This window comes from Glutamicibacter sp. M10 (assembly GCF_025452055.1).
In the GTDB taxonomy this organism is placed as follows: domain Bacteria; phylum Actinomycetota; class Actinomycetes; order Actinomycetales; family Micrococcaceae; genus Glutamicibacter.
The window spans coordinates 3450567-3508237 of the sequence record NZ_CP104918.1; the positions used below are offsets into that span (position 1 = coordinate 3450567).

50 protein-coding genes, 1 tRNA gene, 5 pseudogenes and 3 riboswitches (1 of these 59 only partly in view) are annotated in these 57671 nt (G+C 55.0%); of the genes and pseudogenes, 23 read left to right on the top strand and 33 right to left on the bottom strand.

Annotated features, from left to right (window positions below; genetic code table 11):
- Positions 1–606, bottom strand: the beginning of a protein-coding gene (locus tag N6V40_RS16680) for a polysaccharide deacetylase (protein WP_242632586.1). Its footprint begins 744 nt before the window's first position; only the first 606 of its 1350 coding nucleotides appear in the window; it begins with the start codon at positions 604–606; the stop codon falls past the left edge of the window.
- Between the two features lie 167 nt (positions 607–773).
- Between N6V40_RS16680 and N6V40_RS16685 the strand changes: the two genes are divergently transcribed.
- Genes N6V40_RS16685 through N6V40_RS16695 form a run of 3 tightly spaced genes read left to right on the top strand, consistent with a single transcriptional unit; the run spans position 774 to position 6247 of the window.
- Positions 774–2234, top strand: coding sequence for a DUF3375 domain-containing protein (locus tag N6V40_RS16685; protein ID WP_131090289.1), 1461 nt, complete (start codon positions 774–776; stop codon positions 2232–2234).
- Positions 2231–2917, top strand: coding sequence for a DUF4194 domain-containing protein (locus N6V40_RS16690; RefSeq protein WP_131090290.1), 687 nt, complete (start codon positions 2231–2233; stop codon positions 2915–2917). Before N6V40_RS16685 ends, N6V40_RS16690 begins: the two co-directional genes overlap by 4 nt.
- Positions 2918–2920: 3 nt before the next feature.
- Positions 2921–6247 (top strand): ATP-binding protein, encoded by a 3327-nt coding sequence (locus N6V40_RS16695; RefSeq protein WP_262198349.1) that lies wholly within the window; start codon positions 2921–2923, stop codon positions 6245–6247.
- A gap of 69 nt (positions 6248–6316) precedes the next feature.
- Here N6V40_RS16695 and N6V40_RS16700 read toward each other — a convergent pair whose 3' ends face one another.
- The 5 genes from N6V40_RS16700 to N6V40_RS16720 all read right to left on the bottom strand — a co-directional run bounded on the left by N6V40_RS16700 (position 6317) and on the right by N6V40_RS16720 (position 11473).
- A complete protein-coding gene (locus tag N6V40_RS16700; protein WP_262198351.1) occupies positions 6317–6661 on the bottom strand; it encodes a DUF6176 family protein in 345 nt (114 codons plus the stop codon).
- Between the two features lie 103 nt (positions 6662–6764).
- Positions 6765–9278, bottom strand: a complete 2514-nt coding sequence (locus N6V40_RS16705; protein ID WP_262198352.1) for an ABC transporter permease — start codon at positions 9276–9278, stop codon at positions 6765–6767.
- A gap of 3 nt (positions 9279–9281) precedes the next feature.
- Positions 9282–10031, bottom strand: a complete 750-nt coding sequence (locus tag N6V40_RS16710; protein ID WP_262198353.1) for an ABC transporter ATP-binding protein — start codon at positions 10029–10031, stop codon at positions 9282–9284.
- A gap of 129 nt (positions 10032–10160) precedes the next feature.
- Complete coding sequence (locus N6V40_RS16715; protein ID WP_131090295.1) at positions 10161–11102, bottom strand: cation diffusion facilitator family transporter; 942 nt, start codon at positions 11100–11102, stop codon at positions 10161–10163.
- Positions 11102–11473, bottom strand: a complete 372-nt coding sequence (locus N6V40_RS16720; protein ID WP_131090296.1) for an ArsR/SmtB family transcription factor — start codon at positions 11471–11473, stop codon at positions 11102–11104. The genes N6V40_RS16715 and N6V40_RS16720 overlap by 1 nt, the downstream gene beginning before the upstream one ends.
- Before the next feature lie 321 nt (positions 11474–11794).
- On the opposite strand from N6V40_RS16720, the gene N6V40_RS16725 reads away from it, so the two are divergent.
- Positions 11795–12391, top strand: coding sequence for a DNA-3-methyladenine glycosylase I (locus N6V40_RS16725; protein ID WP_262198355.1), 597 nt, complete (start codon positions 11795–11797; stop codon positions 12389–12391).
- A 2-nt stretch (positions 12392–12393) separates the two neighbouring features.
- Positions 12394–13242, top strand: coding sequence for a DNA-3-methyladenine glycosylase family protein (locus tag N6V40_RS16730; protein ID WP_262198357.1), 849 nt, complete (start codon positions 12394–12396; stop codon positions 13240–13242).
- A gap of 352 nt (positions 13243–13594) precedes the next feature.
- Here N6V40_RS16730 and N6V40_RS16735 read toward each other — a convergent pair whose 3' ends face one another.
- The 9 genes from N6V40_RS16735 to N6V40_RS16775 all read right to left on the bottom strand — a co-directional run bounded on the left by N6V40_RS16735 (position 13595) and on the right by N6V40_RS16775 (position 21741).
- Positions 13595–14449 carry a siderophore-interacting protein gene (locus N6V40_RS16735; RefSeq protein WP_131090299.1) on the bottom strand — a complete coding sequence of 285 codons (855 nt, stop codon included), beginning with the start codon at positions 14447–14449 and terminating at the stop codon, positions 13595–13597.
- A gap of 63 nt (positions 14450–14512) precedes the next feature.
- Positions 14513–14980 (bottom strand): acyl-CoA thioesterase, encoded by a 468-nt coding sequence (locus tag N6V40_RS16740; protein ID WP_131090300.1) that lies wholly within the window; start codon positions 14978–14980, stop codon positions 14513–14515.
- Between the two features lie 17 nt (positions 14981–14997).
- Positions 14998–16071, bottom strand: a complete 1074-nt coding sequence (locus tag N6V40_RS16745) for an App1 family protein phosphatidate phosphatase (protein WP_262198360.1) — start codon at positions 16069–16071, stop codon at positions 14998–15000.
- A gap of 116 nt (positions 16072–16187) precedes the next feature.
- Entirely contained in the window at positions 16188–17045 is an 858-nt protein-coding gene (locus tag N6V40_RS16750; protein ID WP_262198362.1) for a 3-hydroxyacyl-CoA dehydrogenase family protein, read from the bottom strand.
- A gap of 35 nt (positions 17046–17080) precedes the next feature.
- Complete coding sequence (locus N6V40_RS16755; RefSeq protein ID WP_262198364.1) at positions 17081–17356, bottom strand: aldehyde dehydrogenase family protein; 276 nt, start codon at positions 17354–17356, stop codon at positions 17081–17083.
- The gene (locus N6V40_RS16760) at positions 17293–18537 is read right to left on the bottom strand and encodes an aldehyde dehydrogenase family protein (protein WP_262198366.1); all 1245 of its coding nucleotides are present in this window, start codon (positions 18535–18537) and stop codon (positions 17293–17295) included. The genes N6V40_RS16755 and N6V40_RS16760 overlap by 64 nt, the downstream gene beginning before the upstream one ends.
- Before the next feature lie 36 nt (positions 18538–18573).
- Positions 18574–19752: an acyl-CoA dehydrogenase family protein gene (locus N6V40_RS16765; protein ID WP_262198368.1), complete on the bottom strand. Its 1179-nt coding sequence runs from the start codon at positions 19750–19752 to the stop codon at positions 18574–18576.
- A 15-nt stretch (positions 19753–19767) separates the two neighbouring features.
- On the bottom strand, positions 19768–20913 hold the full coding sequence (locus N6V40_RS16770) for a CaiB/BaiF CoA transferase family protein (RefSeq protein ID WP_242632587.1): 1146 nt from the start codon (positions 20911–20913) through the stop codon (positions 19768–19770).
- Between the two features lie 108 nt (positions 20914–21021).
- On the bottom strand, positions 21022–21741 hold the full coding sequence (locus N6V40_RS16775) for a GntR family transcriptional regulator (RefSeq protein ID WP_165477376.1): 720 nt from the start codon (positions 21739–21741) through the stop codon (positions 21022–21024).
- Between the two features lie 112 nt (positions 21742–21853).
- On the opposite strand from N6V40_RS16775, the gene N6V40_RS16780 reads away from it, so the two are divergent.
- Positions 21854–22687: an inositol monophosphatase family protein gene (locus N6V40_RS16780; RefSeq protein WP_262198372.1), complete on the top strand. Its 834-nt coding sequence runs from the start codon at positions 21854–21856 to the stop codon at positions 22685–22687.
- Between the two features lie 119 nt (positions 22688–22806).
- Here the strand turns inward: N6V40_RS16780 and N6V40_RS16785 are convergent.
- From N6V40_RS16785 to N6V40_RS16800, 4 genes and pseudogenes are all read right to left on the bottom strand, one after another.
- Positions 22807–24449 (bottom strand): annotated as a pseudogene (locus tag N6V40_RS16785) (thiamine pyrophosphate-binding protein).
- Positions 24449–25435, bottom strand: coding sequence for an agmatinase (gene speB / locus N6V40_RS16790; RefSeq protein WP_131090309.1), 987 nt, complete (start codon positions 25433–25435; stop codon positions 24449–24451). Before speB ends, N6V40_RS16785 begins: the two are co-directional and overlap by 1 nt.
- Positions 25436–25662: 227 nt before the next feature.
- Positions 25663–26079 carry a hypothetical protein gene (locus N6V40_RS16795; protein ID WP_262198374.1) on the bottom strand — a complete coding sequence of 139 codons (417 nt, stop codon included), beginning with the start codon at positions 26077–26079 and terminating at the stop codon, positions 25663–25665.
- A 94-nt stretch (positions 26080–26173) separates the two neighbouring features.
- Complete coding sequence (locus N6V40_RS16800) at positions 26174–26737, bottom strand: helix-turn-helix domain-containing protein (RefSeq protein WP_131090311.1); 564 nt, start codon at positions 26735–26737, stop codon at positions 26174–26176.
- A 173-nt stretch (positions 26738–26910) separates the two neighbouring features.
- On the opposite strand from N6V40_RS16800, the gene N6V40_RS16805 reads away from it, so the two are divergent.
- The 3 genes and pseudogenes from N6V40_RS16805 to N6V40_RS16815 all read left to right on the top strand — a co-directional run bounded on the left by N6V40_RS16805 (position 26911) and on the right by N6V40_RS16815 (position 29096).
- Positions 26911–27483: a DinB family protein gene (locus N6V40_RS16805; protein ID WP_262198376.1), complete on the top strand. Its 573-nt coding sequence runs from the start codon at positions 26911–26913 to the stop codon at positions 27481–27483.
- A gap of 85 nt (positions 27484–27568) precedes the next feature.
- Positions 27569–27682, top strand: a riboswitch (SAM riboswitch).
- 13 nt (positions 27683–27695) lie between these two features.
- Positions 27696–27962 carry a hypothetical protein gene (locus N6V40_RS16810; RefSeq protein WP_262198378.1) on the top strand — a complete coding sequence of 89 codons (267 nt, stop codon included), beginning with the start codon at positions 27696–27698 and terminating at the stop codon, positions 27960–27962.
- Between the two features lie 31 nt (positions 27963–27993).
- Positions 27994–29096 (top strand): annotated as a pseudogene (locus N6V40_RS16815) (VIT1/CCC1 transporter family protein).
- 19 nt (positions 29097–29115) lie between these two features.
- Here N6V40_RS16815 and N6V40_RS16820 read toward each other — a convergent pair.
- On the bottom strand, positions 29116–30294 hold the full coding sequence (locus N6V40_RS16820) for an LOG family protein (protein ID WP_262198380.1): 1179 nt from the start codon (positions 30292–30294) through the stop codon (positions 29116–29118).
- Between the two features lie 190 nt (positions 30295–30484).
- Here N6V40_RS16820 and N6V40_RS16825 point away from each other — a divergent pair, with 190 nt between their 5' ends.
- The 5 genes from N6V40_RS16825 to N6V40_RS16845 all read left to right on the top strand — a co-directional run bounded on the left by N6V40_RS16825 (position 30485) and on the right by N6V40_RS16845 (position 36269).
- Positions 30485–30814 (top strand): SWIM zinc finger family protein, encoded by a 330-nt coding sequence (locus N6V40_RS16825; protein ID WP_262198382.1) that lies wholly within the window; start codon positions 30485–30487, stop codon positions 30812–30814.
- A 5-nt stretch (positions 30815–30819) separates the two neighbouring features.
- Positions 30820–31914, top strand: coding sequence for a hypothetical protein (locus N6V40_RS16830; RefSeq protein ID WP_262198384.1), 1095 nt, complete (start codon positions 30820–30822; stop codon positions 31912–31914).
- A gap of 101 nt (positions 31915–32015) precedes the next feature.
- Complete coding sequence (locus N6V40_RS16835) at positions 32016–33725, top strand: DEAD/DEAH box helicase (protein WP_262198386.1); 1710 nt, start codon at positions 32016–32018, stop codon at positions 33723–33725.
- A 162-nt stretch (positions 33726–33887) separates the two neighbouring features.
- Positions 33888–34178, top strand: coding sequence for a hypothetical protein (locus tag N6V40_RS16840; RefSeq protein WP_131090317.1), 291 nt, complete (start codon positions 33888–33890; stop codon positions 34176–34178).
- 540 nt (positions 34179–34718) lie between these two features.
- Positions 34719–36269, top strand: a complete 1551-nt coding sequence (locus N6V40_RS16845; RefSeq protein WP_262198389.1) for an MFS transporter — start codon at positions 34719–34721, stop codon at positions 36267–36269.
- Between the two features lie 191 nt (positions 36270–36460).
- Here the strand turns inward: N6V40_RS16845 and sucD are convergent, their stop codons facing one another.
- The 3 genes and pseudogenes from sucD to pcrA all read right to left on the bottom strand — a co-directional run bounded on the left by sucD (position 36461) and on the right by pcrA (position 41168).
- Complete coding sequence (sucD, locus tag N6V40_RS16850; protein ID WP_131090319.1) at positions 36461–37363, bottom strand: succinate--CoA ligase subunit alpha; 903 nt, start codon at positions 37361–37363, stop codon at positions 36461–36463.
- A gap of 16 nt (positions 37364–37379) precedes the next feature.
- Positions 37380–38552 carry an ADP-forming succinate--CoA ligase subunit beta gene (sucC, locus tag N6V40_RS16855; protein ID WP_131090320.1) on the bottom strand — a complete coding sequence of 391 codons (1173 nt, stop codon included), beginning with the start codon at positions 38550–38552 and terminating at the stop codon, positions 37380–37382.
- Between the two features lie 241 nt (positions 38553–38793).
- Positions 38794–41168 (bottom strand): annotated as a pseudogene (gene pcrA, locus N6V40_RS16860) (DNA helicase PcrA).
- Positions 41169–41348: 180 nt separating this feature from the next.
- Here pcrA and N6V40_RS16865 point away from each other — a divergent pair.
- Both N6V40_RS16865 and N6V40_RS16870 read left to right on the top strand, forming a co-directional pair.
- Entirely contained in the window at positions 41349–41915 is a 567-nt protein-coding gene (locus tag N6V40_RS16865) for a hypothetical protein (RefSeq protein ID WP_262198392.1), read from the top strand.
- 65 nt (positions 41916–41980) lie between these two features.
- Positions 41981–42054 (top strand) — tRNA-Arg (locus N6V40_RS16870).
- 118 nt (positions 42055–42172) lie between these two features.
- Here N6V40_RS16870 and N6V40_RS16875 read toward each other — a convergent pair.
- Entirely contained in the window at positions 42173–43402 is a 1230-nt protein-coding gene (locus tag N6V40_RS16875; protein WP_262198393.1) for an ROK family transcriptional regulator, read from the bottom strand.
- Between the two features lie 186 nt (positions 43403–43588).
- On the opposite strand from N6V40_RS16875, the gene N6V40_RS16880 reads away from it, so the two are divergent.
- Positions 43589–43999: an NUDIX hydrolase gene (locus N6V40_RS16880; protein ID WP_262198395.1), complete on the top strand. Its 411-nt coding sequence runs from the start codon at positions 43589–43591 to the stop codon at positions 43997–43999.
- A 43-nt stretch (positions 44000–44042) separates the two neighbouring features.
- Here the strand turns inward: N6V40_RS16880 and N6V40_RS16885 are convergent, their stop codons facing one another.
- From N6V40_RS16885 to N6V40_RS16900, 4 genes are all read right to left on the bottom strand, one after another.
- Positions 44043–44579 carry an HNH endonuclease gene (locus N6V40_RS16885; protein ID WP_396268083.1) on the bottom strand — a complete coding sequence of 179 codons (537 nt, stop codon included), beginning with the start codon at positions 44577–44579 and terminating at the stop codon, positions 44043–44045.
- A 186-nt stretch (positions 44580–44765) separates the two neighbouring features.
- Complete coding sequence (locus N6V40_RS16890; RefSeq protein WP_262198397.1) at positions 44766–45686, bottom strand: C40 family peptidase; 921 nt, start codon at positions 45684–45686, stop codon at positions 44766–44768.
- Positions 45687–45689: 3 nt separating this feature from the next.
- Positions 45690–45859: riboswitch (cyclic di-AMP (ydaO/yuaA leader) on the bottom strand.
- 124 nt (positions 45860–45983) lie between these two features.
- Entirely contained in the window at positions 45984–47030 is a 1047-nt protein-coding gene (locus N6V40_RS16895; protein ID WP_262198399.1) for a M23 family metallopeptidase, read from the bottom strand.
- A gap of 4 nt (positions 47031–47034) precedes the next feature.
- A riboswitch (cyclic di-AMP (ydaO/yuaA leader) is annotated at positions 47035–47188 on the bottom strand.
- 107 nt (positions 47189–47295) lie between these two features.
- The gene (locus N6V40_RS16900; RefSeq protein WP_131090327.1) at positions 47296–47991 is read right to left on the bottom strand and encodes an iron-dependent transcriptional repressor DtxR; all 696 of its coding nucleotides are present in this window, start codon (positions 47989–47991) and stop codon (positions 47296–47298) included.
- A gap of 260 nt (positions 47992–48251) precedes the next feature.
- Here N6V40_RS16900 and serC point away from each other — a divergent pair.
- Positions 48252–49372 (top strand): annotated as a pseudogene (gene serC / locus N6V40_RS16905) (phosphoserine transaminase).
- A 78-nt stretch (positions 49373–49450) separates the two neighbouring features.
- Here the strand turns inward: serC and N6V40_RS16910 are convergent.
- Positions 49451–50056 carry a DUF3027 domain-containing protein gene (locus N6V40_RS16910; protein ID WP_262198402.1) on the bottom strand — a complete coding sequence of 202 codons (606 nt, stop codon included), beginning with the start codon at positions 50054–50056 and terminating at the stop codon, positions 49451–49453.
- Between the two features lie 3 nt (positions 50057–50059).
- Positions 50060–50442 (bottom strand): annotated as a pseudogene (locus N6V40_RS16915) (cold-shock protein).
- 251 nt (positions 50443–50693) lie between these two features.
- Between N6V40_RS16915 and N6V40_RS16920 the strand changes: the two are divergent.
- From N6V40_RS16920 to N6V40_RS16940, 5 genes are all read left to right on the top strand, one after another.
- Entirely contained in the window at positions 50694–50912 is a 219-nt protein-coding gene (locus N6V40_RS16920) for a hypothetical protein (protein WP_262198404.1), read from the top strand.
- Between the two features lie 58 nt (positions 50913–50970).
- Positions 50971–51678: a response regulator transcription factor gene (locus N6V40_RS16925; RefSeq protein ID WP_262198406.1), complete on the top strand. Its 708-nt coding sequence runs from the start codon at positions 50971–50973 to the stop codon at positions 51676–51678.
- A gap of 76 nt (positions 51679–51754) precedes the next feature.
- Positions 51755–53257 (top strand): sensor histidine kinase, encoded by a 1503-nt coding sequence (locus N6V40_RS16930; protein WP_242632590.1) that lies wholly within the window; start codon positions 51755–51757, stop codon positions 53255–53257.
- Between the two features lie 116 nt (positions 53258–53373).
- A complete protein-coding gene (locus tag N6V40_RS16935) occupies positions 53374–53664 on the top strand; it encodes a WXG100 family type VII secretion target (RefSeq protein WP_131090334.1) in 291 nt (96 codons plus the stop codon).
- A gap of 43 nt (positions 53665–53707) precedes the next feature.
- Positions 53708–54598 (top strand): DUF4031 domain-containing protein, encoded by an 891-nt coding sequence (locus N6V40_RS16940; protein WP_131090335.1) that lies wholly within the window; start codon positions 53708–53710, stop codon positions 54596–54598.
- A 98-nt stretch (positions 54599–54696) separates the two neighbouring features.
- On the opposite strand, the gene groL is transcribed toward N6V40_RS16940, so the two are convergent.
- From groL to N6V40_RS16955, 3 genes are all read right to left on the bottom strand, one after another.
- Complete coding sequence (gene groL, locus N6V40_RS16945; RefSeq protein WP_131090336.1) at positions 54697–56334, bottom strand: chaperonin GroEL; 1638 nt, start codon at positions 56332–56334, stop codon at positions 54697–54699.
- Between the two features lie 295 nt (positions 56335–56629).
- Positions 56630–57229, bottom strand: coding sequence for a LytR C-terminal domain-containing protein (locus N6V40_RS16950; RefSeq protein WP_131090337.1), 600 nt, complete (start codon positions 57227–57229; stop codon positions 56630–56632).
- 42 nt (positions 57230–57271) lie between these two features.
- Positions 57272–57562: a DUF3263 domain-containing protein gene (locus N6V40_RS16955; protein WP_131090338.1), complete on the bottom strand. Its 291-nt coding sequence runs from the start codon at positions 57560–57562 to the stop codon at positions 57272–57274.
- Between the last annotated feature and the right edge of the window lie 109 nt (positions 57563–57671).

The window sequence follows — 57671 nt, forward strand, 5'->3', positions numbered from 1 at the left end:
ATCGACCGATAGCACCAGAGGCTTTTTGCCCTTGGGCAGCATGATCTGTCGATATTCCATCTTCTTCTGGTCATTAAGCGACGCGAAGTCCTGCGGATTAACTAGGACAAAGTCATTCTTGTAGACCTCGTTGAGGATCTGTGCGAACTCTTTCTGGGTCACCATATAGTCTTCGTACCCGGCCGAGCTGCTTTCCTTGTCAAAGGCACGGTCGGTATCAACTATTAGTGAGTGGAAGAAAAGGTGTGGGATTTGATCCGGATGTTCCCACGCGGTGGTTTGAGCTTTTTCTTCTTCTAGTCCCCGGGCCATTGATTTGAGCTCATCGCTGTCAGAATCCTTGGCGAGTTTTATCGCCGCGTCATAGTCGTAGCCGTCGGCAAGCCTATTGATCTCCGCTTTGACGCTATTAACGCGTTGATCTTCTGACTGCACTTGTCCACTGGCGGCCGCATCTTGTGAGGCTGATTGTGGGTCGCTTTGGTCACTGCACGCGGCCAGAGCCATGACCAAGCTGATGGATATTGCTACTCGCAAGAACTTCAGTGAACGCCACCTCCGCGCACTCCGCTCAGCCTCAAAGACTTGCAGAAAACCGGTTGTCATCTAGTTAATGCGACCCTACACAGATTGGGTATGCGACAACAGCCCTTCACCGGCGATTCTTCCTAATCTGTTACGAATTGACGCCTCGGTGGGATGGATTCACATTTTCTGTTGAGGCCAATGATTTAGAATTGATTAGTTAGGCGTCCTAAAGATCAAGGAAGTACATGCAGCCCTCGCACCGCGCGAATAGTTTGTGGCTTCAGGCTCAGCAGTTCAAAGGTTCGGCAGCATATCGTCTTTTGACGGCCCAACCATGGGCAGTTGCGTTTATCAGAGCCGAGTTCACCGCAGATCGATCCCGTATTGCACTGGAGCTTTTTCACGCTTCGCTGGATTCTTTCCTGAAGCAAGCACGCAAAAGTGACGAGCAGATCCCGCAGTCTTACTCTGCCCAAGATTTTGCTGAAAGCTGGGTCAAGCAAGGGATCTTGGCCCGCCCGCTCATTGACGGACGCTTCGTTTATGAACCCAGCGCCCAAACCTTACGCTCACTGCGTTTCCTGGCAGATTTTTCCACCGACGACTCGCATCTAAACTCGTCGCGGCTGAACACCTTGCTGTCCTCGCTGGAGTCCTTGGTCCATGAAACCGACCCGGACCCTGAAGCGCGTATTCGTGCTCTTGAATCGCAGATAGCGATACGCCAAGCACAAATTGAGCAATTGCGCACCGGTGATGAACCAGCGGTTCTTTCGCGTACCACGGCGTTGTCGGCAACACGTTCGCTCTTGGACCTCGCCTCAAGCTTGCCCGCAGACTTCCGCCGCATGCGCGACGGTGTCCAGGATATGTTGCATTCCCTGCGTGAGGGCATTCTTGATGCTTCGACAGCAAAGGGCGTGGCCGTCGGTCAGGTACTTGAAGCCGACCGACAGTTGCGCTCCACCGCGGAGGGCGAAACCTTTAGTGGATTCACCGAATTCCTCAATTCACCTGACGCGCAGCAACGTTTCCGCGCTGCTCTTGCCGAAGTGCTTGAACGCGATTTCGTCGATGATCTTGATTCCACAGAACGTCAGATTCTGACCAATCTGTTGCGTGAGCTACGGCGACAGGCCGCCGAAGTTCATACTTCCTACGGCAAACTTTCCGAGTCTCTGCACGCCTTTGTGCAGTCCGAAGATTACAAGCAGGCTGAACTTCTGCGTCAAGCAGTGCGTGAAGCGGAACTTGCCATCAGCAAGTCCACTGCGCTGAAACCACGTAGTGGGCTGACGCCTATGGATCTTTACACTCCGCAGCTCATGACACTTTCTGGTCTCGGGATCTATGACCCTTCCGAGCATGTGGCGCCTCCCCCGTTGGCTCAAGCACCTGCGTACAGCGAATCCGATATCGTTCGCAACCCGAGCACTCCGCAAGCAAATATGGGGTTGCTACGCGCCTCCATTACTTCCCAGCTGGAAGCATCAACTGACAAGGCAGTGAGCCTAGATGCCGTCTTTGACACTCTAGATGATGAACACCGTCATTTGAATTCCATCCGTGCATTGGTCGAAATCGGACGCACCAATGGTGAGTCGCTCAACGAGAGCGAATTGATCAACATTGAATTCCAACAACTTGATGGCTCGATGAGAACCGCAATCCTGCCCGCCCTACGCTTCACGAAGGAGCCGCTATGACCACGAACGATGCCTACGCCGCACCGATCGCCGAACCGCTGTTCGACGGTGATACCGGAAATTTCTCTCTTCCGCTGCGCCAGCTGTTGGTCCGCCTACTGCGTGGTCCTTACCTTGATGGATCGGTTGATGCGGCAGCTTGGCAATTGCTCCTTGATCAGCAGCAAACAGTCACCGATTACTTTTCGGAAATTTTCTTGACACTGACTTTGGACATGGATCGCAAGATCGCCATGCTGGCCCCAGCACAGATTGAGCAGGTACATACCGCTCCAATTGCACCTCGCCGCCCGCTCAAGCGTGATGAAACGCTCCTGGCTTTGCGTCTGAGACTGATGTTGGAACAGCAGGCTGGAAGTGGAAACGACGCAGTCGCGTCCCGCTCCACGATGCACGAAATCCTCGCCGAGCACCGTCAGTCAACTGACCGCGATGACAAGCGTTTTGCTGAATCATGTGATGCAGCTATTGCCCGTCTGCAGTCCTTGCGACTATTGACCAGCACCGAATTGGAGAACGAATTCCGTATCTCCCCTGCGCTGGCGATGGCTCTGCCGTTGAACAATATCCAAGACATCCCTCGTTATATCGCAGCTATCGATGCCAATGAACCGGCGTTTAACCTTTTGGCTGATGAGAACGATGACCTTGTTGAACAGACCCCCGAGTTGGTGCAGGAGTAACCGATGAGCATTGCAATGACTCTTCCGTTAGGCGGCGCGATCAATCCAGGCCAGCATCGACTGAGCCGGGTGCAGATTGTTAATTGGGGTACCTTCCACGGACTTCATGACTTGTTGGTGGACCGCGCCGGAACACTGGTGACCGGTCACCCAGGTGTGGGTAAATCGACCCTTTTTGACGCCATGGGCCACGTCTTCTTCGCTACCCCTCGACTTAACGAATCAGCCAATGATGCAGCAACTAGGGAGGACCGTCGCACCACGTTCTCCTATATGCGTGGCCGGCAGTTTAAGACCAGCGAAGGCACCGTTTATCAGCGTCCAGGGGCGACCTGGAGCGCAATCATCCTCAGCTACGACGACGGCATGGGCAATACGCTCACCGCCGGCGCCGTCTTTGATTTGCCCGACGCTGGTCTGGAAGGCCAGGTTTCTAAGCACTATCTCTTGTGTGAAGGCAAAGTGGATATCGCAGAGCTGGAGAATCACGGCCCACGCCGTTTCACGGTCTCTTCGCTGTCCAAAGCCTTGGCTCCTACCGAGGCTTTTGACACGCATAAGGCGTTTATCGAGCGGTTACGCCGTCGACTAGGTGTGGAAAGCGATAAGGCGTTTGCCCTGCTGCGCACCTTGCAAAACGGTAAGGGACTAGCCAAAGGTGTGAACCAGTTCTTCCGCCATGAAGTGCTTGAAGAACCAGCAACGCTGAAAGCCGCTGCAGCCGCGGTGGAGGACTTCGCCCACCTGCGTGGCATTTACCGTCAGTTGGATACTGCTCGGGCACAACGTGATGCTCTGGCCGAAGTCCCTGCCCAGGATCAGGCCTACCGTTCATTAGCGCAGCAGATCACCGAGACCCGTCAGCTTCTAGATACTGACGTGCAGGCTCTTGAATCTCAAGTGCGTCAGCTGGTGCTGCGCAATGATTTGGCCTCTCATCAAAGTGAATTGGCCACGTTGCAGGCCAAAGAGCAAGAACTGCGCCAGCGCAAAGAGCAGCTTGATGATCAGCTGCAGTCTCTAGAAGCGGCCCACGATTCGGCCGGTTCGGCATCGCTGATGCTACTTGAGCGTGAAGCGGATGTGGCCCGCAAAGCACTGAGTGAAAAAGAGAACATTGTCCGGGCTCTGCAGCAGCAGGCAACGGATGCCGGTCTGAGCTTCGAGTTCTCCGCCACCGGACTTGATGAGCTACGCGCCAACGCTGCTCGCACGCTTCAGCAGTTGACCTCGATTACTCACGACGCCCAAACCGTCGAATATGAAGCCATGGCTACCTTGGTCAATCTTCGTAAGCGGGCCGAGTCGCTGGATGAGCAAATTCGTTCGTACCAGCGTCGTGCCAGCAATATCGATGAGCGTTCAATTGCCGCCCGTCGAGCCATCACGTCAGCCTGTTCACTACGCGAAGATCAATTGCCTTTTGCCGGTGAGCTCATGGATGTTTCTGCCGACTCTGCAAACTGGCGACTGGCCGCTGAAAAGGCTTTGCATTCATTGGCCCGTACCCTTTTAGTACCTGGTGAACTACTTGCGCAGGTCACTCATGCTATCGACCAGCTTGATGGGCTGGGTCGTGTGCGCTGGACCGATATTTCGCAACAGCCTAAGCCTGCTGAGGCTGGACCTGCAGATCTGGTCACCAAGTTGGACTTCGCTCCAGGTGACGCAGGCAGCTGGTTGAAAGCCAAGATCACCGCTGACTATCCTTTGGCCTGTGTTGATAACGACGCAGCAATGCATGTGCATCCCAAGGCCATCACGCCGGCAGGAACCATAAAGACCGGTGCCGGAACCTTTGAGCGTGATACCCGAGGGTTGCCTGCCTCCGAGTACCTTTTGGGCTTCACCAACGAGTCCAAGATTTCTGAACTGCAGGCCAAGGCTGCCCGTCAAGAACAGGAAATCGTCAAGGCGCAAGCAGCCGCGGATCAGCGTAGCGATGCGAAGAATCAAGTTGTTGCCAAGTCGCAGCTGCTCAAGGCGATCATCGCTGATGAACGTAGTTTCAGCCAGCTTGATTCTTCTGCTGCACTTGAAGCATTACGTCGCGGTGAGCAAAAGCTAGGCGATGCGCTGTCCTTGTCTGGTGATTCGTCTCGGGTCCGCCAACAGCTTGAGACTGCCAAGGCTGAGGCAGAAAAGCTGGTGGGTGATCTGGCTTTGGTTCGTTCACACATCCAAGATTTGCAGTTGCAGGTCCAGCGTGCGGAGCAGGTGCTTTCTACCGCGCAGGAACCAGCGACAAACTGGGAGCAAGAGATTCCACTGTCGCTTCGTCGGCACCAGTTGCTCGGTCCTGTTCTAGAACAGGTCATCTCTGGTAGCTGCCCACCGAACGAACAGATCAGTGAAGCTTTCGCTGAGGTCAAGCTCCAGCTGGGTAGCCAGGTTAACTCGTTGAGTAGTCAGCGCCAAGAAATTGGTAGCGCGTTGAGCGAAACGTTCCGTCGTTTTGCCCGTGAATTTGGTACCTCCCACGCACAGACTCACGGAACGTCGGCCGAGGCCGCCGAACACTACTCACAGTTGCATGAGCAGATTGTGGCGGACGGTCTGCCTCACCATGAGGCTCAGTTCCGCGAATACTTTGCCAACCGTTCATACGAGCGATTCAGTGATCTTTTGCAGTTGCTTGATGAAGAACGTCGGATGATCTCTGAACGTATTAAGCCGCTGAATCAGATTCTTGCGGAGGTAACTTTTGAGCATGGATCGATCTTGCGTTTGGAAGTTGAGAATGCCGTTCCGGTGGAGGCCGGAAACTTCCGTAAAGAGTTGAAGGATGCGTTACAGGAGGCCTACACAACTAAGGATGAATCGTCCTTGGCTACCTCTTACCAAGCATTGGAAGCGTTGGTTTCCGCATTGAGCGACCCGGCGATGAATGCTTGGCGTTCAACGGTTCTTGATGTCCGTCAGCATGTCATGATTAGCTGCAACGAGCACAAGTCCAATGGTGAAATTGAAACTGGTTTGGAGCCGGGAACTCTTTCTGGTGGTGAAGGTCAGCGCTTTACTTCCTTCATCATGGGTGCCGCACTGGCTTACCAGCTCGGCTTTGCATCGGCAGGATTCACTTCCTACGGCACGGTCATGATCGATGAGGCCTTTATTCAGGCCAACTCCGAATATGCCGCTGCAGGCATACGTGCTCTTCAAGAGTTCGGCTTCCATTTGGTACTTGCTGCCCCTGAGGACAAGATCGATTTGAGTCGGCATTTGGGTTCCATTACCGACATCATCAAGCACCCAGGATCTAATATCTCGGGCTTCGTGACTACGGGTCGTTCCCCAGCAATGGCCACGACGATCACTCTGCGTAACTAGCTTTTGCTAGAGACTTGAATGGCCGGTTCCAAATATGGAACCGGCCATTAAACATTGCACTACGTGTTTTCACTTCATACTCGAACGTATCTGATCTGGAATCATGCTCACCCGGGTTTGAAGATCCTGCGGTGGAAAATCTGGGTCGATGCATTCTTTCCAGAACTTCAAATGCGCTTTGTCGATCTCATGATTTGAATCCTGAACCTCTGTTCCACCTTCGCCTTGAATGCTGTACCAGTACAGATAATCGATGCCGTCCAAGGTCTCGCTAAAAATGGTTTCGACGTACATCTTTTCGTCGTCCAAAGTCTTGAGCACAGCGGGCAAATTATCGTTTAGAAGGTCCATCCATTCATCAACAGCTGCGGATTTTCCCGGTAGGACCCTGAACCGTGTGAGTTCTATGTTCATGGGAAACACTCTATTTCTATCGGTTCCGATGCCATAACGAGGTAACGGGACCAACGCCACCTCTTGTGAACTGCTGTTGGTCCCGCACTTTATTGCTCTGTTGTTACTCGGTGGCCAGGCCTTCAACCGGCGACAACTTCGCTGCCCGTCGGCCAGGCATGATCGATGCTAGTAACGCAGCGATGATGCTGATCGCGAGGACCGCAATGAGCTGCAGCCAAGGGATGGAGTAGGTCATCTTGCCCATTTCGGACAGCGCCGACTGTGCGCCCAACAAACCGTAGGCGACACCTAGGATCATGCCGAGCAATGCGGCAACACCACCGATGAGCACGGCCTCTGTAGCCAGCATGCTTTGTAGCTGCTTCTTCTTTAGCCCCAAGGCACGAAGCAACGAGTTCTCACGAGTACGTTCAAGGACCGAAAGGCTGAGCGTATTAGCTACACCGATCAGTGCAATCAATACTGCTACCGCCAAGAGTGCCGAAACAATCGTCAACAGCACGTCAATGATCTGCGAGAACATCGATTTCATGACGACGCCGCCGTCAATCATCGAAGAATCTACTCCGGTGATGTCTGAAATCTCGGTGACCAGTTCATTGATCTTTGAACCAGCGACGTCCTCATCCACCTTGACGATAATTCCCGGGTAAGTCTGCGCGTTCTTGAGGCCTAAAGTCTTCAAGGTCTCTTCCGCGATGGGGCTACCCGAAAGCAAAGCGCTAGTTTCCCTGACCTTGAGGGTCTTGTCGCCAATCTTGATGGTTGGCTTCCCGAAGTCCCAGCCGGTGAGCACTATCTCTCCTGGTTTTGGAACAATCTGCTGGTCTAGGACTGTTTTGGAGAATTCTTCTGGATTCACCGAGAGCAATTGAAGCTGCACCGATCCGTCCAACCCCATGTCCGCGCCAGTGTCTGCGTCCAGTTCAGCGGTGGTGCTGGCGAAGGTGGTTGTTGCGCTGACCCCTTCGACGTCATTGATCTTTTCAGCCAGTTCCTTGGCCTTAGCTTCATCAGCGGTGCCGTCGAAGAACGAAACAGCCATGTCCATTGGGTACTCGGCCGCAACTGAGTTGTTCAGACTAGCTTTGGCCGTCTGTCCACCAACCATGATCATGGACACCAGCGTCACACCAATGAGCAGTGCGGTTGCGGTGGCAGTGGTTCGACCTGGATTGCGTACCGCGTTCAGGGCTGCCAGACGACGTGAAGTCGACTTGCCGGCAAACGCCTTACCAATCCCGGCAACGCTACTTGGAACAAATAGCGAAGCGAGCATCAGAATTCCGGGGAATGAAAGTAGCCCGCCAAGGAAGGCAACAATCAAGTCTCCCTTGACCGCACCAAAGATCAGTAGGGCGACGCCGAGCGCGGCAAGAATGGCACCAAAGATAATTCGCACGATTCCTGCACGATTCTTGACGCTTGCCGAATCAAATGGACGAAGGGCTGCGAGCGGGGCCAACTTCATGGCTCGTCGCGCGGGCAGGCTGGCTGCGATCACTGTCATGAGAATACCCACGATGATGGGCACAATCAGTCCCACCGGAGTCACTGCCATCGCAGCGTAGGACATGCTTGGTACCAGCGCATGAAGCAGTGCGATCAAGCCGGCAAGCAAGGCGACCGCAAGCAAAACACCAATGACGGAAGCGACGACACCGATGACCAACGCTTCAAGTAGCACCGAGCTTCGGATTTGTTTGCGCTTGGCACCGAGAATTCGTAGCAGTGCCAGTTCACGGGTGCGCTGGGCGATGACTACGGAGAAGGTATTGACCACGACTAGGCCGGTGACGACCAATGCAATCAAAGCGAAGATGAGTAGGACGACGGTTAGTTGATCGGTACCACCGGTCATCTGCGCAACGTCGTCAATGACCTTTTGATCCGCGGTGACGACCGCGATGTCTTTCATCTTCTTATCCGCGAAGTAATCCTGGACCTCTTGGGTGACTGCGTTCAGCGCACCATCGCCCTTGATGACGATGTCATTGAAGTTTGCCTGCTCTCCCGCGAAATTGCTCCAGGCTTTTTCGCTCATGCCAGCCAAGGCATAGGCCGAGGTCTGTGGGTTGGTTGAGGAACGCTGAAGACCAACAATTTTTATGTTTTGGGCTTTGCCTTGTTCATCGTCTAACGCAACAACGTCACCTACGGAGATACCCATGTCTTCGGCGTGGGATTGATCGATGATCATCTCGTTGTTGGATAACGGCGCACGACCTTCAACAAGTTCCATTCCGCCTAGACCCTGTTTTGGATCTACCGGCTGAACCTGGACGTTGTAGCCGTTGTCCGAGGTGTGCATTTGACCGTAGGCATAGCCCAGACCGTAGGCTTCAGTGACTCCGGAGAGCTTCCGGATATCGTCGGTTTCTTTGAGGGTGAAGCTGGTTTGTTCGGTTGTTTCGGGGTCAAGGTTCGGATCTGAGTAGGCCACCAAGTCGGCATTTTTGTACGACTCCCCCAAGGAGTTTTTCAAGGTCGCCTGGGTTGATGAATTTACAGCCAGGGTTGCTGCAAGGAAAGCAGTACCAATGGCCACTGCAAGCACGACGGCAATATAGCGCCGGGCGTAGGTCTTGATATTAGAAAGTGCTACATGCAGCATTATTTACTCCGCCAATGAGGCAAGTGCCTCGGACACGGTAGCCACGGTTGGCTCCTCGATGGTTCCCACGATGCTGCCGTCCTTCATGAGCAGCACGGTGTCGGCATAGGACGCAGCCACTGGATCGTGGGTCACCATGATGATGGTCTGACCCATCTCTCGAGTCGAAGAGCGCATCAGCGACAAGACTTCTGCACCGGTGCGAGAGTCCAAGTTGCCGGTGGGTTCGTCACCAAAGACAACCTCCGGGCGGGTAAGCAATGCGCGAGCCACGGCAACACGTTGCTGCTGACCGCCGGAAAGCTCGTGCGGCTTGTGGTTTAGGCGATCGCGCAGGCCCAAAGCTTTGATGACCGTATCAAACCATGCCTCGTCGTGCTTCTTTCCGGCCAAAGACAACGGAAGCAAGATGTTCTCTTGTGCGTTGATTGTTGGGACGAGGTTAAAGGACTGGAAGACGAATCCAATTTGTTCACGACGCATCTCGGTCAGCTGATCATCGTTCAGCGACAGCAGGTTCTTGCCGCCGATGATAATTTCTCCACCGTCTGCTGAGTCCAGACCTGCTAGGCAGTGCATCAAGGTGGACTTGCCTGAACCGGAAGGGCCCATGATGGCAGTGAATTTGGACCGCGCAAAAGCGACATCGACGCTGCGAAGCGCCTCAACTCGGGTGGAGTCATGTCCGTAGGTCTTTGTCAGACCACGTGCGGCGACCGCATAATCAATTTTTGGCAGGGTTTCAGAAGTCATACTAAAAGAATATAAAGTCCCTAGCCAGAACGGCATCCACCAACAGGATTGTCTTGATCAGCACTCTCGTCATACTCAGGTATGATCCAGCCTAGACAAAACTAATCCACAGTATTCTGAATCGCGCTTTTAATGCCCTTGATCCTCGCACCCATGCTGGTGCTCGGTGCTCTGATGCGTTGGAGGTTCGATTTGGAAGGTCGAATGTTCGATGCTGACGGTGAAGTGATCCGCTACGCATTTTTGCAAATCTTTGAGTAGCTCTCCGGCCATTCCCGTCGAGAAGGTAGATTCTTCGACGACCACGTGGGCGGTGAGCACCGGCAGATTTGATGCAATCTGACTTGCATGCAGATCATGGACGGCAATAACTCCGGGCTGGCGTTCCAAGTGCTCTCGCACTGCAATGAGGTCAAGTCCGCGCGGGGTTGATTCCAGCAGAATATGCGTAGTTTCGCTCAGGAGCTTCAACGCCCGAGGAACAATCAGTGCGCTGATAACCAACGCGGCAACCGAGTCAGCTTGCATCCATCCAGTGCTGGCGATGACTATCGCTGCGACGATCACCGCAACGGAGCCGAGCGCGTCATTGACCACTTCTAAGAATGCCGCCCGCATATTCAAGTTGTTGTTGCGGCCGGAGGAGATGATCCACATGGATAGGACATTTCCAAGCAAACCAATCACACCAAAGATCAACAAACCTGTCGGGTGAATCTCTTCTGGCGTAAACAGTCGGCGTACCGCATCAATGGCAGCGTAAATACCTACAGCCAAAAGCAATGCCGACTGCACCGTTGCAGAGAGAACCTCCGCACGCCTAAAGCCCCACGTTCGCTTAGTGGTGGGCTTTCGGGCGATGAGGTTCGCAGCGGTCAGAGCTAGCAGCAGTCCCAATGTATCGGTGAGCATATGCGCCGCATCAACCAACAATGCGAGCGAACTAGTGACAATGGCGCCGACGATCTCAGCTAGCAAGATAGTCGCAGTGATACCAAAGGCCCAGGCTAGACGAGTTCGATTTGCGTCAGAGTGGTCATGGGAGTGACCGTGTGAATGATCGTGGCCCATTACTCCCCCTGAGTCTCGTCGCTGGTGTGCGCTTCGTGCCAATGATGCTGGGTCCTCAGTGGGATGAGTTGGCGTGCTATCAGCAGCAGCTGATCCAGAGAGCCGGGTTGTCCCAATGAGTAGATGCTCGCCCTGCCCTGGCTTCTGACCTTCACTAGATCCGTATCGCGCAGACAGGCCAGGTGTGCACTCACGGTACTTTGAGCGAGCCCGAGGTGATCGGTTAATTCTCGGACCTTGTGTTCACCTGTTTTAAGGTGTTCCAGAATCAACAAACGCGTAGGATCAGCCAGCGCGTGGAAGAGGGCAGCTTCTGCCGTCTTTTCATCACGCCTCACTAATACATCGCCTTGAGACTCTATAATCGCCATATAGCGATGATACTTGTTATGAGCCAAAAACTGAACCCTCCACAAAGAGCTTCACAGCACTACTCAAAGAAACAACGCTGCTCAATTCTGCCCAGCACCACATTGCAGCTACCCGGGACCAAGCGCCCAGAAAAGACTGCATCAGATTCATGGATAGGTCACCGCAAAATGTAACAAGCTCAAAAATCGCTGAACATGCGGAAGAAAAACCGCTGCGCTCAGCGCGGCTCGCGTAGACTTCATCAGGTCCCAAGAGTATCTAAATTCTGAAGCATTTCTTCAGTACATCCTCTTGACCTCACGCAATGCGAAGATGGATTCATGACCGAAGACCTTGTTATCGGCGAAGATGGCCTCGCCCGCCCACAATGGGCAGCGTCCAACGACATGCTCCGTGATTACTACGACTCCGAGTGGGGCATGCCCGTAGACACCGAAGCCGGGGTCTTCGAACGCCTAAGCCTGGAATGTTTCCAGTCCGGACTTTCGTGGGCCATCATTCTCGCCAAGCGTGAAGCTTTCCGTGAAGCCTTCGCGAACTTTGATCCTGAAAAAGTCGCTTTGTTTACGGAGAATGACTTCAACAGCCTGATGGATAACGCTGGAATCGTCCGCAACAAACTCAAAATCCGGGCAACGATCGCCAATGCCGAGGCAACGCTGATGATGCGCGAAGAAGGCGGCTTGGCAAACTTCGTCTGGTCCTTCAAGCCCGAACAGACACCCGCGCCACGTTCTTTTGATGAGATCCCAACACAGAGTCCCGAGTCCAAAGAGCTGGCTAAATCGCTGAAAAAGCGTGGCTTCAAATTTGTGGGGCCGACAACCATGTTCGCTCTCATGGAGGCGATCGGAATGGTCGACACCCACCTCATCGGCTCGCACCGCCGCAACAGTTCAGGCATCTGGACCGCGTAACCATGACACTTCGTCTTACCGTTTCAGGAATGCTGGACGTTACCCATACCCTGGCGGTACTAAGACTTCATTCGCTTCCGGGCCAAGAAGAAATAGATGAAGCGGCAGCGCAGGTTCACCGAATCTTGCGATTCGACGACCATCTAGTAGAAGTACACATGGCGTTAAATCCCGACGCTGTCATAGTTCAACACGATGCGCCGGCTAAGCTGCTCCCCAAGCTGCGGTCAACAATTGACCATTGGTTCGGACTCACGCAAGATACCTCGTCGGCCTACGCATCCTTGCAGACCTTGCCCAGCTTTGCGCGCCTGGCACAAGAATCTGACCACCTGAGGTTGATTAGCTATCCGACCATTTTTGAGGCCCTGGCTACCACCGTCATTGGTCAACAAGTTTCTTTAGCCGCCGCACGAACTCTTGCGGGACGATACGTAGAAAATTTAGGTGAATTACACCAGTCGGGACTACGCGCATTCCCCACCGCGCAAGCCACTGCTTCACTGGAGCCCGCGCAAATCCAGTCCATTATTCGTTGTCCCTTGGCGCGGGCAACAACATTGCATACGGTTGCCCACTGGTATCAAGACTTTGGCCAGCACCTCAACCATGACCACGAGCAGTTCCTCACGCAGCTACTCGCATTGCGAGGAGTAGGTCCGTGGACCAGAGACTACATGGCGTTACGAGGACTAAGAGCTCCCGAGATATTCCTTGATACAGACCTAGTCGTGCGGCGGGCCTTGAATAACTTGGGTGTCTCCGAGAATGAACTCAAGGACTTGCCATCCCAAGCTGGATATCTGGCCACGCTTCTGCTCTGGCACCACGACTCACGCCAACACGATTAACAAAAAGGAACCTACCAAGCTGTGCAATCTTGGTAGGTTCCTTTTTCTGCGATCCGGATAGCTGAGCAGGCTACCCGATTCACTTTCCCCTTATTCGAGCCGGCTAAGCCGACAACTAGGCTGAGGCGAGCAACCTCAGGCCGTAGTGAACTGGCCGATAGAACTCGGTCAAGTTGATCGCTTCTCCCGACCACACACGGGAGAAGCTCTGAAATAAGCATAACCCGTCGCACCCTAATAACGTCAAGAGCTAGTCACCTAATATCTTAATATTTTTCTTAGGTAAGCATAACTAAGAATTTGACGTCACCGAAGACAGGTGGGAGGAGGGCAGACAGGGGCAACCGCTGGTTTAGTCTGCGAAGATTTTTCCTACGTCAGTTCGCTTCTCAGCTTGGAAAGTATCTTCGGCACGACCATAGGCCCAATAGGCCGACAGGGACATGTCCCGTCGGTCCACGCCGCGCTCATCATAGAAATAGAGTCGTAGTTTTTTCATAACTTCGCGCTCTCCATGAGCAAACACCTGCACCCGGCCGCCTGGCCAAGGGTAGTCACGCACCGTGTTTTCCAAAACGGTGTTCGTAGGCGCGAATGGGGCGTTGCGATGCACCCAACGAACTTCAACACCTTCGGGGTGGACTAAGTCCAGCTCATCAGCCTCGTCAGCCACCTCGATAATGGTCACGCCCCGCATTTGATCAGACATAGCTTCTAAGGCGACACTGATAGCCGGAATCGACGTTTCATCACCAGCGAAGAAGTGGAAGTCGAATTCTTCGCGGGGCACGAACTGCCCTGCTGGACCGCCAAAGCAGATTGACGATCCGATTTCAGTATCTCGTGCCCATTTGCCGGCCAAGCCCTCGTCCCCGTGAACGACGAAGTCAACTTCGATGGTTCCAGCTTCATGATCGCTGCGGCGCACTGTGTACGTACGGCGAACTGGCATATCCTCGGGAGCCAGCTTAGTGCGCAGCTCATCCAAGTTGTACGGCAACGGCAACTCAAGTTCTGGCTTCGCAAACAAGAATTTAACGTAGCGGTCCGTGACAGGCTTATCCACGAATTGCGCAAACCCCGGGCCACCAAGCGTCAATCGCACCAGATGAGGTCCGATGTGTTCGCGCTTGAGTACTTGCAATACAACTTGAGGTCGTGAAGTACGAGATTCGTTTTGCGTGCGTCCACCAGCTGGCTGAGTCATGTCAACACTCCCTGTCCGAATAAGAAAAGATACTTCAATCCTAATTGACGGGAGCCTCAGAGCTTATTTGGGGAAAGTCGTTGCACCTTCGAAAGCGCTCAGACCCTCACGTTCCTCAAGGCTTAGCCGCTGAACTCGTGAAGTAATCGGGTCAAAGTAGGCCAAAGTAGTCGAGGCTTTAACACAAAGGTAGTCCTCAATCGGATCACGGAATTCGTAGCAGATATCAAAGCTCGCTGGTTTGATGTTGGCGACCCACAGATCCACATTCACCGGGACGTTGCGGTACTCCAATGGCTTGGAGTACCGCACACGGTGCTCCACAACCAGAATTTGGATCCCTGCTGGCACCGCCGAAAAAATATCAGCCTTCGGCTCTACTCCAGGGGCACCAGTGCCGCCCGGCACACCAAAGCCTGCAATGCGCGCTTCTTCCATCAGCCTGATCAGGTTGACGTTATTAACGTGCCCATAAGCATCCATGTCGCCCCACCGCATGGGGACTTGTACGCGAAGTGCAGACTCAGCCACGACTTAAAAACTTCCTTCTACATATTCTTGGCGTCGTCATTGACGAGCCCAAGTTTTACCAGCTGATCAAGAATACGTGCGCCGTCAGGCTCATAGATCCACCGCACACCTGGTGTGGTTCGGCGTAGTTCATTGGAACGTCCGCCTGCGAGCACCGCTTCCGAAGGGGTGAGCTGACGGATCACTATCGCCCTGACAAGTTCAGGATAACGGCGTGCAAATTCGGCATAAATCGCCGGGTCATGCTGGCCATCATCACCCACCAGAATCCACGAAATTTGAGGAAATTCTTGAGCCAGACGGCGTAGCTGATCAACCTTGTGTTGCATACCGCTACGGAACCATGAACGTTCGGTCGGTCCCCAGTCCGTAAGTAGCAGTGGGCCTTCTGGATACAGGTTGCGAGACATGAAGCGTTGCAACGTTTGCGCGACATTCCATGCGCCAGTGGACAGATAGATCGTTGGCCCACCTGGGTGATCCTGCTGAACTTTTTGAAGCATCACAGCCATGCCCGGAGTGGCCACGCGGGCATGCTCGGAGAGGACAAACGAGTTCCAAGCCGCCAGCAAAGGACGCGGAAGCGCAGTGACAACCACGGTGTCATCAACGTCGCTAATGACACCAAATTTCTGGGCCTGATCAATCACCATGATTCGAGCGGTCGCCTGGTCGCCACCATGCGCGTGGAGGTGAACTTCATGCCAGCCTGCAGGTAGGTCTACTGCTAGCTTGACGTCAATGACTCCGCCTCGGTCTGCCTGGACCTCAAAACGTTGGTCCCCGACATCAATGCTTACCTTCCCAAAAGGAAGAATGGGTGAAATGAAATTGCGGAATCCGCGGATCCCGTCAGCAATCACCTGAGCCTGCTGCTGCCCAAATTCAAAGGCGCCCGGTCCTGCCAAGACCACGCGGGCCAAAACACGAATCCAGCCGTCCTCAGGACCGGAAGAACCATATCCCGTGTAGGGAAGGATGACGGCACCCTGACCTTTGGCCTGTGCACGCTTTGCACGCCAACCGTGAAATTGGTCTTCCAAGCGTGAGGCTACGTGACGAGTTCGCTGATCAGTCGAAATGTGACTCATGCTCACAGTCTTTCATGTCACCGGCCAAGCAAGTAAAAAGACCAGCCTTGAATCGCCGTAATTCACGGCCTCAAGGCACCCCTTCCGCTTGCTGATCTGTTTTGCGGAGTGCTCCATCAGGAATAAGGGTAGAACCCTTCTCCACTCTTACGTCCCAATAATCCAGCCTGAACTTTCTCCGTGATCAGCGGGTGCGGCTTGTCCGCATCCTCGCCTGTCTCGGCGTAGGTAGCTTGGGCAATAAAATCGATGACGTCCAAACCCACCATGTCCATGAGTTCAAAAGGACCCATCGGGTGCCCAAGAGCTGTCTTCGCGGTGGTATCGATGTCTTCGATACTGGCGATACCCTGCTGGGCCAGGTTCAACGCTTCAGCATTGATAGCACCCATCATGCGGTTGGCAATGAATCCCGGGATTTCCTTGTTTACTAGTACCGGTTGCTTGCCCAGACGGGTAGCAACATCCGTCACCGCTGACACCGTTTCGTCGCTAGTTTGTTCATTGCGAACTACTTCAACACACTTCATGACCAGCGCCGGGTTGAAGAAATGCATATTGCATACCTGCGCAGGTCGTCCGCTGGCCTGAGCTACACGCGACGAAGGCAGAGTTGAGGAATTGGTTGCAAGGATCGCGTGGGCTGGGGTGTGTTCACCCAGCGTGGCGAAAATCTGCTCCTTGATATCTAGTCGCTCTACGGCAGCCTCAATGACTAGATCCGCAGTGCCCGCGCTGTGCACTAAATCCGTACTTTCGCTCAGGCGTTCCAAAGCGGCCTGAGCATCTGCTTGTTCTAGCTTCCCCTTGGAAACTCGCGAATCGGCCCAAGATTCCAGTTCCTTGCGTGCAGCAGACAAGGCGTCAGCAGAGATGTCTTGAAGGATTGTCTGGTAGCCGCTCAAGGCACAACTCATTGCGATTTGCCGGCCCATGGTTCCGGCGCCGATAACCAAAATTCGTTCAATCGTCATTGATGCTACTTTCTTCGGCACTTCAGCGGCGACTGTCAGCCCCGCAGATATGTGGTGGTCGTGTGCGTGTAAAATTCGCGAGCTGCCGTTCCTTGTTCTTTCGGTCCGTATCCTGATGACTTGGCTCCACCAAATGGAACGTGGGGATCTGCGCCTGCTGACTCCGAATTTACATGCAATATACCAACATCCAGTGTCTGTTGAGCAGTCAGGGCCAACGCAAGATTACTTGTGAACAGCGCCAAGCTCAGCCCAAATTCTGAATCCTCGGCCGCTTCGAATGCCTGCTCTGCGCCGCTGACCTTGCGCACCGCGAGAACCGGGGCAAAAATTCCTCGCGCCAACTACAGTTCGTCCGGCCTGCTTCACCGTCCGGTAGCTCCAAGATGGTAGGTGCCAGATAATTACCAGTTTTTGGCGCTTTGCCTTGGAACCGCAGGATCGCGCCTTGGCTCAGAGCGCGGTGGATCCCCTCACGCGCCGAACTCGCAGCTTTGGCATCAACCAGTGGCCCCATATGAACATTAGGGTCCATAGGGTCACCGGTATTCCACTGTTCCAAGCGAGTGGTGAGCTTTGACATGAATGATTCGGCAATAGCTTCATCCAGAATGAGGCGACTGGTCGCAGTGCATTTCTGTCCTGTAGAGCGGAAAGCCCCGAAGAGCACTTCTTCGCAGGCTAGATCAAGATCAGCATCGGCAAGTACCACCGAGGCGTTCTTGCCTCCCATCTCGGCCTGAACCGGGATGCCGCGCGAGGCGCCGGCGGCACAGAGCCGGCGACCTACAGCAGTTGATCCGGTGAAGGACAAACCATTGAGGTGCTCGTTGGCAATAATTCGGTCCCCCAACGCACCGGGACCAATGAGCAGGTTCAGTACTCCTGCTGGCAGCCCTGCATAATCCAAAGCTTGGGCCAGGCGCAACGCCAAAATCGGCACAAGGCTGGCAGGTTTAAACACAACCGTATTGCCAAAGACGAGTGCAGGCGCGATTTTCCAAGCTGGAATACCGATAGGAAAGTTGAATGGGGTAATAATGCCCACCACGCCCAGCGGCTTGTTGGTCACCAAGATCTGTTCCCCTGGGCGCGGCGATTGGAAAACAGTCCCGGCAACGCGTTCGGCCTCACCCGAGTAATAGGTGAAAATTTGGGCTGCGCGCAGTACTTCGCCGATACCTTCGGCCCGAGTTTTGCCTTCTTCGCTGGCCAGTTCCTCGCCGAATTGCTCGGCATGCTCCTTGAGGTAGCGCGCAGCCGTGGTGAGGAAGGCCGCACGCGTAGCCATCGGGGTTCGTGCCCAGCTTTTCTTCGCTTGGTGAGCGGCTGTAAAAGCTTCATCAACTTGTTCTTCGCTGGCTGCACTGCCTTTGGCGAGTACCTGCGAGTTATCAGCAGCAGCGGACGAAACAATTTCTCGTCCCTTGCCCTCAACCCAAGTGCCATTGAGATACTGGTACAAGGACACCGGGGTGGAAGTTAATTCCATAGTCACATTCCTCTAGATTCTTTTTCAGAGCTCGGTTTAGCGGAAAGCCGGAACGCCGGTGAGTTTGTTGCCCAAGATCAGCGTGTGAACCTCATCGGTACCTTCGTAGGTACGTACCGATTCCAAATTGTTGGCATGACGCAACGGCGAGTAGTCCAAGGTGATGCCGTTCCCGCCAAGAATGGTGCGAGCTTCGCGACAGATCTTGATGGCTTCGCGACAGTTGTTCAATTTGCCCACCGAGATCATATGAAGATCCAAGTTTCCTGCGTCTTTGAGTCGTCCAATGTGAAGAGCCAGCAAGAAGCCTTTGTTTATTTCCAAGGCCATATCCACCAGCTTCTGCTGGGTCATTTGGTATCCGGCCAGCGGTTTGTCAAACTGCATTCGCTGTTGTGAGTATGCCAAAGCGTCTTCAAATGCGTCGCGTGCAGCGCCCATGGATCCCCAAAGAATGCCATAGCGTGCCTCGTTCAGGCAGGAGAACGGGCCCTTTAATCCTTTGACGTTTGGCAACACTGCAGAGCTGGGCAAACGCACATCAACAAGGTCGATTTCGCACTGGATCGAAGCACGCATGGAGAGTTTTTGTTCAATAGGTGTCGCAGTGAAGCCTGGGGTGTTGGTAGGAACCACAAAGCCTCGGATCCCTTCCTCGGTCTGTGCCCAGATCACCGCGACGTGGGCTATATTCGCCAGACCAATCCACCGCTTGGGCCCGTTGATCACCCAGTCGTCTCCATCGCGGCGCGCAAAAGTTTGCATGTTTGAAGGGTCTGATCCAGCGGTCGGTTCAGTCAACCCGAAGCAACCTATGGCTTCACCGGCAGCCATCGCTGGCAGCCACTCTTGCTTCTGCTCTTCCGATCCATGCTTGTAGATGGCACTCATCGCTAGCGAACCCTGAACCGAAACAAAGGTGCGCAGTCCCGAGTCACCTGCTTCCAGTTCTGCCCCGGCGATGCCATACTCCACCGCTGACCGGCCGGCGCAGCCATAACCTTGTAGATGCATTCCAAGCAGTCCCAGTTTGGCCATTTCTGGAATGATTTCCACTGGGAAGACCGCGTCGTTGTACCACTGGGCAATATTAGGTTTGATGTGCTCTTTGACGAAGCCGCGCACCGTATCTCGAAGGGCCAGCTCTTCAGTGGAGAGCAAGGAATCAAAGTTGATCAAATCTGCCGGATCAAGGATATGTTCTGTGGTGGTCATTTTCTCTCCTCGGAGCTAAGCATGAGTAGGTTGGTCAAAGAGTTCTTGGTGTTGGCCGTGGGTTGGCGGAAGTCTGCGGTATTGGGCTGCGGAGCGCGAGAGACCGATGGGGCTGGATATCTGAGTAGTCCCTTCTCCGGTGACTTCATCCTTGATGACTGCCACCGGATCTAGGCCCAGCTCTTTAGCGAAGTCAATGGCTTCAGCAACGGAGTTGACCTTTCCTGCTGGTACCCCGGCATTCATCAGGCTGGCGGCCCAGCTTGCTGCGTTTCTTGTACTGGTGACTTCTTCTATGAGGGTTTTGAGCACCCCACGATTGGCCACCCTGGCTGAGTTGGTGAAGAACCGTGGATCCTCGGCGAGCGCCGGATCTCCGAGTTGTTGACACAGTGCAGCAAATTGCCGGTCATTACCCACCGCTATGGCTACTACCCCATCACTGGTGTTGAAGGTTTCATAGGGTGCAATGCTGGGGTGCGCGTTACCCATACGTGCTGGCGCTTGGCCGGTGGCCAGTGTGCTGCTTGACTGGTTGGTCAGTCCGGCGAGCAATGATGAGAGCAAGTTGATGCTTACTCGCTGCCCTTGTCCACTACTCTCACGTTCGCGTAAGGCCAGCAGTATTCCGGTGACAGCGTTCTGTGCTGCCAGCACGTCTACCAGCGCTACTCCTACCTTGCTAGGCGTGGCATCTGGTTCTCCGGTGATACTCATCAGCCCACCGACGGCTTGGACCAGAAGATCAAATCCGGGCAGTGTGGCACCTTGTTTTTCACCGAATCCAGAAATTGAGCAGTAAATCAGTGACGGGTTCAGTGCTTTGAGCCTGTCGTAGTCCAGGCCGAATTTGGCCAGTACTCCGGGGCGGAAGTTCTCCACTAGGACATCGGCTTCCGCGATGAGTGCCAGCAGTCGATCTAGCGCAGCGGTGTTGGCAAAGTCGACAATGACTGCTTGTTTGTTGCGATTCACCGACCAGTAGTAGGTGCTGATGCCTTGGGCATTGACCGGTGGAATCCATCCCCGGGTTTCGTCGCCCGCGATGCTTTCAACCTTGAGGACGTCGGCGCCGAAGTCACCTAATGTCATCGTGCACAATGGCCCGGCAAGAATGCGCGAGAGGTCAATGACCTTGACTCCCTCAAGCGGTTGACTCACCACTTTCACCTCCGGTTCCGCTAAGTTGATGGTTGTTACATGTTGCATGCTACTCTATGTTGCGTAGCTCACTCATGGCAAGACTTAATGGAACTTTGCTAGGTGCAGCTAGGAAATTAGATCTTCAAGACGGTCCAAAAATGGCTGAGCTTCAAGGCCCGGAGTCCGCGAACAAATCGAACGGATCAGCATTTGCGCGGTACGCATGATGTGTCTACGCACTTCTTCGGCAGCGGCCGGGGCATCTTTAGCAAGGATCGCAGCCATAACCTGCTCACGATCCCCCGCTAACTCCTGACTGCTGCGGGCATAGGGCACGGTAGTTTGCCCATGAGCAAGCACTAAGTTGCGCAACTGCCCCACCACACTGTCCAGTTTTTTGTTGCTGGCTAATCCAAGCAGGTACAGGTGGAATTCTTTGTCGGCCTCTAGGGTGGCCCTCCCGTCACCGCTCTGCCCAACCTTGATCATCTGCTCGTGCAGTTCGGTGAGTCGGGCACGGTCAGCGTCAGTAGCGTTGAGCACACCGCGTGCGGCAGCTGCCGGTTCAATGGCCAACCGCAATTGGAAGACCTCAACGATATCTTCCAAGGAGATCTGGTTGACCCGCACCCCGCGGTTTTTCGCCACAGTCACAATGCCTTCTTTTTCCAAGAGCTGCAAAGCTTCACGCACCGGAGTGCGTGAGACCCCGAGCTTCTCGGAAATGCCAATGGCCGAATAGTGCTGATCAGGGGCCATCTCCCCTGCAACGATGGCCGCCCGGATCATTGTGGTGACCTGTTCGGTCAGCGAGGCTTTAGGGGCAATCGGTTGCATGCTACTCATGAGCAGAAGCTTATCTTGATTCGTCTTGATCCTGACCATCTACCATCTGAACGTTTCCACGGGCACGATAAGCTGACACAGTGAGTGAGCAACAATCGATCCCTGAGAATTTTTGGCCGAAGACCTGCGCCTGGCTGCGCTGGATGCAGCACGTAGCGCAGCTCCCCTACTGTCTTCTTCCTTTCGCACCGCAGTAAATGTTGAGCACAAAACCAGCACCCATGATCTGGTCACCGACATTGACCGCCGAAGCCAACAGCTCATCACCGATTCATTGTTAACTGCGGTACCCGATTCGTGGGTGCTTGGCGAAGAGAAACTAACTACCACCTCCGGCCATAAAGCCGCAGGCAAGGTGCAGTGGATCGTGGATCCCATCGATGGGACCAGCAATTTTGTTCACGGCGTAGCGTTCTTCTGCATTTCCATCGCAGCTGCCATTGACGGCCAGCTGGTGGCCGCGGTGATCATCGATCCAGTCACCGGCGACGAGTTCAGCGCGAACTCGGATGCTGCGATGCTCAACGACGTTCCGCTACGTCCGGGCACCCGTCCGGAACAATCTCGCGCCAATCTGATGACCGACTATCCCGGGGCAGAGTCACTGACTAAGGATGGCGATATCGCCTTGCAACTGTTTGGTCAGTGGATTCAAGATTTTGCCACCGTGCGCCGAAAGGTCAGCGCCGCTCTAGCCTTGGCTCACGTTGCCGCCGGCTGGTCTGATGCGACCATCGGCTTTGATACCAAAGTTTGGGACGTCGCCGCCGGAGCACACTTGGTGCGCATGACACACGGAACTTTCCGTGGGTTGGCCTACGGTGAAACCGGGTTAGCCGATCACGAGTGTCCCGGTTTTATCGCCCAAGGACCGGGCGCCAACTACCCTTCGCTAAATTCGGCAGCACAGCAGATCCATCAGTTGCGCACCCGCACGGTGCGCTAAAAATTTTCAGCGGCGCCAAGCGGTGCACAAAACAAAAGTGGTGGCCTAGAACCGATAGCTTTTGCTACGGGTTCCAGGCCACCACTTGATTGCCAGTACTACTCCCTGGCCGATGCTGCTTAGAGGTGAGTCGGGGCGAACATCTTCAGCAGAGTTTTGACCACGATGACGTTTGGTCCCTCTTCGGTAAGCGCCTGCTTGAGCGCGTCACCGATCTGATCAACTTCGACCTCGCGTGCCGGAACACCGAAGGACTGAGCCAGTGCGACAAAGTCGGGCCGGACCAGCTCGGTGGCCGTAGCCTTACCAAAAGCGCCTTCCATGTACTCACGCAAGATGCCGTAGCCACCGTCATCAACAATCAACCAGGTCACTGGGGCCTGGTGTTGTTTGGCGGTTGCTAGCTCAGCGATGGAGTACATCGAGGAACCGTCACCGCTGACAGCCAGTACTCGTTGCCCGGTACCAATCGCGCCACCAATGGCCGAAGGGAAACCGAAGCCCAGACCGCCGGCACCCTGTGCCGAATGGAACTGGCCATCCTTGGCATCCCAGCAGCTCCAGCCCCAGTAGGCTGCAATGGTCATATCCCAGAAGGTCTGCATCGATGCCGGAACTGCGGCACGGATGTCTTCCATGAATTTTTGTTCTTTGCCCAGATCCTGAGCATCCAGGCGTGCCTGGATTTTTCTAGGGTCTGCGCGACCACCTGCTGTGGTCGCTGTCCATGCCATGAAGCGCGCGAGGTGTACCCGGCATCCTTCAATCCCCGGTCCAGGAACTTCAGCGCTTCGCGGGCGTCGGCGCGAATACCAAGCGCAGGAGTATTGGACTCCAGAACTCGTGGTTCAGCGTCAATCTGAATCATCTTGCCGCGCGGTTCAAGGGTGAAGTAATTACTGGTCACTTCGCCTAGGGCCGAGCCGATGACCAACAATACGTCGGCGTCTTCCATAACCTCGGTGGCGTGACGGTCTTCAACCCATGACTGCAAGGACAGTTCATGATTCCACGGGAAAGCCCCGTTACCGCCCGGGCTGGAAAGCACCGGCGCCTGCAAGGCTTGCGCCACGGCCAACAGTTCGGCCTGCGCACCGGCACGGCGCACACCACCACCGGCGATAATGGCCGGACGTTGTGCATCGGAGAGCCAGTTAATTGCTTCGCGGATCAACTCTTCACGCGGTGGGTGCTCATAGGCTTCAGCCAAAGCATCCTGCACCGGTGGCACCATCACTTCAGCGAGCAGCACGTCCTGGGGAACTTCAACCCACACCGGCCCCATGGGCACAGTGATCGCACGCGCCCAAGCATCCTGAATGGCCGAAGGGATGCCAGAGGCGTGATGTACGGTCTGCTGGAACTTGGTTACGTTGGCCGCCGAAGCTTTCTGGTCATCGAGCTGGTGCAGCATGCCCTTGCGTCGTGCACCCAGTCCATCCAGTGGGATCTGGCTGGCCACAACAACCATCGGCACACCGGTGGCATAGGCTTCCTGCAGTCCAGCCAGCGAGGTTAGCGCGCCGGGCCCGGTGGAGAGGAACAGTACGCCCACCTCACCGGTAGCGCGGGAATAGCCGTCGGCTGCAAAGGCCGAGTTGTTCTCCACTCGAGAGGAGACAAATTCCAGGTTTGAGCGGGAGAGCGCGTCGAACAGCCCCAAGGCGTGCTGTCCGGGGATGCCGAACACGGTTTTGGCTCCCAGCGCGGTGAGGGTCTCAATGACCAGGTCGCCGCCGTTACGTTGGGGCTGTGTTGTCATTACTTGTTCAATCCCTGGTTGGCGCGGAAGTCGCTGATCAGGCTGATTAGGTCGTAGGTGACGTGGCTGGCGGCCACACCGGTCAGTTCGGCGTGGTCGTAAGCTGGGGCGACCTCAACAATGTCGGCGCCGACGATCTTCAGTCCGCGCAACCCGCGCAGGATTTCCAGTAGCTCACGGCTGGTGATGCCGCCGGCTTCCGGGGTTCCGGTGCCTGGTGCGTGGGCTGGGTCAAGTACGTCGATGTCCACCGAGATGTACAGCGGGCGGTTGCCGATGCGCGCACGCAGCTTGTCAACGATTTCACGCACACCCTGGTAGTACACGTCCGAGCTGGTCACGATGCCAAAGCCGAAGCGCTTGTCATCCTCCAGGTCCTTCTTGCCGTACAGCGGGCCGCGAGTACCCACGTGGCAGATGGCTTCGGTATCCAGAATGCCTTCTTCTACCGCACGGCGGAATGGGGTGCCGTGGGTGTACTCGGCACCAAAGTAGGTGTCCCAGGTATCCAGGTGAGCGTCGAAGTGCAACATGGCCACCGGTGCACCGGCACGCTCGGATGCAGCGCGCAGCAGTGGCAGTGCGATGGTGTGGTCGCCACCGATGGTGACCAGGGTTGAACCGTCAGAAGTTAGCTCCAAGGCTTCTTCCTGAATCGTTTCGATAGCTTCATTGATGTTGAACGGGTTTACCGCGAGGTCACCGGCGTCAACTACCTGGCTCTGAGCAAAAGGCGAGGTGTCGGTGGCTGGGTTGTAAGGGCGGATCAGGCGCGAGGATTCACGGACGTGGTTGGCACCAAAGCGTGCACCTGGACGGTAGGAAACACCGGTATCAAAAGGCACACCAATGATCTTGATGTCAGCGCTCTGGACCTGGTCCAGACGCGGCAGACGGGCGTAGGTACCGGCGCCGGCGTAGCGAGGGATCATCGCTGCATTGATTGGCCCCAGCTTGCCGTTTTCCTCGATGCGAACTTCTTTCATGCTCTTGCCCTCCTGGCACTTATTCGGCAACTGCCATAGTTGCCTAATATGAAACTTACGTTTCCCATTATGCTATTTTGTTGGCGAGGTCACGTCAAGACTCAGAGCACCAAAATAGTGACTATGACGCGAATTCCGGGGCAAAAGACAACAAAAGCCGTAGCCCTACAAGGGGCTACGGCAGCATTTGACGATCCTGAGCACTGAAGGCAGAACGTCTAAAAATTCTATTCTTGGCGAAGGTACTTCCTGGTGGCTTTGATCATTGCTCGATCCAGCTCGTGGATTGCCACGCAAAAGCCGGTGGAAAGAATGAGAGATTTGAGCATAAGTTCACCGGGATCATCGGCCACGTAAACCAGCTGAATTGGACCCACAAGAACGAGAAGAACCATCGTCCAGACGGCATATGGCCAAGAAGTATGGGCTTGAGCCATTTGAGGGAAGCGTGCACGCCGCCGGATGGTGCGCATTCCGATTATCACAATCACCACAGCGATGATGACCGCGCCGATGAAAAAGAAGTTGCGCTGGGTACGAATCCACGTCAAGGTGGTGCCCGCGAGTAAACCAAGGAACACCGAAGCCCACCAGCCGATAGAGCGTAGCTGGTTCTGGGTGCCAATTGTTTCGCTAGTACTCACGCCACTCCTATCGCTCGCCGCACCATGTGCGTACGGTGAACACACCTTTTTAGAATACGCGCTTGAACGCATCGGCACGAGTAAGGCTCCCCGGTTAGAGGATCAAGGTCCACGTCACCAAGGCCACTTCATCGGCTTCATTTTCCCAGCTATGCGGCTCGCGCCCTGGGAAGGTCATAGTGTCTCCGGCTTGGAGTTCAACGCGTTGATCCGGCAACACTAAAGTGAACCTCCCCGAGATCACATGCAAAACTTCCAGTTCACAGTCCACCGAATACAGTTCGGCTTCACCAACACCCTTGGGCGCGATTTCAGCGCGAATCATCTGAACCCGCCTTTCGCTACGCGGTGTCACCAATTGCTCAGTGATTCCTTCTCCGCCTAGGGACACCCGTGGCGCTTCGGCCAATCGCACCAACATCGTTTCAGGCACTTCAAATAGCGTTCCCACTTCAATGCCGAGCACTTCGCATAGTTTCAGCAGCGTTGAAACCGAAGGGCTGGTCAGATCTCGCTCAACACGCGAGAGAAAGCCCTTGGTCAATCCGGACAGTTCAGCAACCTGGTCGATGGTCATCCGCTGCCTTTGGCGCACCCCGCGTAGCCGTGAACCAATATTGATTGCAGCACCGGTTGATTCCACGGGCAGGGTCTTCATATTTTTGCTCCATCGCCTCTGTTGTTCCGACGCACTAGGCGTCTTCCTGCCATTTGCCTAAGTCAGCAGGCAGGTTTACCAATAGTAAACAGACCCTAGCTGGGGTGCGTCAAATATGTCGCACACCACAACAACTGCTGTTCGCTGAGCAGCCGGCTGATTACACTCGGCATATGATGAGCAGCAAAGAGCTTTTGCGTGAATACCTCAACGACGCCCGCAACGCGGTGATCTATAAAGCTCAGGGACTGAGCGATCACTTGGCCCGCAAGCCACTGACGCCCACCGGCACGCATGTTCTTGGCGTAGTACATCACTTGGCCATCACCGAATACGGATACTTCGGCCAGTGCCTGGGCCGAGAAATCAACAACCCCTATGTGCAAGAACTCACGGACTCCGACGATCCGCAAGCCGACTTTTTACCGCCAGCACACTTCACCGCCGGCGACATCATTGATTTTTATCAACAGGCGGTCGCATTCTGCGAACAGAGCATCGCGTCCCTGCCATTGGATGCACCGGCCGAAGTGCCATGGTGGATTCGCCGCCGGCACACCACCTTGGAACAGCTCATGATTCATATGATCGCTGAAACCTCCCGGCACGCCGGGCACCTTGATATCGTGCGCGAACAGCTTGATGGCTTCACCGGTCTTCGCCCCGAAGCTCCCAACCTTCCCCGTATTCCACAACCCAGTGGGAACAGCAGTACACGAAGATCAACCAGCTGTCCCAGACGCTAGACGCTGGGTCCAGCGCGGATGAAGGAAATATTTCAGGCTAGGACTTCACTGGCTTACTTGCACGGGAGTAGCATCGCAAGTGTTGCTTCACGAGACACGGCGTAAAGCTCCGACTTGACGTGCACCAACCCCAGATTCATGGGTGGTTCGGATGACGAAGCGGTCCGTTCACAATTTTGTGGCCGGGCAAGAACTCAGTGAGAGCGCATCCCATGGCATATTCCGTCCTGCCCATCATCGACCGCCAAACCGGACAAGTTCAGTTCAAGGTCCAGGGCCAATGGCACATTCGATACGTGTGCGATCCAGCTCGCTTAGAATTGCTCATCGCCCGATCCGCGCGCCGCCCGATCTTTGAACCGGCGACCTCGCAGCTAGTACTTTCCATTGCTAGCTCCGGTCAGCCCGAGGGGCAGAGCATCGCTTTTAGTCTTGCCAAATTCCCAAGTCTGAGACCGCTGTCTAAACTGGGTAGCTGATCCGTTATCTGCCAAGAGAGCTGTATTCGTGATGCCGAACCAGTCAGCAACCGAACCTACCCGCGCCCAAATCCAACGTTGGCGCAAGTATCTGGCCGACGAGGTCGCTGAAGGTGCCATCTATCGGACCCTAGCCCAAAAGAAAACTGGGCAAGAGAAGCAAATCCTTCTAGGTCTGGCCGCGGCCGAAGCACGCCATGAGGAACACTGGCGACAAAAACTAGGTGTCCACGCCAAGACGGTCCGCCCCTCCTTGAGGCGCACCATCTTGCGTTTTTTGGCGCTTAGCTTCGGTTCGGTGTTCGTTTTGGCTATGGCACAGCGCTCTGAGAGCAGCTCCCCTACCGCGATGATCAGGACGCGACCGCGCAAATGGCCGCCGACGAAGAGGTCCACGAAGAGGTAGTGCGTGCTTTGGCCACCGCCGGTCGCGCTCAGCTTTCGGGCAACTTCCGCGCCGCCGTATTTGGCGCCAATGACGGTCTAGTCTCCAACTTGGCGCTCATCATGGGTATTGGCGCCACCGGCGTTTCTTCCACTTTTGTCTTGTTCTCCGGCATTGCCGGGCTGCTGGCCGGAGCATTATCGATGGCCGCTGGCGAATTTGTTTCCGTGCGTTCTCAACGAGAGTTACTCACCGCATCCCGGCCTACCCAGGTCACGCTCACCGCGGCCCCCGATCTGAATCTGGATGCCAACGAGTTGGTACTGATTTACAAGGCTCGCGGAATGAACGATGAAGATGCTGAGCATCGCGCTGCCGAACGCATGGGCCTCTTCACCTGTGATTGCAACCCAGCCTTCTCGCTGAACCCGGAAGAGCGTTCCGAAGAGCTGGAGAATGAACATGAGGAGCTCGGCTCGGCCACCGGCGCCGCCGGCACCTCGTTCCTGCTCTTCGCTTCCGGTGCGGTCATCCCGATCCTGCCGTATATCTTCGGCATGAGCGGCCTGCCTGCCGTGATCCTCTCGGTGGCCCTAGTCGGAATTGCTTTGATGCTCACCGGCGCTATCGTAGGTCTACTCTCCGGAGCGTCCCCGATGAAGCGTGGGCTGCGCCAACTAGCCATCGGCTGGGGAGCTGCGGCAGTGACCTACTGCTTGGGACTCATCTTCGACGTACAGCTGGGCTAGAGCCAAGGAATTATTTGTCTCACCAGCGGGTACGCCGGCGTAGCGTGCTCATAGAACCAATAAATTCCATCGCTTCTTCGGCAGTATCTACCAGCGCAATTTTCTCTTCCATGACCCGGTCTGCGGCCAACGCCTTGAGCAAAGGCCAAGCTGGCATAGTTTCAGTCCAGTACTCGCGCCCTAGCAAGACCATGGGCACCACACGCGCGCCGGTGGCGTAGTAGTTTTCGCAGGCGTCTTGGAAGATTTCCTGCACCGTACCTGCAGCACCCGGCAGAACAATTAGTCCCCCGTTAGCCTGCTCCAACAAAATCGCTTCGCGAATAGAGTTGGTGAAAAATTTTGCGATCTTTGTTGCAAACAAATTCGGTGGCTCATGGCCATAGAACCACGTCGGCACACCTAATGACTGGTGGGTGCTCGGGAATCGATCACGAACGGCGAGCGCAGTGCGAGCCCACTGTGTGCGCTGGTGAATCGCATCTGGAGCCGTGGCGAGCATCTGCAACGCAGCGTCGACATCTTGTGGATCATAATCAGCCAACCAAGCACCGAGGTTGGCCGCGTCCATCGCCCCCGGTCCCCCACCGGTAGCAACGGCACATCCTGCCCGAGTAATCAGTTGGCCCAGTTCCACGGTCTGCGCGTAGTGCTCAGATCCGCGGGTCATCGCGTGCCCACCCATCACACCAATCAGCGGTGAGTCTTTAAAGGCCCCATCGTAAACTTCGGATACCAGAGCTTGAGAGATCTGGTAATCATGGAAGGTGGTCGCCATGGCACTGTCGTTATCGGTGACTTCAGGTGTGCTGTGTTGCTGAGAGTAGGCGTAGATCAGTGCGTCCGGAACTTGCTCATAGGGCTTGGCATCAATGCCTGCGTATAGTTCGGCGGCCGTATATAGGTCCCGCTCACTGGTCTGAAAAGGTAGTTGCGTGCCTGAAGACATGCACAGTCCGCCGGTGGCCTGAACCAGTTCACGTCCCGCGGGTGAATACTGGCAATCAATAAATATCGCCTCGGACAGGTCCAGCGAACGCAGTATGGAATCGCGCTCACGCAGATCTAGTCGATGCACCCGCCACCCGTATCCTCGGGCATGGGGATTAGCCAAAGCTTCAGCAGCTAATCGGTCAAATTCGATCAGTGAAATGATGTTCACCGCGCGCGCCGGAAGAAAAGGCCAGATATGGGACATGCGACAACGCTACGTCATACATAGGGATTATTCACACAGGGGCGCTTCAACTTTCACCACGGGCCGGAACGTGAAACGATGAGAGGATGAGTAACTCTGTTCCACCAACCATAGACGCCCGCCACTTGTTGGCCTTCTTGGGCGATGTTCCTTTCTTTACGGAAAGAACTTAGCCGCTGAAGAAAATTCCGTGGTTGACGTGGAATTCGACGAGACGACTGGACAGATCGAGGGCACCGTACGAGCCGCCGATGGAGAGTTCTCGCCGATGATCCAAGTGCAGCAGGTCGATGATGAATGGAAGATCGAACTGTGCGAATGCTCCTGTGACAAGCCAGGCATCTGTGCACACATCGCAGCGCTAGCGATTGTGTCGAACAAGATTGCTTCCATGCCACGCCTGGTTCCTGTTGCCGAAGAAAAAGCTCGGCTGCTTGGTCTCAGCAAATCGGGTCTTGGTTTGAAGAGTCAGAGCCCGGTCCAGCTGACGGATTGCTCGGTTCTCAACATGATCCAGTAGTGGCCATGGGTCTTCAGTTCATGCTCTTTGACTCGAAGAACACCACCCAGCAACAGCAGTGGATGCCTACTGGAACCATTCCGCATCCCACGCGCAACAAGCGTTTCCGTTTGGGGGTACGCCCCATGGTGCGCAATACCGAAGGCCGCTGGGTTCGCGGCCAGTTGCGCTGGACCACCCTAGGTTTCAAAACCTACGGCTGGAATCTCTTGCGCTCACAGCATCACTGGTTCACTCGTTTTGCTTCCATGGCCCGCAGCGACACCCAGCTGCAGTTTAAGGTTGATGAAGATTGGCTATTCATGGACGAATACGCCTCCGACCTGTTGTGGCCTTTGCTTGACCAAGCACAAGAACTTGGCATCCCTTTGATCTCAACACGCAACGAACAGCGCATTCGCATCGTCGACCCTGCCGCATTTAGCATGCGAGCCTCACTGGACGAAAAACAGTTGCAGCTCGGTGGTGTCCTGCACATCGACGGTCAGGATCTACTTCTGGATGCCGACTCCCCTAGCGGCGTCATTGCTGATCACGGTTTTTACGCTCAGCTTGGGCAGCCAGATGAAATTTGGCTGGCCCCAAGCACTGAACCCATCGCCGAGGCTCACCGCCGCTGGTACGCAGACCGCCGGCAGGTTGCTGTTCCAGTCGCAGAGATTAATGACTTCTTCGAATCGGCCTACCCTCGTTTGGCACGTCGTTTTGACCTACGCAGCGCCAGTGAAGAGTTGCAACTTCCTGCGTTGAAGCCACCTTTTGTTCAGGCCACCGTCACCTACAAACGCGATCTGAATGAGAAGGGTGAGCCAAATGATTCGGCGACCCTGGATTTCCAGGTCCGCTACCCGGGTGTACCGGATCATCACGAAGTTTATGATTTTGAAGCCGAAGAAGAACTTCGAGCAGCCGTGGATGAAGTCTTCCAGGAGCATACAGGAAACGGCAATCCTGATCTTGCACCCAAGTTCTACTCGGGTGAATCGGTCATTACCTTTGTCTCCGAAATTCTGCCTGCCATCGAACAGCTTCCAATGCTCAAGCTGCTTGAGAAGGGAACACGCCCAGTCTTCCGTCAGCTGCGTGAACTCCCCAGCTGAAAATCAATGCGGTAAATCATGAGCGCACCGACTGGCTGGATTTAGGCCTGCTGATCACCGTTGGTGACCACGCAGTTCCTTTCTCGCAGATCGTCGAAGCGATGAGCAACGGCCAGATGAAGATCAAGCTGCCCGATAACACGTGGTTCTCCTTGGACCAACCGCTCTTCGCTAAGCTCAAGGCATTAGTCGATGAGGCGCAGGCCCTGAACGACAAGCCAAAAGAAGGCGACCTGAAGCTTACTGTCTTCCAGATCTCCATCTTTGAAGAACTTGATGAGCTCGCCGAAGGTATCGATGGCGCAGACATGTTCATTGCGCGCATGCGATCCCTGCTCAGGGTTGCCGAGGGAGATCAAGCTGAGGTCCCTCAGTCGCTGAATGCGCAGCTGCGCCCTTATCAGGTTGAAGGCTTCCGCTGGCTCAGTCGCCTGTATGAAGGCGGTTTCGGCGGGATCCTGGCCGATGACATGGGTTTGGGTAAAACCCTTCAGACCATCGCCCTGATCTTGCACGCGCACGGTTTGTGGGACGATGAGCAAGCGTGCGCCCAGTTGCCGGCAGCGCAGCGCGAGCGTGCACCGTTCTTGGTTGTTGCTCCGAGCTCGGTGGTCTCTAACTGGGAAACCGAAATCAACAGGTTCGCTCCGAGCTTGCGTGTGGTGAGCATCGAAGGAACTATGAGCTCACCGCATCAGCTGCGCGACTTGGCTCAAAACTACGACGTCATTCTCACGACCTACACGTTGCTGCGCCTCAACGATGAGATCTACGAGGGCCAGCGCTTCGCCGGGTTGATTCTTGATGAGGCCCAGTTCGTAAAAAACCGCTCCACCAAGGCTCACCGCACCGCGGTCAACCTCCAGACTAATTTTAAGTTAGCTGTCACCGGTACCCCGATGGAAAACAACCTCTCTGAGCTTGGCGCGTTGTTGTCTTTGGTAGCTCCGGCGCTGTTCTTGAACACCAGTCGGTTTAACCGTCAGTTTGCCCGTCCAATCGAGGTCCTGGGCGATAAAGACACCTTGGTGCTGCTACAGCGTCGTATCAAGCCGTTCATGTTGCGCCGCACCAAGGAATCTGTGGTTCTGGATCTGCCTCCTAAACAGGAGCAGCAGCTGTTGGTTCGTCTCTCCGACGAGCACCAGCACGTTTACGACACCCACTTAAACCGTGAGCGTCAGAAGATTCTGCACCTGGTTGAGGATCTGGATCGCAACCGGTTCACCATTTTCCAGTCGTTGACCCATCTTCGTATGTTGGCACTTGAACCATCGCTGGTTGATCCCGAGCTTGCCGATGTCCCCGGATCCAAGCTGGAGGCACTCTTTGATCAGCTTGACGATGTACTCGGCGAAGGACACCGCGCCTTGGTCTTCAGCCAGTTCACTTCCTACCTGAAGGTGTTGGCCGACAAGCTCACTGAGCGTGGCGTGAACTTTGTGTATCTCGATGGAAATACGCGCAATCGCTCCAAGGTCATTGATCAGTTCAAGGAAGGCGAAGCGCCACTGTTCTTGATTTCGCTCAAGGCCGGTGGTTTCGGTTTGAACCTCACCGAGGCTGACTACTGCTTCTTGCTTGACCCATGGTGGAATCCTGCGGTTGAAGCTCAGGCGATTGACCGTACTCACCGTATTGGCCAAACCCGCCAAGTGATGGTCTACCGGATGATTTCCCAAGGCACCATCGAAGAGAAGGTTGTCGCTCTGCAGGAAAGCAAGCGCAAGCTCATCTCAACAGTGATGGATGAAGCCGATGGGTTCTCTAAAGCACTGACCGCTCAGGACATTAGAGGGCTGCTCGAGTAACAGGTTGATTAAATCTCTCGGAATAGGGGCCGACTGCTAGCCAGACACGATATATTCGTTATGACGGTTGATGTGCGTTATTCCACACATAGTGCACCCAGCGGTTACTGGCCTGAGCGGCTCCTCGTTCAGGCGAAACGAACGATGAAGGCGGTAATAACCGTGTCCCTGATTAAATCGGAGACGATCAGTACCCCCGATGATGACTGGATGCGCGCATCAGTCAGTACTGAAAAAGATCGTGTGGTTATCGAGGCAGGACAGGAACGTTTGTCCTTGGAAAACGATCGCCTGTTGGAAAAAGTCCATCAGGTTTTAGCTTCTCCGCTCGAAGAGATTTTTTACAACCCTAAGCACAGGATGCTATTGATTCCTGGAGCGTTCGCGGTTGTCGGTTCCTCGTTCCTACGAATCGATGCTGACGCTCAAGCGACTGTTGGCCTACGAGGCTAAGAATCGTCACTGTCTGCCCCAAGACACCCAATCGGTGCACTTGGGGCATTCTTGTATCCACAGAAACACATCGCTGTCCCGGACTGTCCGGGTCGCCCTCAAAAGGTGCTGCCACAAGCCAAATCAAGCAATCTTCGCCGATTTTTCGCGGCGTGTCATCTAGAGGCCTTCACCACACTTTCGGCGCAAAGAGACCGCAGTGTGCGTCCCGGCCCAATTCGCGTACATGCCTATTACCTTCAACGGTTTTCGCCTGTCTGTCAGCTGTGCAAAGTCCCGCATTAGGCTCAGTCGATGAGACGTGGGACACGCTCCGATTCGGGGAAATATTAGGTTACTTGGTAGTGTAGATAACTATCCGCTAAAGCGTTTCATCACTCGAAGCCCCGGATTAGTCGGTTTTTCGAGTAGAAATCTATCGATTTCGATGAGTCGCCCGGTGTCTGTTTGTGACTGCACGGAGTAATTTTTTACTCACTGACGAAGTGTCCCAGACGCCGGCTGAACGACAAGATCAAGAAAGATACGAGGAGTGAAGCTATGGAAGCCGCTAATCCACGCAAGCAACGGTTTTTTAGAAAACGTCGTCTAAAAGTAGAAGATGTCAACGTTGTTGACGACTCAATGTTTAAGAAGGCCATCGGCGGTACCGTCGTCGGTAACCTCATGGAATGGTACGACGTTGGTGTCTACGGCTACCTGGCCGTGATCATCGGCAAGTTGTTCATGCCGGACACCGTCGACCCAGCAATTCAGACTTTGTTCAGCCTCGGCGTCTTCGCCGTGACATTCGTGGCCCGCCCGCTGGGCGGTGTAATTCTGGGGCAGATGGGTGACCGCGTTGGTCGCCAGAAGATTCTTGTCTTCACCCTACTGATGATGGCACTAGCCACCTTCGGCATCGGTATCCTCCCGGATTACACGGTATGGGGTGTAGCAGCACCAATCCTGCTGGTTGTTTTGAAGCTCATCCAGGGCTTCTCCACCGGTGGCGAGTATGCAGGTGCTACTACGTTCATTACCGAGTACGCACCAGATAAGCGCCGTGGCTTCTACGCCTCATTGCTGGACCTCGGTTCCTACATGGGCTTCGCCATTGGTGCTGCCTTTGTTTCGATCCTCCAGCTGACCCTGACTGAAGATGTCATGGAAGGTTTCGCTTGGCGTATTCCATTCCTGGTGGCGCTGCCACTGGGTGTGATCGCTTTGTGGTTCCGTTCAAAAATTGAAGATACTCCAGCGTTCCAAGAAGCCCAGGAGGCTGCCAACCGCGCGAGCGAGGACGCTAAGAACTCGGCGGACGCGCCTAAGGGTGTTATTGACCTGGTCAAGAGCTACTGGCGTGAACTGCTCACTGGGTTCGTCCTCGTGTCCGCCGCTAACACTGCTGGTTACGCGCTGACCAGCTACATGCCGACCTACCTGACCGAGACCCTGCACTATGACCCGGTCCACGGTAACCTGCTGACCCTGCCGATCCTTGTTGGTATGTCTTTGTGCATCCCGCTGGGTGGCAAGCTCTCAGACACCATTGGTCGTCGTAAGGTGCTGTTCATCGGTTCGGTGTCCGCAATTCTTCTGGCCATTCCTGCGTTCTTGTTCATGATGCACGGCGCTGTCTGGTCGACCTTGGTGGGCTTGGCCCTGTTGGCCTTCCCAGTGACCTTCTACGTCGCCAACCTGGCTTCGTCCTTGCCAGCATTGTTCCCTACTGCCTCGCGTTACGGTGGCATGGGTATCTCCTACAACTTTGCGGTAGCGATCTTCGGTGGCTTCGCACCATTTATCATGCAGGCACTGGTCACCATGACCCAGTCATCGCTGGCACCAGCGTTCTGGGTGATGGGTACGTCGGTAGCTGGCTTTATCGCCGTCTGCTTCCTGAAGGAATCAGCACGTAAGCCACTGCCTGGCTCGCTTCCTTCGGTTGCGACCGAAGAGGAAGCTATCGAGCTGGTCAAGACTCAGGAAGAAAACCCTGACCTTGATGTTGAGGAACTCTTCGAGCAGGTTCCCGCTTTGGAGGAAAGCTACCAGCAGGAAATCGCCGATGGTAATCCGTCCGGTAAGGACATGACTCCACAGCCATAGCTTGCCCCTGGCTGCAGCTACGAGCAGTAGCCAGATCAATAACTGAATAGCAAAGAGGAGAAGGCTGCGAAATCATTCGCAGCCTTCTCCTCTTTGCTTCAACGCATCTCTTGGATTTGGCCGATCTTGGCCTCAAAAACTAATGCCCCGGATCCGTGAGGATCCGGGGCATTAGTTTTGGAAACGTTAGCTTAGAGAGCTGCGAAAACTTCGCGCAGCAATACAGCGGTCTCCGAAGGAGTCTTGCCAACCTTTACGCCAGCAGCTTCCAGTGCTTCCTTCTTGGCCTGGGCGGTGCCAGCCGAGCCGGAAACGATGGCGCCTGCGTGGCCCATGGTCTTGCCCTCAGGAGCGGTGAAGCCAGCCACGTAGCCAACAACTGGCTTGGTGACGTTGGCCTTGATGTAATCAGCTGCGCGCTCTTCAGCGTCGCCACCGATCTCACCGATCATAACGATGGCCTTGGTCTCTGGGTCAGCTTCAAAAGCAGCCAGAGCATCAATGTGGGTGGTACCGATGACTGGGTCGCCGCCGATGCCGATTGCGGTCGAGAAGCCCAGATCGCGCAGTTCGTACATCATCTGGTAGGTCAAGGTACCCGACTTGGAAACCAAGCCGATTGGGCCCTTGCCAGTGATGTTGTTCGGGGTGATACCAACCAGTGCTTCACCTGGGGTGATGATGCCTGGGCAGTTAGGGCCGATGATGCGGGTGATCTGGTTGCCGTCGGCGTCAACCTTCGACTGTGCCAGAGCCCAGAACTCAGCGGAGTCCTGTACTGGAACACCTTCGGTGATAACTACAACAAGGCCAACCTCGGCCTCGATAGCTTCAACGACTGCGTCCTTGGTGAACTTAGGTGGCACGAAGACGATTGATACGTCAGCGCCGGTCTCGGCCTTGGCCTCAGCCACGGTGCCGTAAACCTTGATGTCCTGGTCACCGTGGGTCACGGTGGTACCAGCCTTGCGGGCGTTCACGCCGCCAACAATGTTGGTGCCAGCCTTGAGCATCAGGGCGGTGTGCTTGGTGCCTTCGCCGCCGGTGATGCCCTGGACGATGACCTTGGAGTCCTTGTTCAGGTAAATGCTCATTGTTCGCTTATCCCTCTTACTTCGCTGCGTTGGCGAGCTCGGCAGCCTTATCGGCGCCCTCATCCATGGTTGCTGCCAGGGTGACCAACGGGTGGTTAGCCTTGGCCAAGATGGCACGACCCTCTTCAACGTTGTTGCCGTCCAGGCGGACAACCAGTGGCTTGTTCGCTGCATCACCCAGGGTGTTCAGCGCTCCAACGATGCCGTTTGCTACAGCGTCACATGCGGTGATGCCACCGAAGACGTTGACGAAGACCGACTTGACCTGTGGGTCGTTCAGGATGACGTCAAGGCCGTTAGCCATAACCTCAGCCGAAGCTCCACCACCGATATCAAGGAAGTTTGCAGGCTTGACCGAACCGTGGTTCTCGCCAGCGTAGGCAACAACGTCCAGGGTCGACATAACCAGGCCAGCACCGTTACCGATGATGCCTACTTCGCCGTCCAGCTTGACGTAGTTCAGGCCCGAAGCCTTAGCCTTGGCTTCCAGCGGATCCGCTGCGCCCTTGTCTTCCAGCTCTTCGTGAGCTGGGTGACGAACCTCAGAGGCGTTGTCATCCAGGGAGACCTTGCCGTCAAGTGCGACGATGTCGCCGGCGCCGGTCTTCACCAGTGGGTTAACCTCAACGAGGGTTGCGTCTTCTTCCTTGAAAACAACCCAGAGCTTCTGGATGGTTTCTGCAACCTTGGCACGCAACTCTTCAGGGAAGTTTGCTTCTGCCACGATCTCGGCAGCCTTCGCGGCGTCAATGCCAACGATTGGGTCAACGGCAACTTTGGCCAAAGCATCTGGGCGCTCAACTGCGAGCACCTCGATCTCCATGCCACCTTCTACCGAGCACATGGCCAGGTAGTTACGGTTCGAGCGGTCCAGCAGTACCGAGAAGTAGAACTCCTCAGCGATGTCGGCGCCCTGAGCGATCATGACCTTGTTCACGGTGTGGCCCTTGATGTCCATACCGAGAATGGCCGATGCGTGCTCGAAAGCTTCATCGGCAGTCTTAGCGACCTTAACGCCGCCAGCCTTACCGCGGCCACCGACCTTGACCTGTGCCTTTACTACAACTACGCCGCCGATCTTCTCAGCTGCGGCCTTGGCTTCTTCCGGGGTGTAAGCGACGATACCGGCAAGCACGGGAACACCGTGTGCCTCAAATAGATCGCGCGCCTGGTACTCATACAGGTCCACGGGTTTGTGTCCTTCGTTCGAAGTTCATGCTGACTCGCGGCATGGCCACGGACCGAAATCCATGCCATACCTAAGAGAGCGCACCGCAACAAACGGACGTCATTAGGCGCCGTAGCCCGTGCGCACCTCTCAGACTATCCCGACTTTCTCAAAGTTCCCACTTTTACAACACGTAGAGAAACTAGGGAATTCCGCCGAGAACCAAATTAATGTGACGAAGGTAACTAAATTACTCGGTTGGCTATTCGACTATTTCAAGAGGTGCATAACGCAATAACAGTCTCTTTTCAGAATCTGGGAATTGCACCTTTGCCACCGTCTTATCGCCAGCACCTTCCAAAGCGAGAACAGTTCCCAAGCCAAACGCGGAATGCTTGACCGATTGCCCGACCTTGGGAATGGTGATGTCCTTATTTTGCACAACACGTTGCTTGGAGACTGGAGCAGCATTCATGCCGCGAGCCGGCGCAGATGACGAAGTGCCAGCACCCCAATGGGTTCCACGGTCATATCTGCTCGTGGCGAAATTCACCGCAGAATTACCAAAGCCGAAGCCCATGCCACCGGAACCCTCGCGTTTCCAGTCGATGAGCTGTTCTGGAATTTCTTCCAAGAACTGGCTCGCTGGGTTGTACTGAGCTTGCCCCCAAAGGCTTCGCTGTTCAGCACGCGAAAGATACAGGCGCTCACGAGCACGAGTGAGCCCCACGTAGGCCAAACGACGCTCCTCTGCCAGTTCCTTCTCGTCGGTCATTGAACGCTGATGCGGGAAGACGCCGTGTTCCATACCGGTCAGGAAGACTACTGGGAATTCCAAGCCCTTGGCAGTGTGCAGGGTCATCAAGGTGACCATGCCTTCCTGCGCAGCCATCGCAGCACCTTCGTCATCACTGGGCGCTTCCGGAATCTGGTCGGCGTCGGCGACTAATGCCACACGTTCTAAGAATCCGGCCAAACCACCTTCAGGATCATCGTTAACGAAGTCACGAACCACAGCGACTAGTTCAGCCAGGTTCTCCACCCGTGATTCATCTTGCGGATCTGTAGATAGACGCAAGATTTCGAGATAGCCGGTTTGTTCCAGTACTGCTTCAAGCGCTTCGGCTGGTCCTGATCCTTCAGCCACAGTTTGCAAATCATCCATCAAGGAAACAAAGGCTGCGGTCATCTTGATTCCGCGGGTGCCCAAACCAGGTGCTTCATCGGAACGGCGCAGCGCTTCCATAAAGGAGATGCGTTCTCGATCAGCCAAGGCGGCCACTGCGCCTTCGGCACGATCGCCGATGCCTCGCTTTGGTTCGTTGAGGATACGACGGACGTTGATGTCATCATCAGGATTCACCAAGGCACGCAGGTAGGCCAACGCATCCTTGATTTCCTTGCGGTCGTAGAACCGAGTTCCGCCGACTACGCGGTACTTCAAGTCCAAGCGCATCAGTTGCTCTTCTAGGGCACGAGACTGCGCGTTGGTGCGATAGAAGATCGCTACGTCTCCGGGACGCACGTCGTTTTCATCGTTAAGTCGCAAGATTTCTTCGGCAATCCAGCGAGCCTCGTCGGATTCAGATTCACCGACGTACCCGGTGATCAGTTCACCGTCGCCGCTGGCGGTCCACAGTCGCTTGTCGTTGCGGTCCGGGTTGCGCTTGATAACTTCGTTGGCCGCAGAAAGGATCGTCTGGGTGGAACGATAGTTCTGTTCCAACTTGATCGTTGCGGCGCTCGGATAGTCCTTCTCAAATTCGATGATGTTTCGAATATCAGCACCACGGAAAGCATAAATTGACTGGTCGGAGTCACCAACAACAGTCAACTCGCCGGGGGTGGTCTCCCCTCGATTCCGGTGAGTTCACGGATTAGTGAGTACTGCGCGTGGTTGGTGTCCTGGTACTCATCAATCAGTACATGACGGAAGCGGCGGCGGTAGCTGTCAGCTAGTCGCGGGAACGCTCGGAACATGTAGACAACTTGACCAATCAAGTCATCAAAGTCCAAGGCATTAGCCGAACGCATACGGCGGGTGTATCCACGGTAAACCTCGGAAACAGCTCGCGAGAACGGATCGTTGGTGTTGATGGTCGCGGCGTAGTCCTCATCGTCGATGAGCTCATTTTTCAGCGATGAAATTTTATGAGCGATCGCCTTGGGAGTGAAACGCTTCGGATCGATTTCCAATGACTTGGCCACTAATGTGATCAGCCGTAAGGAATCGGTTGAATCGTAGATTGAGAAGTTGGACTTCAACCCAATGGCTGGGGCTTCTCGACGCAAGATACGCACGCACGAGGAGTGGAACGTGGAAATCCACATCTTTTTCGCTTTGTCTTGACCAATCAATTCCGCTGCGCGTTCACGCATTTCGGCGGCTGCTTTGTTGGTGAAGGTAATCGCCAAGATCTCATGAGGGCGCGCGCGACCGGTAGCCAGCAAGTACGCGATTCTGTGCGTAAGCACGCGCGTCTTACCTGAACCTGCACCAGCCACAATAAGCAAGGGGCCACCGGCATAGCGTACGGCTTCCTCCTGCTGGGGATTCATGCCGACCAACAGCTCTTCTGCGGTAGGCATGTCCGGTTGTGCAGTGTCCGTAGCGAAATCATCAAAAAGAAAATCCATGATGTAGCCAGTCTACGTGGCGATTAGGACACTTTTCGGTGGCCGTTGAAAAGTGCAAGCTAGAGCACGGGCATAATGGACTGTATGGCAAAGAACGTCAAGAAAACTAAAGAGTATCGCAAACCGAGTCAGTTCAATGCTCATGATCAACAGAGAGCTACAAACCCTGTTGCAGCACGAGTGGCAAGGAACGGTTCGCAGGACAACCAGTCGAATCCGATGCTCCTGATATCCGTTGGTCTAGTTGTCGGTTTGGCCCTTTTTGTCTATTACCACCTGCTGACCATGGTGCAGATGAAAGACTTGAGCGATTCGCTGTCCATGCCAGATCAGCGAGTCTTTGGCTATACCGTCGCAGATATTGAAGCTCTGCGTTCTGTGATGAATGCTGACGCCATCGGACAGTTGAACTACCTGCACAAGACCGCAGGATTCTTGTTCCCGATGTTCACGGCCATCTTCTCGATGTTGTTGTTCATTCGTTGGATTCCCAATCGCCAAACCCGTTGGTTAGCGTGGATTGCCCCATTGGGCTTTGCACTGATAGATATCTGGGAAAACTTCGCCATTGATGCCCTGTTTACCGGTGAACTCAGCCCTGGCTTAGTGGCTCTAGCTTCCATCTTGACCACCGTTAGGTGGGCTCTACTCTTCATCACGGCAGCTCTCGTACTGAGCATCGGAGCGGTGAGGGCCAACCGTGCACTAAAGCGTAAGATCTTGGCTATCCGAGAGGGTACTGAGTAGGAACAAGGGTGAGATTTACCCTCAGCATCCTAGTAAGATAGTGTTATTGGTGTTTTCATGCCCAAGCCTCTGTAGCTCAGTTGGATAGAGCGACCCTCTCCTAAAGGGTAGGCCAGCGGTTCAATTCCGCTCAGGGGCACAAGATAAAGAGCTTTGCTACCGCAATATTGCTGGTAGCAAGGCTCTTTTCGTATCACGGCAACAGCTAAGGGCACGTTCATGATGAACGTGCCCTTAGCTGAGAATAAAGTTTGAGACTAGCGAAGCAGGAGTGCGGTCGCCTTTGGCGAAAGCGAAGCATCCATGACTACGCAGGCGCCACCGATGGCTCCTACATTGGCGCCAAGTTCGGAGGTGCGAGTTTCGATTTCGTGAACACCGCGCAGAGCGAATCGGCGCTCAACTGATTCTCGAACATCGTTTTCTACCAGCTCGCGAACCTTGCCCCACTGTGGACCGCCGAAGATGATTTCGCGGACGTCCAACGAGTTGGCTAGCTGACCTGCAACTTCAGCGACCATGGTCATGGATCCGGTAACCAATTCCTTGGCTACCTTGTTGCCTTCATGAGCCAGTTCGTAGAGTCGGTTCATACCCTCTGCACGCTGTTCCGGGCCTACGATTTCGTAGGTAGGAAGCTCCAGGCCACGTTCCTTGGCCTGGGCAGAAATGTACTCGTACGAGGTACCTGCTGCGAGGCAGTCGTCAGCACCGCATTCTTCACAAATGATCGACTTGTGCCCGGTGGAGTAGTGTCCGATTTCGCCAGCGTTGTTGCTTGCGCCGTGGTGAACATCGTTATTGAGCACTAGGCCGGCACCGAAGCCGTGACCGCAGTAAACAAATACGAAGTCGTTGTTCTTTTCTTCCTTGGACTGCCATAGCTCGCCAACGGCGGAGGCGATGGTGTCCTTTTCGATGATGACCTGCAAGCGCAAGAGCTTACGCAGCGGGTTGACCAGCTCAACATCAGCCCAACCATCAAGCAGTGGTGGGTTCAGAACGATACCCTCTTCAACGTTGACTGGACCTGGAACTGCGATGCCCACGCCAACGATGTGCTTCTTTGGAATGCGAATTTCAGCGATAAGTTCCTTGACGGTGGTGGCCATCAGCTGGATCGTCTCGTTAGCGACCTCCAAGTTAGGAACTTCGATGCGACGCTCGCGCAATACTTCACCACGAAGGTTCATCGCAACGAAGCTGAGAACGCTAGGATCAAGGTGGATACCAATGGAAACCAAGCGGTTGCCTTCAAGCTCCAAAACGGTGCGAGGCTTACCTGGGCCGGATACAATCGTGCGGTCTTCTCGGACAATTCCGTCATCCAGCAAACGGCGAACGACATTTGAAATGGTCTGTGGCGAAAGGCCAGTTGAACCTGCCAGTTCCACGCGGCTGATGCCATCAGGTGCACGTCGAATCGACTCGAGAATGACAGCCTGGTTAAAGTCACCCAGGCGGCCTAGATTTGTACCCCGTCGCATTTTTACTCCATTGTTCTGTAAAGTAGATAGATCGATCTTTCTGTTCCAGCGATCCCGGTAACAAATAGCACGTGGTCTGTATACCGCGAGTAATTTGACCGCTATGAGTTACAACTAAAAACGTTGGAGATCCAATTAAGCACGTTACCACCATTAACGTATGGATTCACGCGATATTGTGTTTTAGTGAAGAAAAATTTGACGATCTCAGCGGCATGTTTAATCAACAACCAAGGAGAAATTCTCCTCGTGCGCAAACGTGGCACTACCAAGTTCATGCAACCGGGCGGAAAACCTGAAATCGGGGAATCCCCGTTACAAACTGTCATTCGAGAAATCAGCGAGGAACTTGGAATCTCCTTCATGCCCGACGAACTCAAGTTCGACGGTGAATGGATTGGAGCGGCCGCCAATGAAGACGACACTTCCATCCGCGCCTCGCTATTTTCAGCGCACTACGACGGCAAGCTCGTACCCCTAGCAGAGCTTGAAGAACTTCTCTGGATCGCACCAAAAGACGCTTTGCTTCGCGAGGACATCGCTCCACTGCTACGTGAATTCGTATTGCCCCACGCCATTGCCAACGCCGCCGGATAACCTATTCGTCCCGGCAACCCAAAACGGGCCTTTAGCTGACCGTTTAGCTGGCTTGAAGGAACTCATCCCACGCTGCATCAATATGTTGCAGCCCAGAGACTAGGTGCCCTCCCATACGTGGTCGGTGTGGTGTGGTGCGAAGCTGCCAGCCAAGTTGCGAAAGCATCTTGTCGGCCTTGCGACTATTGCACAGCAGACAAGCTGCCACAAGATTCTCCCAAGTATTCTTCCCTCCCCTACTTCTGGGGATCACGTGATCGATAGTGTTCGCAGACTTACCGCAATAAGCGCAGGTAAAGGCGTCCCGACGCAGAACACCCCTACGCGTGACATGAAGCATGTCGCGGTAGGGGCGTCTTACATAGCGTTTGAGAACAATGACCGTGGGTCTGGGTAACTGTCCGTGGGAACTGCGAACTGGAGAATCGTCGTCCTGGAGAACAATGGTGGCTTTGTCAGCCATAACCATTACTAGGGCTCGTCTAAAAGTCACGACCGCTAAGGGTTCGTATCCTGCGTTTAATACCAGTGTTCGCATGTGTCGTACTTCCTTCTTGAACCGATTGCTACCATCTGGCATTGATGGAGCTCGCGCCCTTATCGGAGTGTCTCTACGGCTAGCCTATGCGAAGATTTAGGCGATTTGGGAGTATCTGAAGAAGAAATCAATCGTTTTTCACTTTTTTGATGTTCTACGTTCACTCTATTTAAACTAACAAAGGCCACCGGACGATTGAATCGTCCGATGGCCGTCGTAAAGCTGAATTTAGCCAGCTAGGGTGTAGTAACCGTACAGTGGGTTGCGCGATACATCGTGAACCAAAGTACCAACACTTGGGTTCTGTGCACCGATCATCTTGCCACCGCCGAGGTAGATACCTACGTGGCCGCCACCGTTCTGGAATACCAAGTCGCCAGGCTTAGGGCTGCTGGTGCGCTTGAACTGCCCCGAGCCAAGGATGGCCGAGGTTCCGCGAGCGATGTTGATGCCGTTCTGTGCGTAAACATACTTTACGAAGCCCGAGCAATCCCAACCGCTTGGGGTGTTGCCGCCCCAGACGTATGGAACGCCAGCGTACTTGGCTGCGGTGCCAGCGATGCCGGACAGGCCAGCAGACTGTACCGAGGTCTCAGCCTTGGTTTCGGTCTTTGCCTTAGCTTCGGTCTTCGCCTCAGCCTTTGGAGCAGCGGTTGCTGCCTTTGCGGTTCCGGTGCTACGGCTCTGACGAGTCGTTGGAGCGAACGAATCCGAAGAATCGGAAGAAGTCGAGGAAGCGCTTGCAACGGTGGTCTTTGCTGGCTTAGCAGCAGTCGACGACTCGTTGGTGCGGGTGGTTGGCTCGATGTCATCAGCAACTGCGATAACAACTGGCTCTGGCTTCTCTTCTGCAGTGAAGCTTGCACGTTTAATGCTTACTGAAGCGTCCTTGTCGGCAGCAACGCTGACCGACTTGACTGCAACGCGCTCTGGGTTGATAGTGTCAACCGGCGAAGCCGAAACGTCGCGTGGTGCGGATGCCTGGCCTGGAACACCCAGGGTTACGATCAAACCGGATGCTGCTGCAACTACGGCAGCCTGACGACCCACCGAGCCTGCGTTAGACGCTACGGCCTGGGAAATCGCCTGTAGCGAATTGGTGCGTGAAACGTCGGCGCGGCGACGTCCATGTGCATGACTCTTGGTCAAAATATTGCCTCTCCTTGATACCTACGAGGTAAGCTGTCGGGTTCGAAGTGGAGTTACCTCGGTGGATTTGAAGTTTCCTTCTCTTCCACTTCACCCCTAGGGTTATTAGCCAAAGCTAATGACCCGATGTTGGTTCCCCCGCCACTGCCGTACGAGTTGTGTATAACTGCTCATTGCGTGTTGGCAGTGCTCGGTTCTCACGCAAAGATGCCCATGGGTTCCCCATGGCACGGATATAAGCCTATAGGATGATTTTTGAAATGTCACGTTTTGATCACGAAATAGTGACGAACGTCGTTATAACCAACCTGCAGGGTCTTTGAACTGACCGTCAACGATCACTTCGAAGTGCACGTGAGGCCCGGTTGAGTTGCCGGTAGTGCCCGACAATGCGATGAGATCGCCGCGCTTCACCTTGTCTCCAACCTTGACCAAAACCTTGCTGTTGTGGCTGTAGCCGGTTTCCAGGCCCTTGCCGTGATCCAGGGTGACTCGGTTACCTGAATGACCGGCCCAACCTGCAACCTCAACAACACCATCTGCTGCGGCGTAAACCTTGGTTCCACTGCCAACACCGTAATCGGTGCCGCTGTGAATCATGAAGCCTGCGCCGGTTGGATTCTTTCGGTGCCCGAAGGTCGAAGTGATGCGCTGGCTATCTACTGGTGCATCAAGCAACCCTGCGGTTTCCTTGAGCGTGGTGACACCGCCACCCGAAGCAGTCATGATCTCAGTGAGCTTCTCTTCACTGGCGACCTTCTTATTTACTTCGGAGGACAGTGCAGCGCGTTCAACGGAAAGCTCCGTTGTGCTCTCAGGAGCCTTGACGTCGACTACAGCTGAAGTTGCGGTGCGCTGTTCGGCGGCAACTGCCTTGTCCTCTTCACCGGTGCTGCCCGAAAGCTGTGGGGCAACTACTGCCAAAGCCAAACCTGAAACCGCAGCGACTGCAGCGATCTTGTGGCTGAAGCCGGCACGAATTGGCTTACGGCTCTTGGTCTTGACGCTGGCAATGAACTCTACGTTGCTATCTGCATCAGCTGGAGCCGAGCTCGTTGCCTGAGTTTCAGTGCGCTGTGGCAATGAAACAACATTGCTCGCGGCGATCTTTGAAGCAAAGTCTTTTTGGTTGGGTGCTACACCGTAGCGCTGGTTGGAGTCGAAGCGACGACCCACAAAGTCTGCGTGCACCGGCTTAACCGGGCTGATAGCGGGAGCTGCTGTCGCAGCGCGTGATGCGCGGCGTCCGTTGGGCCGCGCGGTGGCCGAAGCGGTGATCTCTGCAATCACGTCAATCTCGGTATCCGCAGCGCGACGTCGTCCCGCAGTCTTGGTTTCGACCAAAACATTCCTCTCACTGTTACGCCTACGAAGTTAGCTGTCGGGTTCGACTATGGAGAAATGCGTCGGCCTGTAAATTACAGAACTTCACCCCAAGACGTTTGCACGTCAAAATATTGGGTCCCCCGTTGTTGCCCTCAAATATTCGTGACCTTCTTCTGACGCAGGGCAACACTCGGCGGTCGCGACAGAGGCGGATGATGCACGTCAGATTGACGACACCACTAATAAACGTTACCGGGCATCGCCTAAAGTTACAATTTCGTTATCAAATTTGAGACCGAACAAACACGTGTCCGCTGACTTCAACTGGAAGCTCGAGTGCGCCTTCGATGCCCTGAACGCGGACCACTACGTAGTCGTCGGCACGTTCCAAAGTGACAATGGCACCGGGGCGAATTCCGCCTTCATTCAGTTGTCCGAGCAGAATTGGGTCCGTTTGGATCGGCTCAGCTAGACGCTCGATAGCTATCGGGCCGATGTTGCCGGCCAGCAATGCGTCATCCAAATTCTGAACGGCATGCGAGATTTCGGCCACGCTAGGGCCACCAAGTACTTCAAGACCTGGAATTGGGTTGCCATACGGGGAGACAGTTGGCTTACCCAATAGGTCGTAGAGTCGACGTTCAACACGTTCACTCATCACGTGTTCCCAGCGGCAAGCTTCGTCATGGACGTATTCCCAGTCCAAGCCGATCATGTCCGAAAGTAGACGCTCAGCCAAGCGGTGCTTGCGCATCACGCCCGTTGCTAATTCATGACCTTTATCAGTCAGCGCAAGGTGACGATCAGTAGAGACGACTACCAAACCGTCGCGCTCCATGCGGGCAACAGTCTGCGACACAGTTGGTCCTGAGTGGCCAAGACGCTCCGCAATTCGGGCACGCAAAGCCACGATCTCTTCTTCTTGAAGTTCAAGAATGGTGCGAAGATACATCTCAGTTGTATCGATAAGATCAGACACAGTAGCCGCTCCTGGAAGTCACAACAGTTAAGTTCGCTCGATTTTTACGTGGCGTCAATAGCCCACTCTACTTGGTCTATCAGACAGTGTGCGGATGTAACCCGCCGCGCAGATGTCGTAACCGACCGTCTCGCTTTTCCCTCGAGCCCCCGCAATTTGCGAAGATATCTATTGAAACGCCAAGGCCATCCTTCAATATTCCGATTCTGGGTAATGGTGGCCTATCAGGCACTTCAAACTATCGCTACAAGAGGAGCGCGATGAGCACGGACATCCAAATTCCACAAAACCTTCTGCCCGCCGATGGTCGATTCGGTGCCGGACCCTCCAAGGTTCGCGCAGAACAGGTCCAGGCCATCGTCGACGCCGGGTCCAAGTTGTTGGGAACTTCCCACCGCCAGGCACCGGTAAAGAACCTTGTAGCTTCGGTTCAGACCGGGCTCAAGGAGATGTTTAGTGCCCCTGAAGGCTATGAAGTTCTTCTCGGCGTAGGTGGTTCGACCGCATTCTGGGACGCCGCAACCTTCAGCTTGGTTCGTAACAAAGCACAGCACCTGTCTTTCGGTGAGTTTGGTTCCAAATTCGCCAAGGCCACCGACAAAGCTCCATTCTTGGCAGCTTCCTCAACCATCGTTGGCGAGCCAGGCACCGTTCCTGAGCCAGTAGCTGAAGCAGACGTTGACGTTTACGCATGGCCACAGAACGAAACTTCGACCGGTGCAGCAGCGCCGATCAAGCGCGTGGCCGGAGCCAATGAGGACGCATTGGTTGTCATTGACGCCACCAGCGCCGCGGGAGGCCTGGATGTAGACCTAGCCGAAACCGACGTTTACTACTTCGCGCCACAGAAGAACTTCGCTTCAGACGGCGGACTGTGGCTTGCTTTTGTCTCCCCTGCGGCCATCGCCCGCATCGAGGAAATCGCAGCCACCGATCGTTGGATCCCAGACTTCTTGGATCTGAAGACCGCGTTGGATAACTCGCTGAAGAACCAGACGTACAACACCCCGTCGCTAACCACGCTGGTTGGTCTTGACGCACAGATCAAGTGGATCAACTCCAATGGTGGACTGAAGTGGCCGCGCAGCGCACCGCAGAATCCGCAGGCTTGATACAGGCTTGGGCCGAGGCATCAGAGATCGCCTCGCTTTACGTGGCCAAGGCTGAACACCGTTCGAACGTTATTTCCACCGTTGATTTTGACGACTCGGTAGATGCTTCGGCTATCGCCAAGGCGTTGCGCGCCAACGGTGTGGTTGACGTTGAGCCTTATCGAAAGCTCGGTCGCAACCAGCTGCGCATCGCAACCTTTGTTGCCATTGAGCCAAGTGACGTGGCGGCATTGCTTAAGTGCATTGACTACGTCATCGAGCAGCTCTAAGAAGCAGACAAAGAAGCGGGAGCTTCGAAGGATCGGTTTAGACCAATTCTTCGAAGCTCCCGCTTCTTTTATTAAGTGTTAGCTGTCTTTGCGCGTGCGATTACGCTGGGCAGCGCGACGGCGTGCCGCGGTGCGTTGCGCGGTCCTGCGACGACGAACCTGACGTCGAGCCGGCGACTTATGCGGCTGAAGCTCGTCATCATTCTGTTCCGCGTCATCATCAGCTGGTTCTTGATCAGCGCGTTCCTGGTCACCTGATTCGCTGTCCGCCTGCGGCTGTGATGGCTCCTCGGAATCCGATGCCGGCACTTGCTCAGCGGACTCGCCGGCGACTTCGGCAGCGTCTGCTGCCTTGGCCGCTTCAATTTCTTCCTTAGCCAAGCGGTCAGCCCATGGAACCCAGGCTGGGGCTAACAAAGAACCCTCACCGGCAATAATGCCAACTTCGCATACCGTGAGGTCCTTGGCCTTAGCCCGTGGAACCCGGGCGACAGTAGCGAACCAAGTCCATCCCTGATATCCCTTTTTATAGGAGACAAATCGATGGGTGACAAGTCGCTCGCCTTCGGCGGTCACCCCGAGGTATTCGCCGATTTCGGGCGCGCTAGCAATCTCTGCCAGCGCGACACGAGCAGGTTCTACTGCGTCGGCGAGGATGGTGTCCAACTTAGGTTTACGGGCCATTATTTATGCGTCCAGATCGTCGGCTACCGCACGAAGTACGGTAGCAACCTTCTTGCCATATGCCTGTTCAGGATAACGCCCCTTGTGCAAGCTATTAGAAACGTTGTCGAGCAGCTTGATCAGATCCTCAATGAGGACGGCTTCAGCTTCCGGTTTTTGCGCTTAGCGCGAGCCACTGAAGGGGCCTGTTCGAGCAACCGCAAGCTCAGTGCCTGCGGGCCACGCCGTCCGTCAGCCACACCGAACTCCAAACGAGTACCGGGGCGCAGATCATGAACGCCTTCAGGCAACGCGGCCGCGTTGACGTAAATCTCTTTGCCATCCTCTGCGGTAATAAAACCGAAGCCCTTGGCCTTTTCGTACCATTTAACCTTGCCGCTAGGCATGATCACTTACCTCGTTCGTTCTTAGCTAAGTTGCATAACCGAGCTCTGCCCTACGTTATGCATTTTCATTCGTAGGATTTCGCGGAGTCACAGCCGGGATTCTTCTTTGCTTCTTGCCGGGTACTCAACCTACGAAATCGCTTCAAGTCCTTTATCTAAGATTATGTCATCTACCGCGCACAATTCATCTTTGTGCGCTTTGGGATTGCTTTACGCGTTGCCTGTGCCTGAACGACGCTAAGCTAGAGGTTGTGAGCACTACATCCAAAACTATGACGGTCATTTCACGTTTGGCGATCATCATCGCCCTACTTTCGGCTCTCGCATTGATTGGCACGCTCGTTCTTTATTTTCAGAACATCGCTATCCCCGCTTTAGTGATGGCCTTCGCCGTATGGGGCCTTCCGCTGGCCTTTATCCTGGGCATCGTTGTTGTCATAGGCAATATCGTCAAACGACGCAACACCTAAAAAACAGAATCAGCTCTCGCTCAGCTAGCTCCCAGACTTCTTGTGCAAACTGGAGTTCATGAGTGCAAAACCGACTGAAGCAAAACTTCTTGTAGTTGACGACGAACCAAATATCCGCGAACTTCTCTCCACTTCGCTGCGCTTCGCTGGTTTCGAGGTTGTTGCCGCTGCCAATGGTCGCGAGGCACTAGCTGCCGTAGAAGCAGACGAACCAGACCTTGCAGTTCTTGATGTCATGCTTCCAGACATGGATGGTTTCACCATCACCCGCAAGCTGCGTGCCGCCGGCCGCCACTTCCCCGTTCTTTTCCTCACCGCTCGTGATGACACCAGCGACAAGGTCACCGGCTTGACCGTTGGCGGCGATGACTATGTCACCAAGCCATTTAGCCTGGACGAGGTGGTCGCGCGTATCCGTGCGGTACTGCGCCGCACTTCCAACGGCGAAGAAGAAAGCGCCACCATCGTGGTTGCCGACCTTGAGCTGGATGACGACGCACATGAGGTAACTCGCGCCGGTGAGGTTATTGACCTCTCCCCTACCGAGTTCAAGCTGCTGCGCTACCTGATGATGAACCCTAACCGCGTGCTCTCCAAGTCACAGATCCTGGATCATGTGTGGGAGTACGACTTCAACGGAGACGCATCAATCGTTGAATCCTACATTTCCTACCTGCGTCGCAAGGTTGACCGCCCTGAATGGCCTGCACTGATTCAGACCAAGCGTGGCGTGGGCTACCTGATGCGCACCCCAGATCGTCGCTAGGAATTCTTCGAGTAGTAAAGAGGGCTTGTAAGGTCAGCATATGAAGTCGATCCGGGCCCATTGGCGCCGTACCTCAATGAGGACCAAGCTCGTCATCGTCATGCTCGGGCTGATGGTCTTCGCCATCGTTGCCACCGCGCTGAGCTCAGCACACACGCTGAGGATTTCGATGACCAAGCAAATCGACGTTCAGCTCAACGCTTCGTGGCCCACGATGGCCTACGGGCTTAACAAGGCCTACGTTCATTCGCTGAACGAAGACGGTACAAGCTCCGATTTTGACCCAACCTTGATGGGTCTGAATAGCTCATATGCCGACATCCGCGATGCCGATGGCACGCTGGTGTACGTGATGCCTCGATCGCGCGTTGCACCGACCAACGGCTCCGATCAACCGCTACTGGATCCACAAGAGATCCAGAAGCTTGCAGAACATCCTCTGGTGCCCTCCACCGTGCCCGGTAGCTATCGCAACTCGGCAGGGTGGCGCACCATGATGGTGCCCTTACAGAGCAGCAATCTGAACCTATTCTTGGCTCTTCCGTTGGATCATGTGAACACCACGGTGCGGCAAACCGCCGTATTGGTGCTTTCAACCGGTATGCTTGCAGCCCTCTTGATGTCCATGATCGCCTACGGGCTCACCGGCAGGTCTCTGCGACCGCTGATTAATGTGGAGCGCACCGCCTCGATGATTGCCGATGGTGATCTCTCCCAGCGTGTGAAGGACTACCCGTCAGAAACCGAAGTCGGCCGGCTCTCCCGCTCGCTGAACGCGATGCTGGCGCAAATTGAAAAGGCCTTCCTGGACCGCGAAGCCTCGGAACGCAAGATGCGCCGATTTATTCAGGACGCCTCTCATGAGTTGCGCACTCCGCTGGTGACCATTCAGGGCTACTCCGAGTTTTACCGCTACGGTGGCTTGGCTGATCCTGAGGCGATGGACTCGGCCATGGGCCGCATTGAAGCTGAATCCAAACGCATGGCCCGACTGGTCGAAGACCTGTTGATGCTGGCCCGACTTGATGAGCAGCGCCCCATGGAGAAGCAATCGGTGGACTTGCTGGTTCTTGGCCAAGATGCGGTGGAAGACACCAAGGTGAGAGCACCGGATCGAACGGTGAAGCTCGTGGGTCTAACTACCGAGCGCCCCAGCCCGGCTAGCACGCTGGGTGATGACGCACGAATCCGCCAGATCATCGCCAACCTGATCACCAACGCACTGCGCTACACCCCTGAGGGCACGCCGATTGAGATTGCCGTGGGCGTCCGGTCGTTGGTGGCTGGTGCCATGGATGCGGTGGTTGAAGTTCGCGACCATGGGCCGGGCATTCCTCCCGATGATGCCAAGCGTATCTTCGAGCGCTTCTACCGTGCCGACAGCTCCCGCCAGCGAGAAACTGGAGGCTCGGGACTAGGTCTAGCCATCGTTGCCGCGATCGTGCAGCAACATGGTGGCTCTGTGGCACTTTCCGATACTCCTGGTGGCGGTGCGACCATGTCGATTTCGATGCCGTACGTCCCCGTAGTTGAACGCCCTGAACCAGAGATCGACGACGAAAACTCAACCGGCTCATAACCTTCAGGGCTAGGTTTATCCACATTCAGCACCGCTACCGCACAGCGCAGGCAGGATCCTTTCTAGTTTGGTTGCATCGACTAACCGACACAGCCATCAAGGAAAGGATGAATTCCATGAGCACGTTCTCCACCAATACCGGTGAGATGCAGGTCAAATCGCAGGCGGTCATGAACACCATTGATCGTTTACGTCATGAAGTTTCGACGATGCAAATGAATCTAGACCAACTACAGAGCACTTGGCAGGGTTCTGCTGCCGCATCATTCCAGTCCATCGTTGTTGAATGGCGTTCCACCCATGTGCAAATTGAAGAAGCGCTGAGCAGTATTGCTGCGGCCCTGAATCATGCGTCGATGCAGTACGAGGAAGTGGAGCAGGTCAACACCTCGCTGTTCCGCTACTAGCCCTGTGGCAACAACGCGGCTGGTTGATCAGTAGGCTTAGTCCATGAGTATTCTGATCGACCCGCCGCGTTGGCCTGCGCACGGTACGCTCTTTTCCCATTTGGTTTCGGATCGCTCCCTCAAAGAGCTCCACGAATTCGCCAAAGACCAAGAAATCTCTTCTAGGGCGTTCGACAAGGACCACTACGACGTTCCTCAGGAACGTTACGCGCAGTTGGTTCAGGCAGGCGCACAAGAGGTCAGCGGTGGCCAGCTAGTGCGCACCCTGGTCTCTTCAGGATTACGCATCCCAGCCAAGTATCGTCCAGAAAAACTCGATGGTATCTTGCTACGTCGCTGGGCTCACACCCTACCCACCGAACCGCGCATGGGTAAGGAACTACTGAAAATGTGGTCCCAAGCCCATCGCTACTATCACGACCGCGTTCATCTGCTCTCTGTGCTCGAAGCCATTGACCAGCTGGCTAAGGGCAAGGTGCACAGTGAAGAACTGATGCAACTGCAGTTGGCTGCGTGGTTCCACGATGCGGTCTACGACGGCACAAGCGAAGATGAATTTAAGTCTGCGGTGCTCGCCCGTGAACTCTTGGAGGGCATACTCTCATCCGCCTCGGTTGCCCGAATCAGCGAACTGGTGATGCTCACCGCTAGCCATGATCCTGCTGAGTCTAACGTCCTGGGACGGATTCTGTGCGACGCAGATCTAGAAGTTTTGGCCCGGCCCCAGCCGGCCTATGAACGCTATGCTCAGGCGATCTATCAAGAATATGCGCACCTGCCACAAAGCGTGCTGGCTGCCGGGCGCATCAAGATTCTCTCGGCCCTGGTGTCCAAGGCTTCAATCTACGGTACGCAAGACGGACGCGAACTTTGGGAATTAGCTGCTCGTGCCAACCTGAACCGGGAATTGAATTTGCTCCACACCTGGCTCTAGCACTTGTTTTGCGCTGGTTAAGAAACTGATGGCCTGGTACCTTGTGGGTACCAGGCCATCAGCTTAGTTAATGCGCTACATCTGCAGCAGGGGGCTTATTAGAAGCCGCCCATTCCGCCCATGCCACCCATGTCATCGCCACCAGCTGGGGCAGAGCCAGCAGGTGCTGGCTTCTCTGCAACAACAGCTTCGGTGGTGAGGAACAGGCCAGCGATAGAAGCAGCGTTCTGCAGTGCCGAACGGGTTACCTTCACTGGGTCGTTGACGCCAGCTTCAAGCAGGTTCACGTACTGACCGGTTGCAGCGTTCAGGCCGTGGCCAGCAGGCAGGCCCTTGACCTTGTCGGCGACAACGCCTGGCTCCATGCCAGCGTTCAGTGCAATCTGCTTCAGTGGAGCTTCGATGCCAACACGAACGATGTTCGCGCCGGTTGCTTCGTCGCCTTCCAGCTCAAGCTTGGCGAATGCAGCAGCACCAGCCTGAATCAATGCAACGCCACCACCGGCGACGATGCCTTCTTCAACGGCTGCCTTTGCGTTACGCACGGCGTCTTCGATGCGGTGCTTGCGCTCCTTGAGCTCAACCTCGGTTGCAGCGCCGGCCTTCAGCACAGCAACACCGCCGGAGAGCTTTGCGTGGCGCTCCTGCAGCTTCTCGCGGTCGTAGTCCGAGTCGGTGTTCTTGATCTCGGCTGCGATCTGAGCCTTGCGGCCTTCGATTGCGTCGGCTTCGCCGCCACCTTCAACAATGGTGGTCTCGTCCTTGGTGATAACGACCTTGCGGGCGGTACCTAGAACTTCGAGGCCTACGTTATCTAGGGACAGGCCGATTTCTTCGGAAACAACCTGGCCACCGGTAAGCAGTGCGATGTCGGTGAGCATTGCCTTGCGGCGGTCACCGAAGCCTGGAGCCTTAACAGCAACAGACTTGAACAGGCCACGGATCTTGTTCAAGATCAGGGTAGCCAGCGCTTCGCCTTCAACGTCTTCGGCGATGATCAGCAGCGACTTGTTCGACTGCATGACCTTCTCCAGCAGGGTCACCATGTCCTTAACCGAGGAGATCTTGGAGTTCACGATGAGGATGTATGGATCCTCAAGAACGGTCTCCTGACGCTCGGTGTCGGTGACGAAGTAAGCCGAGATGTAGCCCTTGTCAAAGCGCATACCCTCTGCCAACTCCAGCTCCAGGCCGAAGGTGTTGGATTCTTCAACGGTGATAACGCCCTGCTCGCCGACCTTGTCGAGAGCTTCAGCGATCAGGCCACCGATTTCGGTGTCGCCTGCGGAGATCGAAGCGGTAGCAGCGATCTGCTCCTTGGACTCGATCTTCTTAGCAGCAGCAAACAGCTCAGCGGTGACGGCTTCTACAGCCTTGTCGATACCGCGGCGCAGTGCGATTGGGTCAGCGCCTGCAGCAACGTTGCGCAGACCTTCCTTGACCAGTGCCTGAGCAAGTACGGTTGCGGTGGTGGTACCGTCACCGGCAACATCGTCAGTCTTCTTGGCAACTTCCTTGACCAGCTCTGCGCCGATCTTCTCGTAAGGATCTTCGAGATCGATTTCCTTAGCGATGGACACACCGTCGTTGGTGATAGTAGGGGCGCCCCACTTCTTTTCCAATACGACGTTGCGGCCGCGTGGGCCGAGGGTTACCTTTACCGCGTCAGCGAGGGTGTTCAGTCCGCGCTCGAGTCCGCGGCGTGCTTCCTCGTCAAATGCAATCATCTTGGCCATAGTGGCTTTCGGTCCTTTCGGGACGATTTTGCGAAAATGCAACCGACAGACAGCGCCCGCGACGGACGAGTTCTCCGGTGCGGCATCTGGCCAGCGACCGTTTCAGCTCTCGCTATCTGAGGTATTCTCAGCACCCTGCCCGTACTTGGCTAGACCGCGGCTTCAAAATTCCAATAGGAACGCAAAAGCCGACCGGCGTTAGCAGTCGCAACGCAAGAGTGCTAATACAAATATTGGCACTCTCGCATGGCGAGTGCAAGCCGATCGGCTCTGAGCGAATTGAATTGTTACTGAATTATTTGTTCAGTTCCAGCGGGTCATCGGATCCTATGACCACAGTGACTCGATTAGGGACGTTCTCGGTCTGCAAAACATCGTCAATATTTAGGGCTTCGGCCGCTTTTTCTGCGGTGATCCGTTCGGCCTCTGACATGTAATAAACCGTCGAAGTCTCGGCAGGCTTGTTCCAGTTGTCGGTCACGATGTTGGTGAAGCCGGCTTCAGTCACGGCTTCTTTGCCAGCACTGGCTACCCCAGCAACACTGGCGGCGTTGTAAACACCGATGCGTTGATCAAACAGGACATCTGCGTCATCAATGGTGCTGGACTCAGAAGCGGATTCGCTGGCGCTTGGCTCCTGCGATTCATTTTCATCGGTGGGCGAAGTGCTTTCGCTTCCACCGGCTCCGGCGATGCTGTCCTTGAGTTGCGGAGCAAAGACAAAGGACGCAGCACCGATGATCAGCACGATCACGGCAGCCAACACTACCCACAGCAACTTGCCACCGGTCGACTTTGAGGTAGCAGACTGCGCCCATCCGTGTGCGTGGTGTGAACCCACACGGGTGTTGAACTCCGGTACGCGATCAAATTCGTCACGCGGGTAGTTGGTCATTCTTGTCCTTGCTCGAGGTCTAACTGGTCACGGCAGGCTGGGTTATCTCCCCGAGCCGACCTTACCGCCCACACGACGTTTTGTTGAACGTGTTCTGCGTAGTCGCTTTACCAGCATCGGGTCGTAGGCCATGGCCGCATCCGTTTCTATCAGCTGGTTCAGCAGCTGATAGTAGTTGGTTGGAGACATAGAAAACTGCTTGGTGATCGCTTGTTCCTTGGCTCCCGCATACTTCCACCACAACTTTTCCAAGCTCAGGATCTGTTGTGAACGCTCATCAAGTTCCGAGTCTGGATTCATTACAAAATCTGCCAATAACTCGTTCTCTGCCATGCGTTCTCACCTCGGTCCTCAGCTCAGTTTTTATGTGTCTCGGCCATGCTTGTACTCCACCGTTGGTAGACATACCACCGATATTCTAACCAATCAGCATGCCTATCGC

Coding starts and splice junctions, on each gene's coding strand:
- N6V40_RS16885 (WP_396268083.1), bottom strand. CDS start 44,579: ATGCCAGATGGTAGCAATCGGTTCAAGAAGGAAGTACGACACATGCGA.
- N6V40_RS16835 (WP_262198386.1), top strand. CDS start 32,016: ATGAGCAACGGCCAGATGAAGATCAAGCTGCCCGATAACACGTGGTTC.
- N6V40_RS16715 (WP_131090295.1), bottom strand. CDS start 11,102: ATGGGCCACGATCATTCACACGGTCACTCCCATGACCACTCTGACGCA.
- N6V40_RS16750 (WP_262198362.1), bottom strand. CDS start 17,045: ATGACGATTGAACGAATTTTGGTTATCGGCGCCGGAACCATGGGCCGG.
- N6V40_RS16820 (WP_262198380.1), bottom strand. CDS start 30,294: ATGTCCCATATCTGGCCTTTTCTTCCGGCGCGCGCGGTGAACATCATT.
- N6V40_RS16730 (WP_262198357.1), top strand. CDS start 12,394: ATGACACTTCGTCTTACCGTTTCAGGAATGCTGGACGTTACCCATACC.
- N6V40_RS16710 (WP_262198353.1), bottom strand. CDS start 10,031: ATGACTTCTGAAACCCTGCCAAAAATTGATTATGCGGTCGCCGCACGT.
- N6V40_RS16845 (WP_262198389.1), top strand. CDS start 34,719: ATGGAAGCCGCTAATCCACGCAAGCAACGGTTTTTTAGAAAACGTCGT.
- N6V40_RS16800 (WP_131090311.1), bottom strand. CDS start 26,737: ATGAAGACCCTGCCCGTGGAATCAACCGGTGCTGCAATCAATATTGGT.
- N6V40_RS16720 (WP_131090296.1), bottom strand. CDS start 11,473: ATGGCGATTATAGAGTCTCAAGGCGATGTATTAGTGAGGCGTGATGAA.
- N6V40_RS16910 (WP_262198402.1), bottom strand. CDS start 50,056: ATGGCCCGTAAACCTAAGTTGGACACCATCCTCGCCGACGCAGTAGAA.
- N6V40_RS16700 (WP_262198351.1), bottom strand. CDS start 6,661: ATGAACATAGAACTCACACGGTTCAGGGTCCTACCGGGAAAATCCGCA.
- N6V40_RS16930 (WP_242632590.1), top strand. CDS start 51,755: ATGAGGACCAAGCTCGTCATCGTCATGCTCGGGCTGATGGTCTTCGCC.
- N6V40_RS16705 (WP_262198352.1), bottom strand. CDS start 9,278: ATGCTGCATGTAGCACTTTCTAATATCAAGACCTACGCCCGGCGCTAT.
- N6V40_RS16955 (WP_131090338.1), bottom strand. CDS start 57,562: ATGGCAGAGAACGAGTTATTGGCAGATTTTGTAATGAATCCAGACTCG.
- N6V40_RS16805 (WP_262198376.1), top strand. CDS start 26,911: ATGATGAGCAGCAAAGAGCTTTTGCGTGAATACCTCAACGACGCCCGC.
- N6V40_RS16875 (WP_262198393.1), bottom strand. CDS start 43,402: ATGCGACGGGGTACAAATCTAGGCCGCCTGGGTGACTTTAACCAGGCT.
- N6V40_RS16725 (WP_262198355.1), top strand. CDS start 11,795: ATGACCGAAGACCTTGTTATCGGCGAAGATGGCCTCGCCCGCCCACAA.
- N6V40_RS16685 (WP_131090289.1), top strand. CDS start 774: ATGCAGCCCTCGCACCGCGCGAATAGTTTGTGGCTTCAGGCTCAGCAG.
- N6V40_RS16695 (WP_262198349.1), top strand. CDS start 2,921: ATGAGCATTGCAATGACTCTTCCGTTAGGCGGCGCGATCAATCCAGGC.
- groL (WP_131090336.1), bottom strand. CDS start 56,334: ATGGCCAAGATGATTGCATTTGACGAGGAAGCACGCCGCGGACTCGAG.
- N6V40_RS16690 (WP_131090290.1), top strand. CDS start 2,231: ATGACCACGAACGATGCCTACGCCGCACCGATCGCCGAACCGCTGTTC.
- N6V40_RS16830 (WP_262198384.1), top strand. CDS start 30,820: ATGGGTCTTCAGTTCATGCTCTTTGACTCGAAGAACACCACCCAGCAA.
- N6V40_RS16940 (WP_131090335.1), top strand. CDS start 53,708: ATGAGTATTCTGATCGACCCGCCGCGTTGGCCTGCGCACGGTACGCTC.
- N6V40_RS16745 (WP_262198360.1), bottom strand. CDS start 16,071: ATGAGTCACATTTCGACTGATCAGCGAACTCGTCACGTAGCCTCACGC.
- N6V40_RS16735 (WP_131090299.1), bottom strand. CDS start 14,449: ATGACTCAGCCAGCTGGTGGACGCACGCAAAACGAATCTCGTACTTCA.
- N6V40_RS16925 (WP_262198406.1), top strand. CDS start 50,971: ATGAGTGCAAAACCGACTGAAGCAAAACTTCTTGTAGTTGACGACGAA.
- sucD (WP_131090319.1), bottom strand. CDS start 37,363: ATGAGCATTTACCTGAACAAGGACTCCAAGGTCATCGTCCAGGGCATC.
- N6V40_RS16950 (WP_131090337.1), bottom strand. CDS start 57,229: ATGACCAACTACCCGCGTGACGAATTTGATCGCGTACCGGAGTTCAAC.
- N6V40_RS16765 (WP_262198368.1), bottom strand. CDS start 19,752: ATGACCACCACAGAACATATCCTTGATCCGGCAGATTTGATCAACTTT.
- N6V40_RS16810 (WP_262198378.1), top strand. CDS start 27,696: ATGGCATATTCCGTCCTGCCCATCATCGACCGCCAAACCGGACAAGTT.
- N6V40_RS16935 (WP_131090334.1), top strand. CDS start 53,374: ATGAGCACGTTCTCCACCAATACCGGTGAGATGCAGGTCAAATCGCAG.
- speB (WP_131090309.1), bottom strand. CDS start 25,435: ATGAAAGAAGTTCGCATCGAGGAAAACGGCAAGCTGGGGCCAATCAAT.
- N6V40_RS16775 (WP_165477376.1), bottom strand. CDS start 21,741: ATGAGTAGCATGCAACCGATTGCCCCTAAAGCCTCGCTGACCGAACAG.
- N6V40_RS16760 (WP_262198366.1), bottom strand. CDS start 18,537: ATGGAATTAACTTCCACCCCGGTGTCCTTGTACCAGTATCTCAATGGC.